Origin of the sequence: Pseudomonas sp. NBRC 111143, assembly GCF_001320965.1 — a bacterium.
In the GTDB taxonomy this organism is placed as follows: Bacteria; Pseudomonadota; Gammaproteobacteria; order Pseudomonadales; family Pseudomonadaceae; genus Aquipseudomonas; species Aquipseudomonas machongensis.
On sequence record NZ_BCBT01000014.1, the window covers coordinates 57,672 to 114,074 of the forward strand.

Sequence of the window (56,403 nt, forward strand, 5' to 3'; positions counted from 1 at the left end):
CTTCGAATTCTTCACGGTTGTAGGCGATGCCGCCACCGGTGCCACCCATGGTGAACGAAGGACGGATGATGCACGGGAAGCCCAGTTTCTCGAGAACCGCGTACGCCTCTTCCATGCTGTGGGCGATACCGGAGCGCGGGCACTCCAGGCCGATGTCCTTCATCGCCTTGTCGAAGCGCGAACGGTCTTCGGCCTTGTCGATGGTGTCGGCGTTGGCACCGATCATCTCTACACCGAACTTTTCCAGAACGCCGTGGCGCTCCAGGTCCAGGGCACAGTTCAGTGCCGTCTGGCCGCCCATGGTTGGCAGCACCGCGTCAGGGCGCTCCTTTTCGATGATCTTGGCCACCGATTGCCACTTGATCGGCTCGATGTAGGTGGCGTCGGCCATGGCCGGGTCGGTCATGATGGTGGCCGGGTTGGAGTTCACCAGGATGACGCGGAAACCTTCCTCGCGCAGGGCTTTACAGGCCTGGGCGCCGGAATAGTCGAATTCGCAGGCCTGGCCGATAACGATCGGGCCAGCGCCGAGAATCAGGATGCTTTTGATGTCTGTACGTTTTGGCATGGTTGTCACTCAAATCCGCGGGTCAGTCGGCAAGCCGTCTTGAACAATCTGGGTCAGGCGCTTCCGGACTCGGCGCGTGCCGGTCCGGGGCCTTGATGCAGGATGCTCAGCGGCGCTTGGCCATGGCATCGATGAAACGATCGAACAGTGGCGCGACATCGGTCGGGCCTGGGCTCGCTTCAGGGTGGCCCTGGAAGCTGAACGCGCTCTTGTCGGTACGCTCGATACCCTGCAGGGTGCCGTCGAATAGCGACTTGTGGATGGCGCGCACATTGCCCGGCAGGGTGGCTTCGTCGACGGCGAAACCGTGGTTCTGGCTGGTGATCATGACCACACCGGTATCCAGGTCCTGGACCGGGTGGTTGGCACCGTGGTGGCCGTGCCCCATCTTGACGGTCTTGGCACCGGAGGCCAGGGCCAGCAACTGGTGGCCGAGACAGATGCCGAACACCGGAGTCTCGGTCTCGAGAATCTCTTTGATCGCCTGGATCGCGTAGTCGCACGGCTCGGGATCGCCAGGGCCGTTGGACAGGAACACGCCGTCAGGGTTGAGGGCCAGCACTTCGCTTGCCGGCGTCTGGGCAGGTACCACGGTCACGCGGCAGCCGCGAGCAACCAGCATGCGCAGGATGTTCAGCTTGACGCCGTAGTCGTAGGCGACGACATGATACGGCAGCTCGGACGCTTCGAGGGTCGGGTGGCTGTCGGTCTTCAGCTCCCACACGCTGGAACGCCACTCGTAGCGCTCCTTGGTGCTGACCACTTTGGCCAGGTCCATGCCCTTGAGGCCCGGGAAGGCACGTGCAGCCGCGATGGCGGCCTCTTCGCTGATATCGTCACCGGCCAGGATGCAGCCGTTCTGTGCGCCTTTCTCACGCAGGATGCGGGTCAGGCGACGGGTATCGATACCGGCGATGGCCACGACATTGTTGGCCTTGAGGTAGTCCGGCAGGGACTGGGTGTTACGCCAGTTGCTGGCCAGCAGCGGCAGGTCGCGAATCACCAGGCCTGCGGACCAGACGCGATCGGACTCGGCGTCTTCGGCGGTGGTGCCGGTATTGCCGATGTGCGGGTAAGTCAGGGTAACGATTTGCTGGGCGTAGGAAGGGTCTGTAAGGATTTCCTGGTAGCCGGTCATAGCGGTGTTGAACACCACCTCACCAACGGTTTGCCCGTCGGCCCCAATGGCCTCACCGCGAAAAATGCTGCCATCAGCAAGGGCGAGTATGGCTGGCTTTGTCAAGAAGACCTCCCGTAAATGACGCATGAAGGGGCGATCGCAGGTTGCAAAAAAGCGGAGTGCCGTATGGATACGTCACCCCGCTTTTATGTGCTGAATTCAATTCTCTGCGCGCTTTTAGTGGATACACTAAAGCTGTAGTTTACAGAAAAGTGAGGTTTCGGTCTACCGCATATGTGCCTCTAAAACACATGATTGCGACAGAACGACGTCGGCAGTGACGGCTCAATGCAGCTCGAGCACATCCTGCATGTCGTACAGCCCAGGTTCGCGCCCATCGAGCCACAGCGACGCGCGCACGGCCCCCTTGGCAAAGGTCATGCGGCTCGAGGCCTTGTGGGTGATCTCGACACGCTCACCCTCTGCCGCGAACAGCACGGTGTGATCGCCGACCACATCACCGGCACGCACGGTGGCAAAACCGATGGTCTCGCGCTTGCGCGCGCCGGTCTGACCCTCACGACCATAGACAGCCACTTCCTGCAGATCGCGACCCAACGCCTGGGCAACCACCTCACCCATGCGCAGCGCAGTACCCGAAGGCGCGTCGACCTTGTGCCGGTGGTGAGCCTCGATGATCTCGATGTCCACCTCGTCACCCAGTACCCGCGCAGCAGTATCGAGCAACTTCAGGCACAGATTGACGCCAATGCTGAAGTTGGCAGCGAAGACGATCGGAATCTCCTTGCCCGCCTCCACCAGCAGGGCCTTTTCGTCCTGCGAAAAACCGGTGGTACCGATGACCATGGCCTTGCCTGCCTTGCGGCAGAACGCCAGGTTCTTCAGGGTCACCGAGGGGTGAGTGAAGTCGATGAGCACATCGAACTCGTCGGCGACCTTGGTCAGGTCATCGGAAATCGGTACGCCGATACGGCCCAACGCCGCGAGCTCGCCGGCGTCAGCCCCCACCAGGGTGCTGTCCGGGCGATCAATCGCTGCCGTCAGGCCCGCCTGAGGAGCCTGCTGCTGCACGGCTTCGATGAGGATCTTGCCCATCCGCCCTGCCGCACCCATCACTGCAATACGTCGCATAGCCTGTTCCTTGTCAGAGATCGCCGAAGAAGCGCTTCATACCCTCGAACCAACCACTGGCCTTGGGCGAATGGGAGCTGTCGCCATCGAGCGAATCACGCAGTTCTTCAAGCAGCTCGCGCTGGCGGCGACTCAGGTTGACCGGTGTCTCGACCGCGACGCGGCACAACAGGTCGCCCGCCGCACCACCACGCACCGGGGCCACGCCCTTGCCGCGCAGACGGAACTGCTTGCCGGTCTGGGTGCCTTCCGGGATCTTCAGCTTGACCCGGCCGTCCAGTGTCGGCACTTCCAGCTCGCCACCGAGCGCCGCATCGGTGTAGCTGATCGGCACTTCGCAATACAGGTGCTTGCCATCGCGCTGGAAGATCGAGTGCTCACGGACACTGATGACCACATACAGGTCGCCGGTCGGGCCACCATGCGCCCCGGCCTCGCCCTCGCCAGACAGGCGGATGCGGTCACCCGTATCGACACCCGCCGGCACCTTGACCGACAGGGTCTTGTATTCCTCGACACGGCCTTCGCCGTGGCAGGAGTTGCACGGGTCAGTGATGATCTTGCCCGAGCCATGGCAACGCGGGCAGGTCTGCTGCACCGAGAAAAACCCTTGCTGCATGCGCACCTGGCCGATACCGCCACAAGTCGGGCAGGTCGACGGCGTCGAGCCCTTCTTGGCGCCGGTACCATCGCACGGCGCGCAGTTGACCAGCGTCGGCACACGGATATTGACCGTGGTGCCACGCACCGCCTCTTCCAGGTTCAACTCCAGGGTGTAACGCAGGTCACTGCCGCGCTGGGCGCCGCCACGACCACCGCCCCGGCCACCGCCGAAGAAGTCGCTGAAGACGTCGCCGAAGATATCGGAGAAGTTGGCGCCGCCGAAGCCGGCACCACCGCCACCCATGCTCGGGTCGACACCGGCATGGCCGTACTGATCGTAGGCGGCGCGCTTGCTGGCGTCGGAGAGCACTTCATAGGCCTCATTGGCCTCCTTGAATTTCTCTTCCGACTCTTTGTCGCCCGGGTTGCGGTCTGGGTGAAACTTCATCGCCAGGCGGCGATAGGCCTTCTTGAGGTCACCTTCGCTGGCGCCGCGCTCGACACCCAGGACCTCATAAAAATCACGCTTTGCCATAGGTCATTTGCACTCTTGAGGGCTTTCGGCATCTGTGCACCGTGCCGTCAGCACCTGCCGCAACACGCCTGATGCGCCCTGACAGATGCTGGAAATATTTCCCGTGTTCCAGACACGCCAACGCGGGAGCAAGCCCCCGCGCGGCGACATCCTACCAGTTCACCGACCAATGGCGATGAACTGGCCGACAACATGCAAGCATTACTGCTTGTTGTTGTCTTTCACTTCCTCGAACTCGGCGTCAACCACGTCATCGTGCTTGGCTTCCGGCTCGGCCTGCTGGGCGCCGCCTTGAGGCTGCTGAGCCTGTTGCTCGGCATACATCTTCTGGGCAACTGGCGCGGAGACTTTGGACAGCTCCTCGACCTTGGCGTCGATGGCGGCCTTGTCGTCGCCCTTGACGGCGGCTTCCAGGGCAACCACGGCAGCTTCGATCGCAGCCTTTTCCTCGGCAGTAGCCTTGTCACCGGCGTCGACGACCATCTTGCGGGTCGAGTGAACCAGCGCATCACCCTGGTTGCGGGCAGCGGCCAGCTCTTCGAACTTGCGGTCCTCCTCGGCGTTGGCCTCGGCGTCACGCACCATGCGCTCGATCTCTTCGTCCGACAGGCCGGAGTTGGCCTTGATCACGATCGACTGAGCCTTGCCGGTGGCCTTGTCTTTGGCGCCTACGTGCAGGATGCCGTTGGCGTCGATGTCGAAGGTCACTTCGATCTGTGGAACGCCACGCGGAGCTGGCGGGATGTCCGACAGGTCGAACTTGCCCAGCGACTTGTTCTGCGCGGCCTGCTTGCGCTCGCCCTGCAGGACGTGGATGGTCACTGCACCCTGGTTGTCGTCGGCAGTCGAGAACACCTGCGACTTCTTGGTCGGGATGGTGGTGTTCTTCTCGATCAGCGCAGTCATCACGCCACCCATGGTTTCGATACCCAGGGTCAGCGGGCTGACGTCGAGCAACAGGACGTCCTTCACGTCACCGGCCAGTACGGCGCCCTGGATGGCAGCACCCATGGCAACGGCTTCGTCCGGGTTGACGTCCTTGCGCGCTTCCTTGCCGAAGAAATCGGCGACCGCTTTCTGTACCAGCGGCATACGGGTCTGGCCACCGACCAGGATCACGTCGTCGATCTTGCTCGCATCGATACCGGCATCTTTCAGGGCGATGCGGCAAGGCTCGATAGTACGGCTGACCAGGTCTTCGACCAGCGACTCCAGCTTGGCGCGGGAGATCTTCACGTTCAGGTGCTTCGGACCGGTTGCATCAGCAGTGATGTACGGCAGGTTGACGTCGGTCGACTGGGCGGAAGACAGCTCGATCTTGGCCTTTTCAGCGGCTTCTTTCAGACGCTGCAGCGCCAGCGGATCGTTCTTCAGGTCCATGCCGGACTCTTTCTTGAACTCGTCGACGAGGTAGTCGATCAGGCGCATGTCGAAGTCTTCGCCACCCAGGAAGGTGTCACCGTTGGTGGCCAGTACTTCGAACTGATGCTCACCGTCGACTTCGGCGATTTCGATGACCGACACGTCGAAGGTACCACCACCCAGGTCATAGACGATGACGGTGTGGTCGCCCTTGGCCTTGTCCATGCCATAAGCCAGTGCAGCTGCGGTCGGTTCGTTGATGATGCGCTTGACGTCCAGACCGGCGATGCGACCGGCATCCTTGGTAGCCTGGCGCTGGCTGTCGTTGAAGTAGGCCGGAACGGTGATGACCGCTTCGGTGACAGGCTCGCCGAGGTAGTCTTCGGCGGTCTTCTTCATCTTCTTCAGGACTTCGGCGCTGATCTGCGGCGGAGCCATTTCCTTGCCAGCAGCCTCGACCCAGGCGTCACCGTTGCCGGCCTTGACGATCTTATAAGGCACCAGCTTGATGTCTTTCTGCACGACGTCTTCTTCGAAGCGGCGGCCGATCAGGCGCTTCACTGCGAACAGGGTGTTGTGCGGGTTGGTGACGGCCTGGCGCTTGGCCGACTGGCCAACCAGGATTTCGCCGTCGTTGGCGTAGGCCACGATCGAAGGGGTGGTACGCGCACCTTCGGCGTTCTCGATGACCTTGACGTTACCGTTTTCCAGAATGGAGACGCACGAGTTGGTCGTCCCCAGGTCGATACCGATGATTTTGCCCATGTTAACTCTCCCGAAACTTGAATTTGGTAGCAGCGACTACTTTGGCCAACTGCGGTAATACTTGAAGGCTTGACACCTAGATGGGGATGCCCCGGTGGATTTCAAGCCTTTTCATCGATGGAAGGCTGGGGCGCTGCCGGCGCCTTGCTGACCACCACCATGGCGGGGCGCAGCAGACGACCGTTGAGCAGATAACCCTTCTGGAACACGTTGAGCACGCTGTTCGGCTCTACCTCGGCGTTTTCCTGCATGGCCATGGCCTGGTGATGCTCAGGGTTGAATGGCTGGCCATGAGGATCGACGGCTTCGAGGTTGTAGCGCTTGAGTGTGTCCTGGAACATCTTCAGGGTCAGCTCGACACCTTCGCGGATCTGCTTGACGTTTTCGTCATCGGCGCTGGAGTGGGTCAGGGCCAGCTCCAGGCTGTCGATCACCGGCAGCAGGTCGCCAGCGAATTTCTCCAAGGCGAACTTGTGAGCCTTCTCGACATCCTGCTCGGCACGACGGCGGATGTTCTGCAGGTCTGCCGCCACACGCAGCGACTGATCCTTGGCGGCGGCCAGCTGCTCCTCGAGCACCTGGACGCGGGCACCGAGGTCTTCGGATCCGGCTTCTTCGGCGTTAAGGTTTTGTTCATCCAGCTGTTCGTCAGCCATCGGTGCTCTCCTCCGCAATTTCTGGTTACAGGTCATGCCTGCCTTGTCTGCCGGTTATATGGGGTCGGAAAAACCAGGTTCAAGGGGCGAGCAGCATTTCCACATTCAACAGGCGGGCATTGGCACACGCGAAAAAAGTACTGTATAAATAACCAGACATGACCTTCGGGAGCGGCCCTCATGCTGGTGCACCTGTCCATTCACAACTACGCCATCGTCGAGCACCTCGACCTCGAACTCGCCCGCGGGATGTCGGTGATCACCGGCGAAACGGGCGCCGGCAAGTCGATCATGCTCGACGCGCTCGGCCTGGCGCTGGGCGATCGTGCCGACAGCGGCGTGGTGCGCCCGGGCGCCGACAAGGCCGACCTGCTTGCCACCTTCGACCTGATCGACATCCCCGAAGCCCGAACCTGGCTGGCAGAGCGCGACCTCGACAACGACGGCCCATGTATCCTGCGCCGAGTGATCACCGCCGAAGGCCGCAGCCGCGGCTACATCAACGGCACCCCTTGCCCGCTCGGCGACCTCAAGGCACTCGGTGAGTTGCTGATCGACATCCACAGCCAGCACGAACACCAGTCGCTCCTCAAGACCGATACGCATCGTCGCCTGGTCGACGAGTACGCCGGCGCCACCGACCTAGCCCGCCAGGTGCAACTGGCGGCCCAGCGCTGGCGCCAGACCCGCCTGGAGCTGGAGCGTCTGTCCAACTCCGGCGATGAGCAACGCGCCCGTCATCAGCTGCTGAGCTACCAGCTCGAAGAGCTCGACAATCTGGGCCTGGGCGAAAACGAGCTGGAACAGCTTGAGCACGAGCACAAGAACCTGACCAATGCCGAAGCCCTGTTCGGTATCTGCCGACAGGTCATCGATCAATGCAGCGAAAGCGACTCCGGCAACGTGCTCAGCGCCCTGACGGTCAGCCTCAATCGCCTGACCGCCGTGAACAATGCACCCAAGGCATTGGGCGAGGCCGTCAATCTGATCGCCAGTGCGCAGATCCAGATCGAGGAAGCGGTTGGCGAGCTCAACCGCTTCCTCGACAACTTCGACGCCGACCCTCTGCGCCTGCAGGCGCTGGAAGAGCGGCTCGACACCCTTTATACGCTCGCTCGCAAGCACCGCGTGCACCCGAGCGAGCTGCCACACCTGCAACAGCGCCTCATGGAGGAGCTCGAAGGGCTCAACGCCAGCGATGAATCCATCGAGCGCCTGGGCGGCGAACTGGCCGCCTATGCACAGCACTATAAAGAGAAGGCCGTCGAGCTCAGCAACCTGCGCCGCCAGGCCGCAGCGCAACTGGCGGTGGCGGTCGAGCAGGAGATCCAGCGCCTGGGCATGCCTGGCGGGCGCTTCTGCATCGAGCTGTCGCCCAACGAGAGCGATGAGCTTTCGCCCCACGGGCTGGAGCAGATCGAGCTGCTGGTCAGCGCCAACCCCGGCCAGCCGCTCAAGGGCCTGGCCAAGGTGGCGTCGGGAGGCGAGCTGTCACGCATCAGCCTGGCGATTCAGGTCATCACCGCACAAACCTCGCGCATTCCCACGCTGGTCTTTGACGAAGTGGACGTGGGCATCGGCGGCCCGACCGCCGAGATCGTCGGCCAATTGTTGCGCCGCCTGGGTGAGCGCGGCCAGGTCCTGACCGTCACTCACCTGCCGCAGGTTGCAGCCCAAGGGCACCACCACCTGTTCGTGCACAAGGTGCGCAACAGCGACACCACCCATACAGCCGTGGCCAGCCTCGGCAAACGTGAGCGGGTCGAAGAAGTGGCACGCATGCTGGGCGGGATAGACCTGACCAAGGAATCCCTGGCGCATGCACGCAAGATGGTGGTTAGCGGCAAGGCCTGAGGCAGCACACTTCTCACCTGTGGCAGAAAGCACAAAGGCGACCCGAAGGTCGCCTTTGCTGTTCATAACGATCGAAATCGTTACTTTTTCTTACGCACATACAGGACCAGATTGTGGTCCACGAGCTCGTAGCCATGCTCGGCCACGATCTCTTTCTGGCGGCGCTCGATCTCCGCATCCATGAATTCGATCACTTCGCTGGTATCCACGTTGACCATATGGTCGTGGTGGCCGCCATCGGCCAGCTCGAACACCGCGTGGCCGCCATCGAAGTTGTGGCGAACCACCAGACCCGCTGCTTCGAACTGGGTCAGTACACGGTAGACGGTCGCCAGACCGACATCCTCACCTGCTTCCATCAGCGCCTTGTAGACATCCTCGGCGCTCATGTGACGCTGCTCGGTCGAATCGAGCATCTGAAGGATCTTGACTCGAGGCAGGGTCACCTTGAGACCGGCTTTGCGCAATTCGCTATTTTCAACCATGGTCAGCTTTCTCGCCGATGCTGCTTCGCAGCTTCTCTTAATACGGGTATGATCGGGGTTTACGTTGTCCAGCCAAGATAGTGGAAGTCGCCCACCGATGCAAAACACCAAGCTCTTGCTAACCAGCCTCACCCTCGTGGGACTGCTCGCACTCGCCGGTTGCTCGTTTCCCGGGGTTTACAAAATCGACATCCAGCAGGGCAATGTCGTCACGCAGGACATGATAGACCAATTGCGCCCCGGAATGACCCGACGGCAAGTAAGGTTTATCATGGGCAACCCGCTGCTGCAGGACACCTTCAACACCAATCGCTGGGATTATCTCTACAGCATCCAGCCTGGCGGCGGTAAGCGCCAGCAGGAGCGCATGAGCATCTTCTTCAACGAAAGCGACCAACTGGTCAGCCTGTCCGGCGACTTCATGCCGGGCGTGAGCCGCGACCAGGAAATTCTGGGCGGCAGCAGCACCACGACCGTCAGCCCGGCCAACCAGCCGTCTCAACAGCCAGAGAAGCCAGCCAAGGCCGGCTCGACGGAAGAGTCGATCCAGCGTGAAATCGACACCATCGAGACGACACCGGTGCCCACACCGGCTCCCCTGGAGACCTCGCCGCAATAACGGCATGGCCCATGAAAAAGCCCGGACATGGTCCGGGCTTTTTATTGCGCAGCGCATACAGCAACAACCTTACCCGCGTGCAGCCTTGGCCTTTTCGGCTCGCTGTCTGCGCATCGCCTTCGGGTCGATCAGCAGCGGCCGGTAGATTTCCAGGCGCTCGCCCTCCTCTACCTGACGCTGCTGCGGATCGGCAACGACCTTGCCGAACACGCCCACCGGGCAGCTTTCAATATCCAGCCCTGGCACTTGCGCAGCGATACCAGACAAGCGCAAGGCCTCACGCAGCGTCACGCCCTGCGGCACCCGGCACGCCAGCAGCCACTGGCGTGCCGCAGTCGCGTAAGCCACCTCGATACCCAGCGTCTCAGCCATGCAGCTGCTTGGCTCGCTGGCAGAAGGCATCGACGAGGGTGTTGGCTGCCTGGTTGAACAATGGCCCGAGGGTGGCGCGCACCAGCGGCCCGGCGTAATCGAACGACAGGTCGAGGCTGATCTTGCAGGCTTTCTCGCCCAACGCCTTGAACACCCACACACCATGCAACTGGGTGAAGGGCCCTTCTTCCAGGTTCATCTCGATGGATTGCCCCGGTACCAGCACATTGCGCGTGACGAACTGCTGGCTCATGCCACCCTTGGCTACCTCCAGCTTCGCCCGCATGTGCGTGTCACTCGCCTCGAGCACCGTCGAGTCCGAGCACCAGGGAAGAAACTCAGGGTAGCTGGCCACGTCGTTGACCAGGTCGTAGAGCGCCTGGGCAGGGTATGGCAGCAGGGCGGAGCGTTGAATATGGGTAGTCATCCAGGCATCACTTCCAAGCTGGGCGGCAGCGCATCGCAGCGCTTCGGAACGGTTCCGTACAACGGAACGAGGCCTGCATTGTCCGGGATTCATCCTGCTGGCTCAAGCGCACCGAACCCCATAGCCAGAGGACGTGGCGACTGCCTATAATGCCGCCCCTATGGCTAAGCAAAAGAAACATCCGACCGGGACCATCGCGCAGAACAAGAAAGCGCGACACGATTACTTCATCGAACACAAGTTCGAGGCCGGGCTGGTCCTGTCCGGTTGGGAAGTAAAAAGCCTGCGGGCCGGCAAGGCGCACCTGACCGACAGCTACGTGCTGCTCAAGGATGGCGAAGCCTGGCTGTTCGGCAGCCACATCACCCCGCTGAACACCGCCAGCACCCACGTCATCGCCGACCCCATGCGTACCCGCAAGCTGCTGCTGAACAAGCGCGAGCTCGAGCGCGTGGAGGCTGCCGTGGCGCAGAAAGGCTACACCTGTGTGGCCCTGGCGCTGTACTGGAGCAAGCACCTGATCAAGTGCGAAATCGCGCTCGGCAAGGGCAAGAAGGAGTTCGACAAGCGCGACACGATGCGCGAGCGCGACTCCAACCGCGAGCTGCAGCGTGCGGTGCGCAACAAGGGCAAGGAAGAGTAGATCTTCTTCGGCGGGCAAGTCGGAGCGGCGGTTCGGCGCTCCGACTTGCCCGCGAATGCTGCGACACGTTTCTAGCGCCCGTTGCGTCGCTCAGCGCGCGCCACGCGCTGGGCTTCCTGCTGCGCTTCTTCCAGCACTTCCTGCACATACAGGATGTGCCGGCTCGACACCTCCCGCGCATCCTCCGCACGCCCCTCGACGATCGCCTCGTACAGTTCGCGGTGCTGACTGATCAGCATGTCGCGCGTTTCCGTACGCTGCTGGTACATGCCCCCGATATTGGTCACCACATTGCGCTTGAGCAGGTCGAACAGACCACGAATGGTATGCAGCAGCACGGCATTGTGGCTGGCCTCGGCAATCGCCAGATGAAACCGGGCATCCGCTGCGCCTTCTTCTGCACGACTGACCTCATCGACGCGGGCATAGCAGTCCTGCAGCGCATCGAAGGCGGCCTTCAACCGCGCCCGATCCGGCTCGGTGGCACGCTGGGCTGCGTAGAAGGCGCATGAGGCTTCAAGGGTGTGACGAAACTCCAGCAGGTCGCGCTGAGCCTCAGGGTTGTGCTCGAGCAACTGCAACAAGGGATCACTGAACGTCGATCCCAGCGACTCGGCCACATAGTTGCCGCCCCCCTGGCGGCTGACCAGCAGCCCCTTGGCCACCAGTTTCTGGATCGCCTCGCGCAACGACGGACGGGAAACGCCGAACTGCTCGGCCAGGGCGCGTTCGGCGGGCAGGCGCTGCCCCGAGGTCAACGTCCCCTCGAGAATCATCCCTTCCAGTCGATCGACGATATCGTCGGACAGGCGCCGTTGGCGGACCTGATCAAAAACCATCACATACTCTCCACAAACCCCGGCACCGATTTCGGGGCGCCTATTCTGCGCCTATCCGCGACAGCCCGACAGATATTCCTCGATTGATCCGACGCGATCTCGCCCTCCGCTCATCGGCACTCGACCAAAGTTTTGCTTGGGACAAATTGACACACCCCGTATCCGGCTTTTAACCTAGCGACCAGTCATTGTAAATTGGTCTTACCAATTATCCAATGCCAGTGCTGACCAACAACAATTAGGGGTTACCCCATATGCAAACCTGGCAACAACTCTACACACCGCTTGGTAGTCTCGGCCTGTCCGCACTGGCGGCGGTCATCCCCATCGTGTTCTTCTTCCTCGCCCTCGCCGTGTTCCGCCTCAAGGGCCACGTGGCAGGCAGCATTACCCTCGGCCTGTCGATCCTGGTGGCGATCTTCGCCTTCCAGATGCCTGTCGACATGGCCCTTGCCGCAGCAGGCTACGGCTTCCTCTATGGCCTCTGGCCGATTGCCTGGATCATCGTTGCCGCGGTGTTCCTGTACAAACTCACGGTCAAGAGCGGTCAGTTCGAAGTCATCCGCAGCTCGGTACTGTCGATCACCGACGACCAGCGCCTGCAGGTGCTGCTGATCGGCTTCTGCTTCGGTGCCTTCCTCGAAGGCGCAGCCGGCTTCGGCGCGCCCGTGGCCATCACCGCCGCACTGCTGGTGGGTCTGGGCTTCAACCCGCTGTATGCCGCGGGCCTGTGCCTGATCGCCAACACCGCGCCGGTCGCCTTCGGCGCCCTGGGCATCCCGATCATCGTCGCCGGGCAAGTGACCGGTATCGACGCCTTCCACATTGGCGCCATGACCGGCCGCCAGCTGCCGCTGCTGTCGCTGTTCGTGCCGTTCTGGCTGGTGTTCATGATGGATGGCCTGCGTGGCGTGAAAGAGACCTGGCCCGCCGCGCTGGTCGCCGGCCTGAGCTTCGCCGTGACCCAGTACTTCACGTCCAACTTCATCGGTCCTGAACTGCCGGACATCACCTCGGCCCTGGCCAGCCTGATCGCCCTGACCCTGTTCCTCAAGGTCTGGCAGCCCAAGCGCGCGTTCGCCGAGGCCAAGGGCAGCGTCGGTGCGGCCGTGGTCAGCAGTGGCGGCAGCCAGCCTTCGCCGTACAGCTTCGGCGAGATCTTCAAGGCCTGGTCGCCATTCCTGATTCTCACCGTGCTGGTGACCATCTGGACCCTCAAGCCCTTCAAGGCTGCGTTCGCGCCGGGCGGCGCGATGTACAACTTCGTGTTCAACTTCGCCATCCCGCACCTCGATCAACTGGTGATCAAGACTGCCCCGATTGTCACCGCACCGACCGCAATGCCGGCCGTGTTCAAGCTCGACCCGATCTCCGCCACCGGCACCGCGATCTTCCTGTCGGCACTGATCTCGATGTGGGTCCTGAAGATCAATGTCAAAACTGGTCTTACCACTTTCAAAGAGACCTTCTGGGAACTGCGCTGGCCGATCCTGTCGATCGGCATGGTGCTGGCCTTCGCCTTCGTCACCAACTACTCGGGCATGTCCTCGACCATGGCCCTGGTCCTGGCCGGCACCGGCGCGGCGTTCCCATTCTTCTCGCCGTTCCTGGGTTGGCTGGGCGTGTTCCTGACCGGATCCGACACGTCGTCCAACGCCCTGTTCAGCTCGCTGCAGGCCACCACCGCGCACCAGATCGGCGTCAGCGACACCTTGCTGGTCGCCGCCAACACCAGCGGCGGCGTGACCGGCAAGATGATCTCGCCGCAGTCGATCGCCGTGGCCTGCGCCGCCACCGGCCTGGTCGGCAAGGAGTCGGACCTGTTCCGCTTCACCGTCAAGCACAGCCTGTTCTTCGCGACCATCGTCGGCCTGATCACCCTGGTCCAGGCCTACTGGCTGACCGGTATGCTGGTTCATCACTAAAGTGACAGGGGCCGGGCACGCGCATGTGCCCGGCAACCCATCCACCCACGCTGCGAGAATCCATGATCATTTCAGCCTCCACCGACTATCGCGCCGCGGCCCAGCGCAAGCTGCCCCCCTTCCTGTTCCACTACGCCGACGGCGGCGCCTACGCCGAGCACACCCTGCGCCATAACGTCTCGGACCTGGCCAGCATCGCCCTGCGCCAGCGAGTCCTGAGAAACATGTCCGAGCTGAGCCTTCAGACCCGGCTGTTCGACGAAACCCTGAGCATGCCCGTGGCCCTGGCCCCGGTCGGTCTCACCGGCATGTACGCGCGCCGTGGCGAAGTGCAAGCGGCGCGCGCGGCGGCGGCGCACGGCATTCCCTTCACCCTGTCCACGGTGTCGGTCTGCCCGATCGAGGAAGTGGCGCCGGCCATCGACCGGCCCATGTGGTTCCAGCTGTATGTCCTCAAGGACCGCGGCTTCATGCGCAACGCCCTGGAGCGCGCCAAGGCCGCCGGGGTGAAGACGCTGGTGTTCACCGTCGACATGCCCGTGCCCGGCGCCCGCTACCGTGACGCCCATTCCGGCATGAGTGGCGCCAACGGCCCGATGCGTCGTATGTTGCAAGCCATGACCCACCCTGAATGGGCCTGGGACGTCGGCGTGATGGGACGCCCCCACGACCTGGGCAATATTTCCACCTATCGCGGCAACCCGACCGGCCTTGCCGACTACATCGGCTGGCTGGGCAACAATTTCGACCCGTCGATTTCCTGGAAGGATCTGGAGTGGATCCGCGAATTCTGGGACGGCCCGATGATCATCAAGGGCATCCTCGACGCCGATGACGCCCGTGACGCCGTGAGGTTCGGTGCCGACGGCATCGTCGTCTCCAACCACGGCGGCCGCCAGCTCGACGGCGTGCTGTCCAGCGCCCGCGCCCTGCCGGCCATTGCCGACGCGGTCAAGGGTGATTTGAAGATTCTCGCCGACTCGGGTATCCGCAGCGGCCTGGACGTGGTGCGCATGATCGCCCTGGGCGCCGACACGGTGCTGATCGGCCGCGCCTTCCTCTGGGCCCTGGCCGTGCATGGTCAGGCTGGGGTGAAGAACCTGCTGGAGCTGTTCGAGAAAGAAATGCGCGTGGCCATGGTGCTGACCGGCGCCAAGTCGATCGGCGAGATCCGCCGCGATTCACTGGTACGCGAGTTGGGCGCCTGAGCCCTTACGAAACAAACGCCTGATAGTCCGGGGCACGTCGCGCGCCAGACGCGCCGGCCCCGCGAGGAGATTGCATGAGCCTGCCCGCTGCGTTCCTGCGTGATGCCGAGCGCCTGATCCCTGCCGAACGCCGTTTCGACGACCCGACCTCGACCCTGGCCTTCGGCACCGACGCCAGTTTCTACCGGCTGATCCCCAAGCTGGTGGTGCGCGTCGAATCCGAGGACGAGGTGGTCGAGCTGATCCGCCTGGCCCAGCGTGAGCGCGTGCCGGTAACCTTCCGCGCTGCAGGCACCAGCCTCTCCGGGCAGGCCATCAGCGACTCGGTGCTGATCGTGCTGGGCGACAACTGGAACGGCCGCGAGATTCGCAACCAGGGCGAACAGATCCGCCTGCAGCCCGGGGTCATCGGTGCCCAGGCCAATGCCTGGCTGGCCCCCTACGGGCGCAAGATCGGACCTGATCCGGCGTCGATCAATGCCTGCAAGATCGGCGGTATCGTCGCCAACAATGCCAGCGGCATGTGCTGCGGTACCGCGCAGAACACCTACCACACTCTTGCTGGCCTGCGCCTGGTACTGGCCGACGGTACTCGCCTGGACAGCGAAGACCCGGCCAGCGTCGCCGCCTTCGAACAGAGCCACGCCGCACTGCTCGACGAACTTGCCCGCCTTGGCCGTGAGACCCGCGCCAACACCGAACTGGCCGACCGCATCCGCCACAAGTACAGGCTGAAGAACACCACCGGCCTCTCGCTCAACGCACTGGTGGACTACGACCAGCCGCTGGATATCCTCCAGCACCTGCTGGTCGGCTCCGAAGGCACCCTGGGTTTCATCAGCGCAGTCACCTATGACACCGTGCCTGACCACCCGCACAAGGCCAGCGCCCTGCTGGTGTTTCCCACTGTCGAAAGCTGCTGCCGGGCAGTGACCGTGCTCAAGCGCCAGCCCGTGTCGGCGGTCGAGCTGCTCGACCGCCGCAGCCTGCGCTCGGTGCAGGAGATGCCAGGCATGCCGGCCTGGGTGAAAGGCCTGTCGAGCAACGCCTGCGCCCTGCTGATCGAGTCCCGCGCCGCCAGCCAGAGCCTGCTGCACGAACAACTGGCGCTGGTGATGGGGTCAATCGCCGAATTCCCGCTCGAGCAGAAGGTCGAGTTCAGCGAAGACCCGACGGTGTACAACCTGCTGTGGAAGATTCGCAAGGACACCTTCCCTGCCGTCGGCGCCGTACGCCAGACCGGCACCACGGTGATCATCGAAGACGTGACCTTCCCGGTAGAGCAACTGGCCGAGGGCGTCAACCGCCTGATCCAGCTGTTCGACAGGCATCGCTATGACGAGGCGATCATTTTCGGCCACGCACTGGAAGGCAACCTGCACTTCGTTTTCACCCAGGGCTTCAACAGCGCCGAGGAAGTCGCGCGTTACCAGGCCTTCATGGAGGACGTCGCGCAACTGGTGGCGGTGGAGTTCGGCGGCTCGCTCAAGGCCGAGCACGGCACCGGACGCAACATGGCGCCCTTCGTCGAGCTGGAATGGGGCAAGGACGCCTACCAGTTGATGTGGACACTCAAGCGCTTGCTCGACCCCAACGGCATCCTCAACCCGGATGTGGTGCTCAGCAACGATCCGGACATCCACCTGAAAAACCTCAAGCCATTGCCGGCGGCCGACGAGATCGTCGACAAATGCATCGAGTGCGGTTTCTGCGAGCCGGTGTGCCCGTCCAAGGGGCTGACCCTCAGCCCGCGGCAGCGCATCGTCATGTGGCGCGATATCCAGGCCAAGCGTCGTGCCGGCCTCGACACCCGCGAGCTGCTGCAGACCTATCAATACCAGGGCATCGATACCTGCGCCGCTACCGGCCTGTGCGCCCAGCGTTGCCCGGTGGGGATCAATACCGGCGAACTGGTGAAGAAACTGCGCGGCCAGGCCGCCGATCACCTGAAGACTGCCGACTGGCTGGCCGAGCACTTCCACTCGGCCCTCAGCGGCGCACGCCTGACCCTCGCCGCGGCCAACGGCGCACGCAAGCTGCTCGGTGCCCCACGCCTGGCGCGCCTAAGCAGTGGCCTGCGCAAGGTCAGCAACGGTCGCCTGCCGCAGTGGACAGCGGCCATGCCGCAACCCCTCAAACCGATCGACTTCGGCCCGGCAAGCCACGATGCACGACCCCGGGTGGTTTACCTTGCGGCCTGTGTGTCGCGTGTCATGGGCCCGGCCTATGGCGATCGCGAGCAGCGCTCGTTGCTGGACAAGACCCAGGCCCTGCTGGAAAAGGCCGGCTACCAGGTGATCTTCCCCGACAACGCCGATAGCCTCTGCTGTGGCCAGCCATTTGCTTCCAAGGGCTACGCCGAGCAGGCCGAGCACAAGCGCCAGGAACTGATCGCCGCCCTGCTGCATGCCAGCCGCGGCGGCCTCGATCCAATCTACTGCGACACCAGCCCCTGCACCTTGCGCCTGGTACAGGACCTGGGGGAAACCCGGTTGGATCTTTACGACCCGGTGCGCTTCATCCGCACGCATCTGCTCGACAAGCTGGAGTTCACCCCACAGGAGGAACCTGTGGCCGTACATGTCACCTGCAGCACCCAGCACCTGGGCGAAAGCCAGGCGTTGATCGACCTCGCGCGGCGTTGCAGCAAGCAGGTGGTGATTCCCGAGGGTATCCACTGCTGTGGGTTCGCTGGCGACAAGGGCTTCACCACGCCAGAGCTCAATGCCCATTCCCTGCGCAGCCTGAAAGATGCGGTGCAGTACTGCAGCGAAGGGATTTCCACCAGCCGTACCTGCGAGATCGGGCTGTCGAGCCATAGTGGTATCGACTATCACGGATTGGTCTATCTGGTGGACCGGGTGACGCGCGCACGAGCTATCTGAGGTCTGCCCAATCCCTGCGGGAGCGGCGGTTCGGCGCTCCGACGTGTCCCGCGAACACGGGCGTAGCCCGTGCCAGGCAGCGCGGTGTCTTTTTCGCGGGTAAACCCGCTCCTACAATGGGAGCGGCTACCCAGGCGATTGCCCAACAGCCCGCAACCATTTGTTACAAGTAAATGCTAATCTGCAGCCCCCTTCTTCCGCTGTCGTTGGCCCCCGATGTCTGAGTCCGCACCGTTGTTGCGTCACCACCGTCCGTTCATCGCGTTCTGGCTTGCGCGGGTCTTCACCGCCAGCGGCTTCCAGATGCTCACCGTGGCCATCGGCTGGCACCTCTACCAGCTCACCGGCAACGTCCTGGACCTGGGCCTGGTCGGCCTGGTCGAATTCGCCCCACGGGTGCTGTTCATGCTGCACACCGGGCATGTCGCCGACCGCTACGACCGGCGCAAGGTCGCCGCCCTGTGCCAGTGCCTGCAAGGGCTCATCGCCCTGGCCCTGGCGCTGGGCAGTGCCACCGACAGCGTCACCCGCGAACTGATCTTCGTGCTGGCCTTCCTGCTCGGTGCCACCCGCTCCTTCGAGATGCCTGCGACCCAGGCACTGCTGCCCAACGTGGTGCCGCCGGGGCTGTTCCCGCGCGCCGTCGCTGCGTCGGCGTCGGCGACCCAGGCAGCGACCATCGTCGCCCCGGCGGTCGGCGGCCTGCTCTACGCTTTCGGCAGCATCTGGGTGTATGGCCCGACGGTATTGCTGTACGCCATTGCCTGCCTGCTGATGCTCACCCTCGACTCGCGCCAGCAGACACCCCAGCGCGGCCGTGCCAGCCTTGAGTCTCTGCTGGCCGGCATCCGCTTCATCCGCAGTCGGCCGGACATCCTCGGCGCCATCTCGCTGGACCTGTTCGCCGTGCTGCTCGGCGGTGCCACGGCGCTGCTGCCGGTGTTCGCGAAGGATATCCTGCTCACTGGCGCCTGGGGCCTGGGCCTGCTGCGCTCGGCCCCGGCGGTAGGTGCCTTGTTGATGTCGCTGTGGCTGGCGCGCTTCCCGGTAGAACGCAAGGTCGGCCGGACCATGTTCACCGCCGTGGGCGTGTTCGGCGTGGCGACCATCGCCTTCGGCCTGTCGACCTCGTTCTGGTTCTCGCTGGCGGTGCTGGTGGTACTGGGCGCGGCAGACATGATCAGCATGGTTATCCGCAGCGCCTTCGTGCAACTGGAGACACCCGATGAAATGCGCGGCCGGGTCAGCGCGGTGAACGGGCTGTTCATCGGTGCCTCGAATCAGCTCGGCGAGTTCGAATCCGGGGTCACTGCGCACTGGTTTGGCACAGTTCCGGCGGTGGTACTGGGTGGTGTGGGCACGCTGGTGGTCACCGGCGTGTGGATGAAGCTGTTCCCGACCCTGGCCAACCGCGACCGCATGCACACTCCGCAATAGTCTTCATGGGGCTGCCTGGCAGCCCTTTCGCGGCACCAGGCCGCGCCGACAGTGGGCGCCACGCCACAAAGACCAACAGCCATAGGCCCCCGCCCCCCATGCTGGTATGATGCGCGGCTTTTTTCCGCCCCCACAAAACCACGGCAACCGGTACGGTCTGTGCTTTGCTGATGGGGTCGAATACATTCACGGCGCCGCGGCGCCATGGGAGCAGGCATGCTGGAAAGGCTGTTTCAACTAAAAGCACACAACACCAACGTGCGCACCGAGATCCTCGCGGGCGTCACCACCTTCCTGGCGATGGCCTACATCCTGTTCGTCAACCCGAGCATCCTCGGCGAAACCGGCATGGACAAGGGCGCGATCTTCGTCGCCACGTGCCTTGCCGCCGCCATCGGCTCGGTCACCATGGGCCTGATCGCCAACTACCCGATCGCCCTCGCCCCGGGCATGGGCCTGAACGCCTTCTTCACCTACACCGTGGTCCTGCACATGGGCCACACCTGGCAGGTGGCACTGGGTGCGGTATTCCTCTCGGCGGTGCTGTTCTTCCTGCTGTCGATCTTCCGCATCCGTGAGTGGATCGTGAACAGCATCCCGCTGCCGCTGCGCTCGGCGATCGCCGCCGGTATCGGCCTGTTCCTGGCACTCATCGCCCTGCACAATGCGGGCATCGTCGTCGATAACCCAGCCACCCTGGTCGGCCTGGGCGACCTCAAGCAGCCTGCACCGATCCTTGCCACCCTCGGCTTCTTCCTCATCGTCGGCCTCGAGTCGCTGAAAGTGCGCGGCGCCGTGCTGATCGGCATCCTCGCCGTGACGGTGGTGTCGATCCTGGTGGGTGCCAGCCAATTCGGCGGCATCGTTTCCATGCCGCCGTCGCTGGCCCCGACCTTCCTGCAACTGGACATCAAGGGCGCCCTGGACGTCGGGCTGATCAGCGTGATCTTCGCCTTCCTGTTCGTCGACCTGTTCGACAACTCCGGCACCCTGATCGGCGTGGCCAAGCGCGCCGGCCTGATGGGCAAGGACGGCCATATGCCGAAGATGGGCCGTGCGCTGATCGCCGACAGCACCGCAGCCATGGCCGGCTCGCTGCTGGGCACCTCGACCACCACCAGCTATATCGAATCGGCTGCCGGCGTAAGTGCCGGCGGACGCACCGGCCTGACCGCCATCGTGGTAGCCGTGCTGTTCCTGCTCGCGCTGTTCTTCGCGCCGCTGGCCGGTAGCGTGCCGGCCTACGCCACCGCGCCGGCACTGCTGTTCGTTGCCGTGCTGATGGCCTCGGGCCTGGCCGAGATCAACTGGGACGACGTCACCGAGGCCGCGCCGGTGGTGGTCACCGCCCTGGCCATGCCGTTGACCTATTCGATCGCCAACGGCATCGCCTTCGGCTTCATCGCCTGGACCGCCATCAAGCTGATCTCCGGTCGTCACCGCGACCTGAACCCGGCCCTGGTGATCCTGTCCATTCTGTTCGTCATCAAGCTGGGCTGGTTCAACGCATGAGTGCCGTCTTCGACCCTTCGCAATACACGACCCAACTGCAGGCCAAGGTCGAGCGCCTGCGCGAGCTGCTGGCGCCCTTCGATGCACCGCAACCTGCCGTGTTCGAGTCGCCGCGCGAGCACTATCGCCTGCGCGCAGAGTTCCGCCTGTGGCGCGAAGAGGGTCAACGCCACTACGCGATGTTCGCCCCGGGCGAGAAGCACAAGGCAATTCTCATCGACGACTTCCCCATCGCCAGCCAGCGCATCAATGAACTGATGCCCCGTCTCAAGGCCGCCTGGCAGGGCAACGAAGACCTGAGCAATCGTCTGTTCCAGGTCGAGTTCCTGACCACACTGGCCGGCGATGCCATGGTCACCCTGTGCTATCACCGCCCGCTCGACGAGGCCTGGGAAGCTGCCGCGCAGCAACTGGCCGCACAACTGGGCGTCAGCGTGATCGGTCGCTCCAAAGGCAAGCGCGTGGTGATCGGCCGTGACTATGCCGTGGAGAAGCTCGACATCGCCGGCCGCACCTTCAGCTACCGCCAGCCTGAAGGCGCCTTCACCCAGCCCAACGGGGCAGTGAATCAGAAGATGCTGGGCTGGGCCTGCGAGGCGATGGGCGAGCGCAGCGACGACCTGCTGGAGCTGTACTGCGGCAACGGCAACTTCACCCTGCCCCTGGCCACCCGCGCGCGCCAGGTGCTGGCCACCGAGATCAGCAAGACCTCGGTCAACGCCGCCCTGCACAACCTCGACGAAAACGGCATCGACAACGTACGCCTGGTACGCCTGTCGGCCGAGGAACTGACCGAGGCGCTGAACGAGGTCCGCCCATTCCGTCGCCTGGAAGGCATCGACCTGAAAAGCTACGACTTCGGCACAGTATTCGTCGACCCGCCACGCGCCGGCATGGACCCGGACACCTGCGAGCTGACCCGGCGTTTCGAGCGGATCCTGTACATCTCTTGCAACCCCGAGACGCTGGCGCAGAACATCGCTCAACTGCACGATACCCACCGTATCGAACGCTGCGCGCTGTTCGACCAGTTCCCCTACACCCACCACATGGAAAGCGGGGTCCTGCTGGTCCGGCGCTGATCGATGGATGGCCGGGGCCACCTGTCAGGCCCCGGCATTCGTTCAGAAGTCGAAGAACACCGTCTCCCCTTCCCCTTGAATACGGATATCGAAGCGATACGCCGTCTTCCCATCGACCTCGCAACGCTTGGCGATCAGCGTCTCGCGCCGCTGCGGCTGCTCGATCAGGTTGAGCACCGGGCACTTGGCGTTGGCCTCGGCCTCGTCATCGAAATACAAGCGGGTGTGCAGGTGGATATTGATCCCCCGGGCGAACAGGCTGATGTTGATGTGCGGTGCCATCGGCACCCCGGCAGCATTGTTCACCACGCCTGGCTTGACCGTGTGCAAGGTCCATTCACCGGAATCGAAGGTGGTGGCGGTCCGGCCGAAGCTGTTGAAGGTGTTCTCCAGGTTGAACATGTCCTGGTAGTGGCCGTTGGCGTCGGCCTGCCACACCTCGAGGAAGGAATCACGCACCAGATGGCCATTGCCATCGTACACCTGGCCGATCAGCAGGATGTGCTCGCCCGGAGCCTCCGGGCGGGCCAGGCGGTTCCAGATTTCCTGGTCGCGGGTCGGGTTACCGGCAGCTTCCAGGGCCAGGCCGATGTGCACATAGGGGCCGGCGGTCTGCGAGGGCGTCTCCGGCAGCAGTTCGATAGGCATGACGGGTCTCCTCAGCGATTCTCGAAGTGGGTCTGGCGCTGGCCACGCAGCACGATGTCGAAGCGATAGGCCAGGCAGTCCATCGGGTTGGCGTGGCTCATGTCGAGCCGGGCGATCAGGCGCTGCACCGCGTCCGGGTTGGCGATCGACTTGACGATCGGGCACATCGGAATCAGCGGATCACCTTCGAAATACAGTTGGGTGATCAGCTTGGTGGCAATCGAAGGGCCGCTGATGGAGAAGTGGATGTGCGCCGGACGCCAGTCGTTGGGGCCGTTGCGCCAGGGATAGGGGCCGGGCTTGATGGTGCGGAAGCTGTAGTAGCCGTCACGGTCGGTCAGGCAGCGACCGACGCCACCGAAGTTGGGATCGAGCGGGGCCAGGTAGCGGTCGTTCTTGTGGCGGTAGCGACCACCGGCGTTGGCCTGCCACATCTCCACCAGGGTATTGGGCACCGGCTTGCCGTACTGGTCGACGACCCGCCCGGCAACGATGATGCGCTCACCGATCGGCAGGCCACCGTTGTGGAAGTTCAGCAACAGGTCATGGTCATGCTCGCCGAAGCGCAGGTGGGAAAAATCAGGGCCGGTGCTTTCGCTGACCGACTGGGCAATGCTCACCAGCGCCTGGCGCGGCGAGCGGGCGATGGATGTCTTGTAATCAGGCGTGAGGGCCTTGGGGTGCCAGTTGCGATCACGGATCACGAAGCGGCTGGTGTCCTGAGCGGGCATGCCGTTTTCCTCTCTTGGAATTGTTCGAACCACCTGTGCGTGGCAGGCGGACTTGCAGTTTCCGGCAGGTAGCGCAGGGCGAAAACTGAAAACATGCGCGTCAGACATAACCATTTGGTTATGCAACTTTTCGTCAGACCACCTGATCTGAAGCGCTGGACTATTCTGGATGGACTGCGGTGCTGGCGGCGCAGAGCCCAGGGCCCTTCAACCAGGCACGACCTTCACAGCGGAGAACTTCTATGGATTGGCGAAAAGGCCGACGCAGCGACAATGTGGTGGATGCACGCGGCGAAGGCGGTGGCGGCGGGATGCGCTTCGGCGGTGGCAAGGGCCTGGGGCTGGGTGCCGTGCTGCTGATCATCGGCATCGGCTGGATCACCGGCCAGGATCCGCTGCAGATCCTCGGCCAGCTCGCCGGCCAGATGGAGCAACAGCAGGCAGCGCCCAGCGGTGCTGGCGGCAAGGCACCGCCGGCCAATGATCAACAGGCCGAGTTCGTCGCCTCGATCCTGGGCGACACCGAAGATACCTGGAAGGCCCTGTTCGCCCAGGCCGGCAAGCAATACCGCGACCCCAAGCTGGTGCTGTTCAGCGGCCAGGTCAACTCCGCGTGCGGCTTCGCCTCCTCGGCGGTCGGCCCCTTCTATTGCCCGGGTGATCAGCGGGTGTACCTGGACATGTCGTTCTTCCGCGAAATGGAAACCCGCTTCGCTGCCGCCGGCGACTTCGCCCAGGCCTACGTGATCGCCCACGAAATTGGCCACCACGTACAGACCCTGCTCGGCGTCTCGGCCAAGGTCGATGCCGCACGCCGCAGCGGCCAGCGCCTTGAGGGCGACAATGGCCTGCTGGTACGCCAGGAACTGCAGGCCGACTGCCTGGCCGGTGTCTGGGCATACCAGGCTCAGAAACGTCTCAACTGGCTGGAGCCCGGCGATGTCGAAGAGGCACTCAACGCCGCCAACGCCATCGGCGACGACCGCCTCCAGCAACAGGGTCAAGGGCGCGTGGTGCCCGACTCCTTCACCCATGGCACCTCGGCGCAGCGGGTACGCTGGTTCAAGGCTGGCTTCGGCAGTGGCGACCTCAACCGCTGCGACACCTTCAACGCACGCAACCTGTAACGCCCTGCTGCAACGGGCGTTGCAGAGCCTCTCCAGAACGCAATACGACCAATGGGTCATTTTTCTGCTGATAAACGTTTCAGCCGCAGCCGATTCGGCCGATAACCCCGTGGACCCATCAGCTGGCCCCTACAAGAACAACGCCCGGCGACGTGAGATTTTGCAAGACACATTTTCTGGAGAGCGTGCATGAACAGATGGTTTGCCGACAAGAGCGTGAACCTCAAACTCGGGCTGGGCTTCGGCCTGGTCCTGGTATTGACCGGCCTGCTGGCCCTGGCCAGTTGGACCAGCCTGGGCAGCCTCATCAATCGCAGCAACTGGATGAGCGACATTACCCGCCTCAATACTGACCTGACCAATCTGCGCGTGGCGCGCCTGCAATACATGATCGCCAACGGCGACGACGCCGCCGCCGCCAACACGCTGGCGAAGCTGGAAACCTTCAGCGCCCAGCAGCAGCACCTGGAAAGCACCTTCAAGAGCCCCGAGAACCTCAAGCTGCTGCGTGAGCTGGGCAAGATCATCGCCGACTATCGCATCTCGCTCGACAAGATGCGTGCAGGCTACAAGATCACCCTTGCGGCCCGTGAAACCCTCGACCAGAACGCGACCAAGGCGATCCAGTTGATCGAAACGATCAGCAAGGATGTCCTGGCCCGTGACGAAAGCGATGCGACCCGCTTGCAGCAATACCTGGTAATCAGCAAGGCCCGCCAGCAGCTGACCCAGTTGCGCCTGGACGTACGCAGCTATGTGGCAGCGCCAAGCGACGTCGCCGAGCAAGCGGTGCTGCGCCAACTGCAGCAGACCTTCACCGAGATCGACGGCCTCAAGCGCCAGCTGACCAGCGATGGCGCTGCCATCGAGCAGTTCGAAGGCGCAGTGCGTGCCTATGGCGAGTCGGTTCGCCAGCTCAGCGCCTCGACAGCCCAGATCGCTGTGTCCCGTCAGGAAATGACCGTGCAGGGCGGCGACATCGTCAAGCTCAGCGACGACCTGTACAAGATCCAGCTCGAACGCCGTGACATCGAAAGTGCCGAGGCCCGCACCCTGCAGATCGGCGCGACGCTGCTGGCCCTGCTCATCGGCGTACTCGCCGCCGTGATCATCACCCGCCAGATCACCCGCCCGCTGCGCGAGACCCTCGCCGTGGTGGAGAAGATCGCCGGTGGCGACCTGACCCACAACCTGCAGGTCACCCGCCGCGACGAACTGGGCGTGCTGCAGCAAGGCATTGCGCGCATGGGTACGACCCTGCGCGACCTCATCAGCGGCATCCGTGACGGTGTTACCCAGATCGCCAGTGCGGCCGAGGAGCTGTCGGCGGTGACCGAGCAGACCAGCGCCGGCGCCAACAGCCAGAAGGTCGAGACCGACCAGGTCGCCACCGCCATGCACGAAATGGCCGCCACCGTGCAGGAAGTCGCGCGCAACGCCGAACAGGCGTCGCTTGCAGCAACCAACGCCGACGGCGAAGCCCGTGCCGGTGACAAAGTGGTGGGCGAGGCGATCAACCAGATCGAGCGCCTGGCCGCCGAGGTCAACCGCTCCACCGAAGCGATGAATCTGCTGCAACAGGAAAGCCAGAAGATCGGCAGTGTCATGGACGTGATCAAGTCGGTGGCCGAGCAGACCAACCTGTTGGCGCTCAACGCCGCCATCGAAGCGGCTCGTGCCGGTGAGGCGGGACGTGGGTTCGCCGTGGTCGCCGACGAAGTGCGTGGCCTGGCGCAACGCACGCAGAAGTCCACCGAAGAGATCGAAGAGCTGGTCGCCAGCCTGCAGAACGGCACACAGCAGGTGGCCAACGCCATGCTCGGCAGCCGCACCCTGACCGACAGCAGCGTGGAACTGGCACGCAAGGCCGGCGCGTCGCTGGAGAACATCACCAGTACCGTGTCGGGCATCCAATCGATGAACCAGCAAATCGCCGCCGCCGCAGAGCAGCAGAGTGCCGTGGCCGAAGAGATCAGCCGCAGCATCCTCAACGTACGCGATGTGTCCGAGCAGACCGCCGCCGCGAGCGACGAGACAGCCGCCTCCAGCGTCGAGCTGGCGCGCCTGGGTGGACAGTTGCAAACCCTGGTCAGCCATTTCCGCGTCTGACCACGCCTTCCGGGGCCGCGTCGCGGCCCCAATCCCTCCCCCAAAAAATCTGCTGAACGGCGTTTCAGCTCCTGCAAACATTGCCGATATCTCTTCTGCGGCAACGGAGGGCCCATCACAAAAACAAATGCCGAGTGACGGGAAATCCCGCGAGCAGGCGCTTTCCCCCGGGGAACCTCCATGAGCAACTGGTTTGCCAACATCAGCGTCAAACTCAAACTGATGCTGGGCTTCGGCCTGGTCCTTCTACTCACCACTGCACTGGCCTTGACCGGCTGGAACAGCCTGGAAAACCTCGTCGCACGCAGCAACTCGATGGGGCAGATCACCCAGTTCAATACGCACCTGAACAACCTGCGCGTGGCGCGTCTGCAATACATGCTCGCCGATGGCGACGAGAGCGCCGCCGCCACCGTGCTGGCCCGCCTGGACACCTTCGAACAGCACAAGCAGGAACTGCTCGCCAGCTTCGACCATCCCCAGAGCCTGCAACTGCTGCGCGAACAGGCCACCTACATCGACCAGTACCGCGCCTCGCTGGACAAGATGCGCCAGGGCTACCGCGCCATCGCCAGCAAACCCGACGCCGAGCAGCCGGTACGCGACGCCCGGGCGGCGATCGCCACGGCACGCCAGGAAATGATCGAGGAGCAGGCGCAGATCACCAAGCGCAGCGACGAGCTGTACAAGATCGAACTTGGCAGACGCGACGTCGATACCGCCCAGGCGCGCAACCTGCAACTGGGCGTGGCGCTGCTGGCGCTGGTGTTCGGCCTGCTTGGCGCCGTGGTCATCACCCGCCAGATCACCCGCCCCTTGCAGGAAACCCTCGAGGTGGTGAAGAAGATCGCCGAAGGCGACCTCACCCAGCGCCTGCACATCACCCGGCGTGACGAACTCGGTGCCCTGCAGCAGGGCATCGCGGGCATGGGCGACACCCTGCGCGCACTGATCACCGGTATCCGTGACGGCGTGACCCAGATCGCCAGCGCCGCCGAGGAACTGTCGGCGGTGACCGAGCAGACCAGTGCCGGGGTCAACAATCAGAAGGTCGAGACCGACCAGGTCGCCACCGCCATGCACGAGATGACGGCGACCGTACAGGAGGTCGCACGCAACGCCGAGCAGGCATCCCAGGCCGCCACCCAGGCCGACGGCGAGGCCCGTGCCGGCGACCGGGTGGTGAACGAGGCCATCGGCCAGATCGAACGCCTGGCCGCTGAAGTACAGCACTCCACCGAGGCGATGAACCTGCTGCAACAGGAGAGCCAGAAGATCGGCAGCGTCATGGACGTGATCAAGTCGGTGGCCCAGCAGACCAATCTACTGGCACTGAATGCCGCCATCGAAGCGGCGCGTGCCGGTGAAGCCGGGCGCGGCTTTGCGGTGGTCGCCGATGAGGTCCGTGCCCTGGCCCAGCGCACGCAGAAATCCACCGAAGAGATCGAAGAGCTGGTCGCCAGCCTGCAGAACGGCACCCAGCGCGTGGCCAACGCCATGCAAGGCAGCAGCGGGCTGACCGACAGCAGCGTGGAACTGGCACGCAAGGCGGGTACCTCATTGGCCAGCATCACCCGTACCGTGTCGGGGATCCAGGCGATGAACCAGCAGATTGCAGCGGCAGCCGAGCAGCAGAGCGCCGTGGCCGACGAGATCGGCCGCAGCATCATGAATGTGCGCGATGTGTCGGAGCAAACGGCCGCGGCCAGCGAGGAGACAGCTGCGTCAAGCGTGGAACTGGCGCGGCTGGGTGGGCAGTTGCAGACGATGGTCAGCCACTTCCGCGTTTGAGTCATGATCGGGGCCGGGCCATGGCCCCGATCAGACTGTGACAGGGTGGTTCACCAGTCATCGTACTCTCGCAGCTCCGAGAACACCCTGTCGCCTGCCACTTTGCTCAGGCTGTAGGCAAACCAACCTCGAGGTGATTTCCGGCGATTGAACCAAGGCGTGATGTCGTGCCTGAAATCAGCACCGGTCGCAGGCAGTGGGAGATTGCGCTCCACCTCAAGCCCCAACGCATCGTCATAGCAGCTGATCTCCAGCTTGCCGCCGAAGGTCAGACCCACTGCCGGAATGAAGAACACACGCCTCCCGGCCTCCTGCAAAATGCGTGGCCGCACAAAGGCTGGAGTGCGAACGTCAGCCGCCTCGGGAATGCGAGACTCCATGCGTACGCGACGTGGATTGGAGACAGCAATCACGCAAGGAGTGCGCTCGATGCGGTAGCTGCAATGGGCGCTTTTACCTTGGCAACTGATCATCATGTTCGCCGGGAACGGGACGAGGACCAGGCCATCTTGCAGATGGCTGGCCTGAATCACCACGGCGGGCAACTCATACAACCAGCCAGAAAAGATCGAGACGACAACCCTGTCACCAACGCTCATATGAGTGGTGGGGACACGAACGTTCAAGTTCTTGTGGCGCTGGGCATGCACAAAAGCGTAGTCATACCAGGCCCGCGAGGCATTTCCGGGGTAGCCAGGGTGAGGGCGACTGCCCTCCAGCGTCGGCGCTTCGAGGTGGCATATGCCGGGAGGCAGCACCAGGAACTTCAAGGGTTGGGACACGCTCATCACGAAATCTCCACTGACGAACAGACTAGGGTCGCCTGAGTTATAGAGAACGTGAGCAGGTCAAACAACTGACAGAAATAACAGGTATGCAAAGGGGCGAGCCCGAGTGCTCTCGCCCCTTCTGCGGTTAGCGAACGATCAACCCTACCCCGCGTCCGCGCGGATCGGATGCGGTCTCGAGCTTGTCGCCGGTGACCCGAATCGCCTGGATATCGCCCATCTCCCAGCCTTGGTCCTCAAGCACGTAGCCCATTTTTTTCAGATCCTCTGCCACCTGCCCTTTGAGCGGTGCATAGCTGTCGAAATAGATGGTGTCCTTGGGCAGCAACTGATGGTGCACGCGCTGGGCGGCCACGGCTTTTTCCAGCGGCATGCCATAGTCGTACAGGTTGTTCATCACCTGGAAGATCGAGGTGAAGATCCGCGAACCACCAGGCGTACCGACCACCAGGGTCAGCTTGCCGTCGCGAGTGACCAGGCTCGGGCTCATGGACGAGAGCATGCGCTTGCCCGGCTCGATGGCGTTGGCATCACCACCCACCACACCAAAGGCGTTGGCCGCTCCCGGCTTGGCGCTGAAATCGTCCATCTCGTCGTTGAGCAGGAAGCCCGCGCCCTTGACCACCACGCCGCTGCCATAGTCGAGGTTCAGGGTATAGGTGTTGCTCACCGCATTACCCTGCTTGTCGACAATGGAGAAGTGCGTGGTCTGGTGCGGCTCCAGGCCCGGCTTGACCTTGGCGGTATCGGAGATCGCATTGGGGTTGACCTGCGCCGCGCGCTTGGCGAGGTAGTCCTTGGCCACCAGCTCCTTGACCGGCACCTTGGTGAAGGCCGGGTCGCCCAGGTAGTCGGCGCGGTCGGCGAACACGCGCTTCTCGATCTCGGCCAGCAGGTGGATGTACTTCGCCGAGTTGTGCTCGACCCCTTTGAAGTCGGCTGCGCGGTCTTCCTTGATGCCCAACAGCTGGGCCAGAGCGACGCCACCAGAGCTTGGCGGTGGCGCGGTATAGACCACATTGCCACGCCAGTCGATGGCGATCGGATCGCGCCACACGGCCTTGTAGTCCTTCAGGTCTTCCTTGGTGATCAGGCCCTTGTCGGCCTGCATCTGCGCCACCAGCAAGTCAGCGGTCTTGCCCTGGTAGAACTCGCTGACGCCCTTGTCGGCGATGCGCTCCAGGGTCTTGGCCAGCTCGGGTTGCTTGAACAGCTCACCGACCTTCATGTTGCCGAAGTAGTCATTGAAGTTGGTGGCGGTCTTGAACAGGCCCTGGGCATCGTCGCGGTACTGGTATTGCTTCTGCGCGATCTTGAAGCCGTTCTGCGCGTAGCCGATGGCCGGGGTGAGCAGCTCGCTCCACTTGAGCTTGCCGAACTTCTGGTGCGCCTCCCACAGGCCCATCACCGTGCCGGGCACGCCAGCAGCGCGCACGCCAACCAGGCTGAGGTTTTCGATGACCTCGCCCTTGTCGTCCAGGTACATGTTGCGCGTGGCGGCCTTGGGCGCGACTTCACGGTAGTCGAGGAAGTACGGCTTGCCGTCGACGAACAGGGTCATGAACCCACCGCCGCCGATGTTGCCGGCTTCCGGGTAGGTGACCGCCAGGGTGAAGGCGGTGGCGACCGCGGCATCCACCGCGTTACCGCCCTTCTTGAGAATGTCGGCGGCTACCTGTGCGCCATATTGATCGGGCGCCGCCACCGCGCCACCTTCGAGCGTCACGGCATAGGCGGAAGAACAGCTCAGGATCGCGGCCCCGAGGGCCAGGGACTGGAACATGACGATACGCATGACACTTCCTTGGTGTTGTTTTTGTCGAGCACTCATTTAAGGCTCAACCGTTGCGACTAAGCAAACGGCACACAGGAAGGGAGGCGTCTTTGGGCAAATCTGTCGCGTTCAGGTAACTCAGCAGGCGTACATCGATAGCTTGCGCTGGATGAAATCGAGGAAGCACTGGATGCGCAGCGCCAGTTGAGTATTGCGGTAGTAGACCGCGTGGATCGGCTGGCGATAGCCGTTGTTGGCCTCGGCCAGCACCACCTGCAGGCGGCCAGCGCGAATGTCTTCGTGGGTCATGAAATGCGACAGGCTGACGATGCCCTCACCGGCCAATGCCAGCTGGCGCAGGGTCTCGCCGCTGGAGGCGAGGATCGCCGGGCGGATCGGCCAGCGATCGCCCTGAGCATGGCGCAACGGCCACTGATTGAGCGTTTCGGGTGCGCTGAACCCCAGCAGGCAGTGCGCACTGAGGTCTTCGACCTTCTGCGGTGTGCCGCGCCGGGCCAGGTAATCCGGGCTGGCGAGCACCTGCACGGGGCTGCACCCCAGCGATCGGGCGTGCAGGCTGGAATCGGCCAGTTCACCGATGCGAATGGCCACGTCGGTGCTCTGTTCCAGCAGGTCAATGATCAGGTCGTCGGTATTGAGCTCGAGCTCGATGCCGGGGTACTGGCGGCGAAACTCGCCGATCCACGGCAGGATGGCATGCAGCATGAACGGTGCAGCGGCGTTGATCCGCAAACGCCCGGATGGGGTCTGGCGATTCATCGACAGGCGCTCTTCCATGTCGTCCATCTGCTCGAGGATGGCCCGCGAACGCTCGAGGAAAAAACGCCCTTCCTCGGTCAGGTCCATGCGCCGGGTGGTGCGGTTGACCAGCGTGGTCCCAAGCTTGCCCTCCAGGCGCGACAGGGTGCGACTCACCGCCGACGGGGTCTGGCCCATCTGCTCGGCGGCGGCGGAGATCGAACCGCAGTCGATGACGGCGACGAATACCTGGAGTTCTTCGGATCGGGTTTTCACGCGGCGGCCTTGGGCTTGGGGTAGTGCTGATTGATAGCTGCTGGGCGATAACGGCGCAAGTGGCGCCGCGTCATCACTCGGCCTTGCCGAACACCTTGGCCAGGTGCGCCTCATACGCCGCCAGTGCTGCCGGCACATCCGGGCGCTTCATCACATCCACCGCCAGGAAGGTCGGCAGGCCGGTCATGCCAAGGAACTGATTGGCCTTGTGGAACGGGAAGTACACCGCATCCACACCCTTACCTTCGAAGAAGTCGGTCGGATCGTCGAAGGCCTGCTGCGGTGCGTTCCAAGTCAATGAGAGCATGTACTGCTTGCCCTGGATCAGGCCGCCGCTGCCGTACTTCTGCGAGGCATCGGAACGGGTGCGGCCATCGTTGGCGTACAGGCTGCCATGGCCTTCGGTGAAGACCTCATCGATGTACTTCTTCACGGTCCAGGGCGCGCCCATCCACCAACCTGGCATCTGATAGATGACCACATCCGCCCAGAGGAATTTCTGCACCTCTTCCTTGACGTCATAGCCACCGTCGATGAAGGTCTGCTGCACATCGAAACCGGCGCGGTCCAGATAGGCCAGGGCGGCCTCGTGCAGGGTGCGGTTCAGGCGGCCGTCGGAATGAGCGAACTGTTTGCCGCCGTTGAGCAGAAGAATCTTTTTCATGGTGAGCCTCGCAGGTCTGGGTCGGTCCGAGGCAAGTACGCCTGCCGACCGAGTCAAAAGTGATGGCGGCAGATTAGGCAGTCGCGAGCGCAGGAAAAAGCCGGGTGGCGGCAAAATACATTTGCCTTCAAGTCACGAATAGACATCTGATTATTGCAATACAATCTGCTCACTTTCCCCCGCACAGGCCATCGCCATGAGTGAGCAGTTCGCTTTCATCCTCAAAGCCAAGACCCGTCCTGAAAAGGCCGAAGCATTCGAAACCCTGTTCCGCGCCTACGTCGAACCGAGCCGCCAGGAGCCCGGCTGCATCGAGTACCACATGCTGCGTGACAAGGAAGATCCGAGCCTGTTCGTGTTCTACGAGGTCTGGGCCGACAAGGCCGCCCTCGACCTGCACTCGGCGCTGCCACACATGGCTGCGTTCTTCGAGAAGCGCATGGACTATCTGGAGCGCGACTTCGATATCCAGATGATCGAGATGCTCAGCCCGTCTTCCGCTAGCCGTTGATCAACAGGTGCCCGCCGAGCAGCGCCAGGCCGATGAAAAAGCAGCGCTTGAACAGCGCGGCGCTGATGCGCTGACGCAGCCAGGTGCCGGCGAACATGCCGAGCAGGGCGGGCACCAGCATCAGCAATGAGGCGCCCAGGGCCGGGCCGTCGAGCGCGTCCTGCCCGGCCAGGCCAAGTGCCAGGGCGAGGGTCGAGACCGTGAACGACAGCCCCATCGCCTGGACCAGCTCATCGCGATTCAGCCCCAGGCCCTGCAGGTAGGGCACACCGGGCATCACGAATACCCCGGTCGCTGCCGTCACCACCCCCGTCAGCAGGCCGCACAGCGGCCCCAACCACCACTCCCATTGCGGCGCGACCCGCAAGCCCGGCCCCACCAGCCCATACAACGCATACACCAGCAGTGCCCCGCCGAGCGCATGCGCCGCCCATGGGCCGCTGTCGATGCCAAGCCACAGGCTACCCAGCAGCGTACCCACGACGATCATCATCAACATGCCGCCCAGGCGCTTGAGTAGCCCGCGCAGGTGGCCACCAGAGGCGAGCTGCCACAGGTTGGTGAGAGTAGAAGGCACGATCAGCAGCGCCGCTGCCTGCGCCGGAGGCATAGCCAGCCCGAGCAGGCCCATGGCGATGGTCGGCATTCCCAGACCGATCACACCCTTGACCGCACCGGCCAGGGCGAAGGTAAAGATAACCAGCAGCGAAAGCGCCAGCCCCATGTCTTGATACAACACAGTAAAGGTATTCATGGCGCCATCCTGCACCCTCGGCGATCGGCTGAAAATCTGCCATATACTCAGCCAGACTCTTGCCAGGACAGAGGCACATGCATTTCGACCTGATCGACCTCAGCCTTTTCCGCCACACGCTCGAATGCGGCAACATCACCGCCGGCGCCCGCCGCAGCCATCTTTCGCTGCCTGCGGCCAGTGCGCGCATCCGCGCCATGGAAACCTCGTTGGGCATTGCCCTGCTCGAACGCAACCGGCGAGGGGTGCAGCCAACACCTGCGGGCCAGGCGCTGTTGCAGCATGCGCGGCTGATCGCCCAGCAGGTCGAGCGGTTGCAGTACGACCTCGGCCAATATGCCCAAGGCCAACAGGGGCAGGTGCGCCTGCTGTGCAATACCGCGGCGCTGACCGAGTACCTGCCGGAGTTGCTGGCTGCGTACCTGGTGGCGTTTCCGGGCGTCAGCGTCGACGTGCAGGAGCAACCGAGCCTGCGCATCGTACAGGCGATCACCCGGGGGACTGCGGACCTGGGCATCATCTCCACCGCAGCACCGAGCGAGCACTTGCAGGTGCGGCCATTTCGGGAGGACCCGCTGGTGCTGATCATGCCCCTGGCCCATCCGCTGGCGGCAGAGCCGTCGCCGCGATTCGTCGACAGCCTGGTACACGGTCATGTGGGATTGGCAGCGGACAGCGCCCTCGCCTTGCACCTGGAAGAACAAGCGCTACGCCTTGGGCGGCGGATGCAGGTGCGAGTGCGGGCCGAGGGTTTTGACGGTGTGATCCGCATGGTGGCCGGGGGTGCTGGGGTCGGCGTGGTGCCGTTGGCCTCGGTGAGACGCTGGGAGGGGGTGCTGCCCTTGCGCTGGGTGGCGCTGGAGGAAGACTGGGCCAATCGTCGGCTGCAGCTGTGCGCCCGGGATTTTGCCGGGTTGCCGGGGTATGCGGCGGCGCTGGTCGAGCGGCTTGGGCTTGAGGAGTGAGTTAGCCTGGGAGCGGCGGTTCGTCGCCCCGACTTGTCCCGCGAACAAGATAACGCGCTGCATGGCACCGGCTTCGCCAGTGATCGCGGGACAAGCCCGCTCCCACAGGGATTGGGCTGGTCTTTAGATTTTGAGCAAGACAGTTGCCCCTACAAGAGCTCCGCAACTTCTGAATACTGCGGTGTTAATTGTGGGAGCGGGCTTGTCCCGCGATCACTGGCGTAGCCGGTGCCATGCAGCGCGTCGTCTGCCTCGCGGGACAAGTCGGGGCGCCGAGCTCTCGCTCCCACAGGGGGAGCGGTTCTCCGTTGCGACTTGCCCGCGAAAAGGCCGGTACTGACTCAGCACACCTCGATCAGAACAACTTCACCGTATAGCTCAGGATCAACCGGTTCTCATCGATATCGGTCCGGTAGTTGGACCGCGCCATGACATTGCGAACCCGCACTCCCAGCCCAGCCAGCGGCCCGCTCTGCACCACATACGCCAGGTCCAGATCGCGCTCCCGGTCACGCCCTTCGAAGCCAAGCCCGGTGTCCACATCCCCGCCCTTCACATAGCGCAGGGTCGAGGTCAGGCCGGGAATGCCCAGGGCCACGAAGTTGTAGTCATGGCGCACCTGCCACGAACGTTGCCCCGGCGCCGAGAACTCGTAGGTTGGCAGCGTGTTACCCATCGGGTTGGTGTTGGCCCCGACCTGGATGAAGCCATCCTTGCCGCCGATCTGCTGGTAGCCCACATAGAAGGTATGCCCGCCAGTCTTGGCCGAGAACAGGCTGAACAAGGCATGGTTGTCGTAGTCACCGGCAATCTTGCGACCGTCCTCGCGGGCGTCGAAGTACCCGGCGTTGACACCCAGCGTCCAGTCGCCCACCGGCTCGGCGTGCTTGAAGCTGTAGAAGCGCTGCTGGTAGATATCCTCCAGTTGCGCCTGCCACACCCCGACGCTGGTGCGGTTGTCGTTGAAGGCATAGTCGGCGCCGACGTAGTTGAAGCGGTCGCTGGTGAAGCGCGCCAGCCGCGACGGGTTGATCGGGTCATTGACCAGCGCGTACATCTTCTGGCTGTTGGACGAGTCGCGCAGGCTGGTGGAGCGGAACTGGCCGGCGTTCAAGGTCAACCCGGCGATCTCGCGGGACTCGAGCATCGCCCCCTGATACGTTGGCGGCAGCAGGCGCAGGTCGCTGAACAACAGCACTGGCAGGTTGGGCATCAGCTCACCGACCTTGAGCTCGGTCTGCGACACCTTGAACTTGATCGCCGCACCCAGGCGGCTGTACTCGTCCGCCGACTTGCCGCTGGCAAGGCTCGGCAGCAGGCCCGACTTCGAATGCTCCGGGCTGCTGTCGAGCTTGAAGCCGAGCAGCCCGGTCACATCGAGGCCGACTCCCACCGTCCCCTGTGTATAACCGGAGCTGGCATTGAGAATGAACCCCTGCGCCCACTCCTGGGTACGGGACTGGGTGCTGCCCCCCTTGATATCCGCATAGTCGCGGCTGAAGAAGTAATTGCGCGCCTGCAAGGTGGCGCGGGCGCCTTCGATGAAACCGCTGTCTTCGGCAGAGGCATCGAGGCACAGCGCTGCGGCGACGCAGCCACCGGCCAGTCGGGTAGCCGATGAAAAACGTTGGGAAATCTGTACGTGCATGGGGAGCGACTCCTGGATTCGGGCAACAGCGATCCACCGCGGCAGCCCAAAGGCCGCCGACGTGGGGATGGCGTGATGAAGGGATCAGGCGGGCGCCGGGCCCGCCGGGCTACCGTTGCGAGAAGCGGTCGACCGCTAGCGGTTGACCAGCTTCGCGGGCAGCGCGATCACCAGGAAGCAGCTCAGGATCAGGCAGCCGGCGAACACCCACAATGCCGCATGGGAGGTGCCGGTGAGATCGGTCACGATACCAATCAGCGAGTTGCTCACCAGGCCCGCGATATTGGCCAGCGAGCAAGCCAGGGCGAAACCGGTGGCCGCGGCGGTACCCTTGAGGAAGGTCGCCGGCAGGCTGAAGAACACCGGCACCGCACCGATGATCGCCGCCGAGGCGATGGCGAACAGCGCCACGGTCATCACCAGGTTCTGGCTGAACAGGGTGCTGCTGGCCATGGCGATGGCGCCGATGATGAACGGCACGATGATGTGCCAGCGACGCTCGCGATGACGGTCGGAACTGGCGCCGATCATCAGCATGCCGAGCAGCGCGGCCAGGCTCGGAATCGCAGTGAGCAGGCCGATGTGGAAGGTGTCGCTGACGCCTGCATCACGGATGAAGGTCGGCATCCAGAACCCCATGGCATAGGCACTGAGCAGGATCGAGAAATCGATGCCGCCGAGCATCCACACCTTCAGGTTGAAGAAGCCATCGCGGAAGCTGTGCTTGCTGCCCTTGCCCTCGGCATCGTCCGCAGCCAGGTCGCTGGCCAGTTGCGCCTTGTCATCGTCGGACAGCCATTTGGCCTGGTGGAAATTGTTCGGCAGGGCCCAGAAGGTCAGGATACCGAGCAGCACGCTGGGGATCGCCTCGAGCAGGAACAGCCACTGCCAGCCATGCAGGCCGTGGACCTGGTCGAAGTGCCCCATGATCCAGCCAGAGATCGGACCACCGATCACGCTCGACAGCGGCAAGCCGATCATGAACAGCGCGATGATGCGCCCACGCCGGTAGGTCGGATACCACATGGTCAGGTAGTACAGCACGCCCGGGAGGAAGCCCGCCTCGGCGGCCCCGAGCAGAAAACGCAGGATATAGAACTGGGTGGTGGTGGACACGAACATGGTGCAGGCCGACAGCAGGCCCCAGGTGATCATGATCCGGGCAATCCAGAGCTTGGCACCGACGCGCTCCAGGATCAGGTTGCTCGGCACCTCGAAGATGATGTAGCCGACGAAGAACAGCCCGGCACCCAGGCCGTAGGCTGCGGTACTGAACTGCAGGTCTTCGAGCATCTGCAGCTTGGCGAAGCCGACATTGATACGGTCCAGATAGGCCGCGAGATAGCAGAAGCACAGGAAGGGAATCAGCCTCCATGTGATCTTGCGGTAGAGCGCTTGTGTGCCTTGGTCGGTTGCACTGTGAACCGCGGTTGCATTCGCAATTGGCATTTCTTGTCTCCTGGCGGCGACTTTGTGGTTGTTTTTAGGCCAGCAGTTTTCGACGCTCCAAGAGCGCCGCACACTACAGGCGGCTGTCCAGGGCAGCGTCACAAGACCCCGAGTGCTCCTGCGGGGCGACCGTCCGCACAGCGGACGGCGATGGAACGGGCGTTCCTGCACCGTTCCTCGATTGTTATGGGTACAAAGCGCCCGGCTCAGTCGGCCAGGCGCTTGAGTTGCTCCATGGCCTCCTGGCGGCTGACGACATCGCCGTACTTGCTGTCGATGTCGAACAGGTTCGCTTCGTGCGGATCCTCATGGCGATCGCCGACGCACTCGCGCACCACGATGGTCCGGAACCCGTGCTGCAGCGCATCCACCGCACTGGCGCGGATACAGCCGCTGGTGGAGCAGCCGGCCAGCACCACGGTGTCGACCCCTTGCGCATGCAGCAGCGGTGCAAGGCTGGTGCCGAAAAAGGCGCTCGCATACTGCTTGCTCAGCACCACTTCCTGCGCCAGTGGCATCACCGCCTCGCAGAATGCAGCCAGTGGATTGCCCTCGACCATGTCCCTCATCACCGGCGCCTTGCGTACCCACACGCCACCATCGGCAAAGTGCGGGGGCTGGTAGCGGATATTGGTGTGGACCACCAGAGTACCGCAGTCACGCGCCAGCGCCAGCAGGCCGCTGGCCTGCTCGACGGCCGACACCACGCCGGGGGCGTAGAGCGGCGCACCGGGGGTGGTGTAGCCCTGCATGAAGTCGATCATCAGCAGGGCCGCCTTGCGGCCGAAGCCGATGCGCTGGCCCCACACGCCCTGGTAGTTGTCACGGGCGCTCTGTGCGTCGCTCATGTCCGTCTCCCGTTTCAGTAGGCGCCCGACAGCAGGGCACCAGCGCCCGGAACCACAGGCTCCAGGTCCAGCGCCTTGAGCATGGCGTAGGTGGTGGCGATGGCCGCGGTGACGACCGGCTTGCCGGTCTGTGCCTCGACCTTGGCCACGGCGGGTAGCGACTGCATCTGCACGCAGGCCGACAGCACCACCACATCGACGCCTTCCAGGTTCATGCCGGCGACGATGCCCGGCAGGTTGGCCGGATCATGGCGCGCCACGGCGAGGTTGTCGGGGATCTCCAGCGCACGCCAGTCCTGAACCTCGAAGCCCTCTTCACGGATGTAGTTCACCACCAGCTCGGTCAGCGGCTTCATGTAGGGCGCAACGATGGCGATGCGCTTGGCCTTCATGACGTGCAACGCCTCGACCAAGGCACCTGCACTGGTGATCACCGGCGCCAGCGCGTCGTTGTCGGCGGTGGCTTTCTGCAAGCGTTTCTCCGACTGGCGGTGATAGCCCAGCCCCATGGCCATGATCGCCACCAGGCACGCGTAGCCCAGCACGTCGACCTTGGCGTCGGACAACTCCACCGCGCAGCGGTCGGACTCGGCGTCCATCGCCGCCAGTTCTTCCTTCTTCACCTGCTTCATGCGCATGCGGCTGGAGTGGAAGGTGAAGCGCTCCGGGCGGATCGCCTGGCGCGCGGTGAGCATCGCCGGGATCTCGGTTTCCATGGTGGTGTTCGAACTCGGCACGATCTGGCCGATGCGATACAGCTTGGTCATGTCTCGTGCTCCTTCAGACGAGGGGGTGGTCGAGGAAATCGCCGAAGGCGGCAAAGAAGCCTTCGAGGTCGTCCCAGGGAATCATGTGGCCGGCGTTGTCGACCTGAACCACCTGGATATCCGGCTTGAGTTCGCGGATCTCGGCGATGTCCTGCGCCTGGATCACACCGCCACGTCCGGCCACCATCAGCAGCGCTGGCTGGCGCACGGCAGGCAGGTCCTGATGGATATCCACCTCGTGGAAATCGTTGAAGGCCCGCACGATCGCCGGCTCGTGGCAGGTGTGCAGCCATTCGGCGCGCAGGGCCAGTTGCTCGTCGCTCCAGGTCGCGCAGAAGGCACGCATGTCCTCACCGGTCATGCCGATCGTCGCCTGGCGGATCGAATCGACGTACCACGGCAGCTTGCTGGGATACTCGCGACGGCCCGGGCCGGACACCGGTGGATCGATCAGCACCAGGCGCTGCAGGCCCGGCGCGCCCTGGGCGGCAGCGCGAATGGCGAAGCGTGCGCCCATCGAATGACCGACCAGGTGATAACTGCCAAGCCCAAGCGCTGCGGCGAAGGCCGGAATGTCGGCGGCGCAGGCGTCGGTGCCGTAGTCCAGGCCAGGGCCGCTGGAGGACAAGCCACGCCCGCGCACGTCCAGCACATAGGTGTCGAAGTGCTGGCCGAGGCGCTCGGCGACGAACCCCCAGGTGATCGCCGGGCTGGTGATCCCCGGCACCAGGATCAGCGCCGGCCCCTTGCCGCCGTAGCGCAGGTAGTGCTGGCGGATGCCGTTGGCGCTGACGTTGCCGCCGGCGACGAAGCTGCTCATGCCGCCTCCCCGCTTTTCAGTTCCTGGCCATAGAGGTCATAGCCGTAGACCCACGCCGGGTCTTCCTGGGTGTAGAGGAAGGTATTGGCGTTGGACACCGACTGCACCCGCGAGGCGCGTTCCTTGCGGTTGGCTTCGTAGAGGGCGAAGGCGGTGCGGTGGTCGGACAGCCCGGTCTCCTGCAGGCAGCGGGTCAGCATTGCCGCGTCCTCGATGGCCATGCAGGCGCCCTGGGCCATGTGCGGCTTCATCGGATGGCAGGCATCGCCCAGCAGCACCAGGCGGCCACGGCTCCACAGCGGCAGCGGGTTGCGGTTGCGCAGCGGCCACTTGGTGATGGACTCGGTCGCGTCGATCAGCTTGTGCACCGTCGAGTGGTAGCCCTCGAAGGCGGCGCGCATCTCTTCCTGGCTGCTGTCCACGAACGGGCCCTGGAAGTCCCAAGCCTCGTGCGGTACGCCGGTGACGAAGTAGTACTCGTCGCGTTTGCCGGTGGTGTAGTAGACCATCATGTGACGATCGTCGGTCCACCACTTCACGCAGTCCTCGAACACGTCTGCGTGCTGCTTGAGCTTGTCGCCGCGAATCAGCGCACGATGAGCGACCCAACCGCTGTAGATCGGCGCTTCAGCGCCCAGCAGTTCCTCGCGGATCTTCGAGTGGATGCCATCGGCACCGATGACGATATCGGCCACGGTATGAGTGCCGTCGGCGAAGTCCAGGCGCACCTGGTCACCCTCGTCGACGATCTTTTCCAGGCGCTTGCCGAAATGCACGGTGCCCGGCTTGATCGCCTCGATCTGCAGCGCGTGCAGGTCGCCGCGGTGGATGGTGATGTACGAGGCGCCGTACTCGCGGCGAGCGAACTCGCCCAGCGGAATCCGCGCCAGGTAGTCGCCGGTCTTGCCGTCGCGGCTGAACCAGAAGTCCGGGTGCGAGCTCATCAGCTCCAGCTTCTGCTCGAGGCCCATGCGACGGAAGATCTTCATCACGTTGGGGCCGATGTGGATGCCCGCACCAAGGCGGGTGAACTCCGGCGCCTGCTCGAACACCTCGACGTCGAACCCGGCCTGCTGCAGCAACGTGGCGGCCGCCGCCCCACCCAGACCTGCACCGACGATTGCGATTTTCTGCCTACCCCGCATGGGTATGTCTCCTCTTGTTCTGATGTGTTGCCAGCGGTTCGGCCGCTCGACGATTTAGAGTGTATACGCTCTATTTTTTTAATTGGAAGAGGCAGTGCGAAATATTTTCAAGGACCGCGATCAATGGCGATAACGCGGTCATTGTTACCGCAAACATTGGAATATGTGTGGATAGGTAACGTTTGATCGCAAGGCTTGCGCTAATCGGCGGGATGCGCTTTCATCTGATCAAATATGGTGTACACACTATTGTTTTGCACCGAGATGACGCGCCCGGCACTGCCGTGGTGCAGCCGCTCGACCCTTGAGTCCTGACCAGGAGAACCCCCATGCCGGTGAGCAATGCAGAGCTGACCCAGATGTTCGAACACGTGCTGAAACTGTCTCGGGTTGACGAAACCCAGAGCGTCGCCGTGCTCAAGAGCCACTACTCCGACCCGCGCACGGTCAACGCCGCGATGGAGGCCGCGCAGCGCCTGAAGGCCAAGGTCTATGCGGTGGAGTTGCCGTCGTTCAACCACCCCACGGCGATGGGCAACGACATGACCGCTTACTGCGGCGACACCGCGCTGACCGGCAACATCGCCGCCCAGCGGGCGCTGGAAGCGGCCGACTTGATCGTCGACACCATGATGCTGCTGCACTCCCCCGAGCAGGAGCAGATCCTCAAGACCGGCACGCGCATCCTGCTGGCGGTCGAACCCCCGGAAGTACTGGCGCGCATGCTGCCCACCGAGGACGACAAGCGTCGTGTGCTGGCCGCCGAAACCCTGCTCAAGCAAGCGCGCAGCATGCACGTGCGTTCCAAGGCCGGCAGCGACTTCCACGCCCCGCTCGGCCAGTATCAGGCGGTCACCGAATACGGCTACGCCGACGAGCCGGGACGCTGGGACCACTGGCCCAGTGGCTTTCTCTTCACCTGGCCGAACGAGGACAGCGCCGAAGGTACGCTGGTGCTGGATGTCGGCGACATCATCCTGCCGTTCAAGAACTACTGCCGCGAGCGCATCACCCTGGAGATCGAGAAAGGCTTCATCACCGGTATCCACGGCGGCTTCGAGGCCGAGTACCTGCGTGACTACATGAAGTACTTCAACGACCCCGAGGTGTACGGCATCTCCCACATCGGCTGGGGCCTGCAACCCCGCGCGCAATGGACCGCCATGGGCCTGCACGACCGCAACGACGGCATGTGCATGGACGCCCGCGCCTTCTACGGCAACTTCCTGTTCTCCACCGGCCCCAACACCGAGGTCGGCGGCAAGCGCAAGACCCCGTGCCACCTGGATATCCCGCTGCGCAACTGCGATATCTACCTGGACGACCAGGCCGTGGTGCTGGCCGGCGAGGTGGTCGCGCCCGAGGAGTCCAAGGCCCGATAGGGGTTATACTGGCCCGGCGCTCCGCTTTCGGGGGCCGGCCAGCCAACCCACACAGCCCAAGCCATAACATGCCGAAGAAAACCACCCCCGTTACCACCCCGCTCGACACCACGCCGTATGACGTCACCGAACAGATCGGCCACTTGCTGCGCAAGGCGTACCAGCGGCATACGGCGATCTTCCAGCAGCAGGCGTGCGATCCACAGCTCACCTCGATCCAGTTCGTCACCCTGTGCGCCCTGCGCGACCACGGGCCCAGCTCCCAGGCCGAGCTGATCAAGGCCACGGCGGTGGACCAGGCGACCATCCGTGGCATCGTCGAGCGCCTCAAGGCGCGCGAACTGGTGCAGCTGTCGCCAGACCCGGACGACCGGCGCAAGGTCATCGTCGAGCTCACCGAAAGCGGCTCGGCGCTGCTCGATGCGATGATTCCGTGCGCACGACAGATCAGCGAGCTGAGCATGGGCAGCCTCAATGCCGGGGAGCGGGTGGCGATCCTGTTCCTGTTGCGCAAGATGATCGACAGCGACGAAGTGGCTGGCTAGCACCCCGCCGCCCTTTCGCGGGCAAGTCGGGGCGCCGAACCGCCGCGAAAGCAGCACCATGGGGCATGATACGGGCCCCACCCGCCCCCTACCCCCTTCCATTCCATCTCTGGCCTGCTTCTTGCTCACCATTTCATGTAGTGAGTACTTACCGAAAAAGCGCACCAATTGTGTTCTTTGGTAGCGCCCCAGAGATGAGCCAACAATGCAAACAACCATCTCCCTGCGGATCAACGGTCAGCCTGTGGATGTCAGCGCCGACGCCGACACACCGCTGCTGCTGATCCTGCGCAACGACCTGTGCCTGAACGGCCCCAAGTACGGCTGCGGCCTGGGCGAGTGCGGGGCCTGCACGGTAATCATCGACGGGGTGGCCGCGCGCTCCTGCGTGATTCCGCTGGCCGGCGCCGAAGGCCGCGAGGTCACCACGCTCGAAGGTCTCGGTAACAAGGCCGCGCCGCACCCGGTGCAGCAGGCGTTCATCGACGAACAGGCGGCCCAGTGCGGCTACTGCATGAACGGCATGATCATGACCGCCAAGGCCCTGCTCGACCGTATCCCCAATCCCACCGACGAACAGATCCGCAACGAACTGTCCGGCAACCTCTGCCGCTGCGGCACCCACGTCGAAATCCTGCGCGCGGTGCGCCGCGCCGCCGGCCGCCAGGCCTGAGATCCGGAGAACCTCATGAATCACTCGCAACAGGTGCCTTCACGCGAGCAATTGCTGGCCAGCCGCGGCGTGCTGCTGATCGTCGACGAGATCACCCCACCCTCAGGGCCGGTCGCAAAGGGCGTGACACCGGTAATCAAGGACCGCGAACTGGCACTGTTCATCGCCGTCAGCGACGACGGCCTGGTCTACGCCTTCAATGGCCACGTCGACCTGGGTACCGGCATCCGCACCTCGCTGGCGCAAATCGTCGCCGAGGAGCTGGACCTGCGCATGGACCAGGTGCACATGGTGCTCGGCGACACCGAGCGTGCGCCGAACCAGGGCGCGACCATCGCCAGCGCCACCCTGCAGATTTCCGCCGTGCCCTTGCGCAAGGCCGCGGCCACGGCGCGACGCTTCCTGCTGCAGCAGGCCGCCCTTGAGCTGGGCTGCGCAGCCAATGCGTTGCGGATCGAAGAAGGCGCGGTGATCGCCGAAGACGGCCGTCGCCTCCCCTTCGCCGACCTGGTCCGCGGGCAAAACCAGCAATTGCGCATCGCCGACGACGCGCCGCTCAAGGCCGTCGAGGACTATCGCCTGGTCGGGCGCAGCGCCGCGCGGGTAGACATCCCCGGCAAGGCCACCGGCGAGCTGACCTACGTGCACGACATGCGCCTGCCCGACATGCTCCACGGCCGGGTGATCCGCCCGCCCTATGCCGGTCACGACAGCGGCGAGTTCGTCGGCAACAGCCTGCTGGCGGTGGATGAAAGCTCCATCGCCCATGTGCCTGGCGTGGTCGCCGTGGTGGTGATCCGCGACTTCGTCGGCGTGGTGGCCGAGCGTGAGGAGCAGGCGATCCGCGCCGCCCACGACCTCAAGCTGAGCTGGAAGCCGTTCACTGGCAAGCTGCCCGACCTCAGCGACGTCGCCCAGGCCATCCGCGACAACCCCAGGGTGCAGCGCACCGTACTGGACAAGGGCGAGGTCGACGCGGGCATCGCCAATGCCAGCCAGCGCCTGAGCCGCAGTTACCTGTGGCCCTACCAGCTGCATGGCTCGATCGGCCCGTCCTGTGCCCTGGCCGACTTCACCGAAGGCCAGATCCGCGTCTGGTCCGGCACCCAGAATCCGCACCTGCTGCGCGCCGATCTCGCCTGGTTGCTGGAATGCCCCGAAGCGCGCATCGAGATCATCCGCATGGAGGCGGCGGGCTGCTACGGCCGCAACTGCGCCGACGACGTGTGCGCCGACGCGGTGCTGCTGTCGCGAGCGGTCGGGCGCCCGGTGCGAGTGCAACTGACCCGCGAGCAGGAGCACGTCTGGGAACCCAAGGGCACCGCGCAACTGATGGAGATCGACGGCGGCCTGAACGCCGACGGCACGGTCGCCGCCTACGACTTCCAGACCAGCTACCCCTCCAACGGCGCCCCCACCCTCGCCCTGCTGCTGACCGGCGCGGTGGAACCGGTGCCGGCGCTGTTCGAAATGGGCGACCGCACCTCGATTCCGCCCTACGACTACGAACACATGCGCGTCACCATCAATGACATGACACCGCTGGTACGCGCCTCGTGGATGCGTGGCGTGTCGGCGATGCCCAACAGCTTCGCCCACGAGTCCTACATCGACGAACTGGCCTTCGCGGCAGGCGTCGACCCGGTCGAATACCGCCTGCGCCACCTGTCCGACCCGCGTGCCATCGATCTGGTCAAGGCCACCGCCGAACGCGCGCAGTGGCAGGCGCACACCCAGCCCATGCAGGCGCCCGCCGAGGGCGACGTGTTGCGCGGTCGCGGCTTTGCCTATGCGCGCTACATCCACAGCAAATTCCCAGGCTTCGGGGCGGCCTGGGCGGCCTGGGTCGCCGATGTGGCGGTGGACCGGCGCACCGGCGAGGTGGCCGTCACCCGTGTGGTGATCGGCCATGACGCGGGCATGATGGTCAACCCCGAGGGCGTGCGGCACCAGATCCACGGCAACGTGATCCAATCCACCAGCCGCGTACTCAAGGAACAGGTGCACTTCGAGGAATCGACGGTGGCCAGCAAGGAATGGGGCGGCTACCCGATCCTCACCTTCCCGGAGCTGCCTGCCATCGACGTGATGATGCTGCCGCGCCAACACGAACCACCGATGGGCAGCGGCGAGTCGGCCTCGGTGCCGAGCGCGGCGGCCATCGCCAACGCGATCTTCGACGCCACCGGCATACGCTTTCGCGAGTTGCCGATCACGGCCGAACGGGTGCGTGCTGCGCTTGGCGGTAACGGCGAGGATTCGTCTGCGCCAGCACAGCCCGCGCCGAAACGCTCGAAGTGGTGGTTCGGCTCGATCGCCGGCGTGTTCGGTGCCGCCCTGGGCATGCTCGCCACGGCCCTGCCCTTTCGCACGGAAATCGCGCCGGTGACGCCTCCGGCGGCCGGCAGCTGGTCGGCGGCGATGCTCGAACGCGGGCGCCAGGTGGCGGCGGCCGGCGATTGCGCGGTGTGCCACACGGTCAGCGGCGGCAAGGTCAATGCCGGCGGCCTGGCGATGGAAACGCCATTCGGCACGCTGTACAGCACCAACATCACGCCCGATCCGGAAACCGGCATCGGCCGCTGGTCGTTCGCCGCCTTCGAGCGCGCCATGCGCGAGGGCATCAGCCGCGACGGCCGACATCTGTACCCGGCCTTTCCCTACACCTCGTTTCGCAATATCACCGACGGTGACATGCAGGCGCTGTACGCCTACCTGATGTCGCAGACACCGGTACGCCAGGAGGCGCCGGCCAACGACATGCGTTTCCCGTTCAACCAGCGCCCGCTGATGGCCGGCTGGAACGCGCTGTTCCTCAAGCGCGGCGAGTACCAGCCCGACCCACAGCGCAGTGCGCAGTGGAACCGCGGCGCCTACCTGGTCGACGGCCTCGGGCACTGCACCGCCTGTCACTCGCCGCGCAACCTGATGGGCGCGGAAAAAGCCGGCAAGAGCTACCTGGCCGGGGGCATGGTCGATGGTTGGGAGGCGCCAGCACTCAACGCCCTGGGCAAGTCGTCCACGCCCTGGAGCGAGAGCGAGCTGTTCAACTATCTGCGTACCGGTTTCTCCGACAAGCACGGTGTCGCTGCCGGGCCCATGGGGCCAGTGGTCAGCGAGCTGGCGACCTTGCCGGAGAGCGACGTGCGGGCCATTGCCCACTACCTGAGTTCACTGGACGGCGAGCCGCAGACGGTCGCGACCCAGGCTGCGCCCCAGGTCGATACGCAACTGTCCATCAGCAATGGCGAGCGGGTATTCAAAGGTGCGTGCATGGCCTGTCACAGCGATGGCCTGGGCCCGAAGCTGTTCGGTGTCAGCCCGTCGATGGCGGTCAACAGCAACGTGCACAGCGATGTGCCGGACAACCTGCTGCGCGTGATCCTGCACGGTATTCCAACGCCTGCGACCCGCGACCTGGGCTATATGCCCGGCTTCAGGGATAGCCTCTCGGACCGCCAGGTGGCGGACCTGGCCGCCTACCTGCGCCAGCGTTTCGCCGCCGACAAACCGGCATGGCAAGGGCTGGCGGCGAAGAGCGCGCAGGTACGCGCCAACCCCGGCAGCCACTGAGGCTAGCGGCGCAGACCGCGCAGGGCGAGATCGCTGATGAAGTCCAGCCAGTCGGCCTTGGCCTGCTTGTCGGCGAGGTCCACGGCGAGGAACGAGCTGAGCGTATGGCGGTTGGAGTTATAGAAATAGCAGAGCGAGGCAATCATCAGGTAGGCGTGGGTGATGTCGATGTCATTGCGGAACAGGCCCTTGGCCTGCCCCGCCTCGATGATCGGCCGCAGCACGCCGACCGCCTCGCCGGACAACGCCTGCAGGTTCTGCGACTTGCGCGCGTGCTGGCCCTGGTGAAGGTTTTCGGTGGCCAGGATGGTAACGAACTCGGGATGACGCACGTAGTAGTCCCAGATGAACGCCACCAGTTGGCGCAACGCGCTCTCGGGGTCGGACAAGTCAAGGCGCAGCTTGGCCTCGGCCTGGTTGAAGCTGGCGTAGATATGCTCCAGCACGCTGATGAACAGCTTTTCCTTGTTGCCGAAGTAGTAATAGATCATCCGGTCGTTGGACTTGGCCAGCGTGGAGATCTGCTCGACGCGCCCGCCGGTGAAGCCCTCCTTGCTGAAGACCTTCACCGCGGCCTTGAGGATGTTGTCCTTGGTGCGGTCGGCCTGCTGGGCACGAACACCGGTTTTGCGAGTCTGCATGTCGGTCCCTGTGGGGCTGGCCAGATAGCCAACACTGCCACAGACATGGGGTGTGGCGCCAACGATTGGAACGGGGTAACCGAACATGCTGCATGTCGACCGGCCCAGCAGATCGAACGCCTGCACAGGCCGATCGGGCTGGACCTGGGCAGCAAGTCGCCAGTGGAAATCGCCCGGCGGTAATGGCGGATGTGCTGCGGGTGTATCGCGGCAAGGCGCGGGATGCGTTGTAGCCGCAATGGCTACTTCAATAGGCAATCGACAACTCGCGCAGCGCAGCTGAAGCCAGAAAACCGGAACGCGAGGCATATCGACTATCGCGCTTCACCTTCTCGTCGATGCGCTGCAGCAGGTTCTCTGGCAGCGTCGCATTGAAACGCACCGCCTTGCCCAAGTAGGGCGTGACATCAAAATCAACTACGGCCCAGATACCACCGGCAAAATCCGGATTGGCCACGTGTACATCGATCTCCTGCGCCTGGGGTAAAGGCTCGTCATCGGCGACAAGGCCTTCAAAATGCAGCGCCAGTGCCTCCTGGACGTTATCGAGCGCTTGGGCAGCGGAGACGCCGGCAGAAAAACAACCTGGGACATCGGGTACGGTCACGCCGTAGTCGGAATCTATGTCCTTGTGCAAAACAACTGGAAATTTCATCGACTCATACATCTCCTTAACTTAAACCAGCCCCTAATACACACTACCCACACAATCCCTGACGAGCGGTGGCACGCTCTTTGAGGTGAAGGCTTTATCTGGTTCACATGTAGGACAAATGCACCTTGCCGCCCGCCAATCTCTTTCCCCACAATCCCCTCCACGCCGCACCACGACAGGGAACTCACCGTGCCATCGATCTATCAGCTCAAACCCCGCTTCCAGGCTCTGCTGCGCCCTTCGGTGCAGCGTCTCTACGATCGCGGCGTCACTGCCAACCAGGTCACCGTCGCCGCAGCGTTGGTGTCGGTGCTGCTCGGGCTGCTGCTCGCCTGGCTGCCCCACGTCACCTGGCTGTTCATCCTTGTCCCGGTGTGGATGCTGCTGCGCATGGCGCTCAATGCCGTCGACGGCATGCTGGCCCGCGAGTTCGGCCAGCAATCGACCCTCGGTGCCTACCTCAACGAACTGTGCGACGTGATTGCCGACGCGGCGCTGTACCTGCCCTTCGCGTTGCTGGTCGGGGTGTCGCCGGCACTGGTGGTGCTGGTGGTGTTGCTTGCCGTCATCAGTGAATACGCCGGGGTGATGGGCCCGCTGGCCGGTGCTTCGCGGCGTTACGACGGCCCGATGGGCAAGAGCGACCGGGCCTTTGCCTTCGGCGTACTGGGTACCGGCGTGGCCTTCGGCGTGCTGAATCCGACGTGGATCAACGGCCTGCTGCTGGTCATCCTGCTGCTCTCGCTCTATACCCTCTACAACCGGGTACGCCACGGGCTGGCCGAAACCCGCTGACCCCACCGCCGCAGGACAAGGACTTTCACCATGCGCCAAGCGCAATCGCTGCACTTCTCGACCCACGACGGCGTCGAGCTGCACTACCGGCACTGGCCGGCCACCCGCAACGAGCACCAACCGCGCCGGGCACTGGTGATGTTCCATCGCGGGCACGAGCACGGCGGGCGCATGGCGCACCTGGCCGACGAACTGGACCTGCCCGGTTACGACATCTTCGCCTGGGACGCCCGTGGCCATGGCCTGTCGCCAGGGGCCCGTGGCGACAGTCCGAGCTTCGCCACCAGCGTACGCGACGTGCAGACCTTCATCGAACATATCCAGGCGCGGCACGGTATCGCCGAGCCCGATATGGTCGTGCTGGCGCAGAGCGTCGGCGCAGTGCTGATCGCCACCTGGGCCCACGACTACGCGCCCAAGGTGCGCTGCCTGGTGCTGGCCTCGCCGGCGTTCAAGGTCAAGCTCTACGTGCCCTTCGCTCGCCCCGGCCTGAAACTGCTCAAGGCCCTGCGCGGCAACTTCTTCGTCAACAGCTACGTCAAGCCGCGGCTGCTCACCCATGATCCGGAACGGGTGATGTCGTACACCGCAGACCCGCTGATCAGCCGACCGATCTCGGTGACCGTGCTGCTGGGCCTGTACGAGGCAGCCGACCGCGTGGTCGCCGACGCCCAGGCCATCCAGATACCGACCCAGTTGCTGGTGTCCGGCGCGGACTTCGTGGTGGAACGCGGCCCGCAGGAGCGTTTCTTCGAGCGCCTGGGCAGCCCGCGCAAGGAGATGCATATCCTGCCCGGCTTCTTCCACGACACCCTCGGCGAACGCGACCGCGCCCACGCCCTGGCGCGGATCGAGCGCTTCATCGCCCACTGTTTCGACGCACCGCTGCCTGCGCCTTCGCTGCTCGATGCCGACAAGGTCGGTGCCAGCTGCGCCGAGGCCGAGAGCCTGGCCGCACCGCTGCCGCACAACTCGCCGCGCGACCTCTACTGGCGCAGCTACCGCGCCAGCCTGCGCCTGGGCAAGGGGCTGTCCGAAGGGGTGAAGCTGGGTTTCGACACCGGCTTCGACTCCGGCAGCACCCTGGACTACGTGTACCGCAACCAGGCGACCGGCAAGGGCAAACTGGGCGAGCTGATCGATCGCAACTACCTCGATGCCATCGGCTGGCGTGGTATCCGCCAACGCAAGGTGCATGTCGAGGAACTGCTGCGCCTGGCCATCGCTCGCCTGCGCGAACAGGCACGACCTGTGCACATCGTCGATATCGCCGCCGGCCACGGCCGCTACATCCTCGAAGCGCTGCAGGAGCAATTGCCGGACTCGATCCTGCTGCGCGACTACAGCGAGCTGAACGTGCAGCAGGGCAGCGCGCTGATCGACGAAAAGGGCCTGGGCGAGATTGCCCGTTTCGTCCAGGGCGATGCCTTCGACCGCCAGAGCCTGGCGAGCCTCGACCCGCGCCCCACCCTGGCGGTGGTGTCCGGGCTCTATGAGCTGTTCGCCAGCAACCAACTGGTGGGCGACTCCCTGGCGGGCCTGGCCGACGCCGTGGAAGACGGCGGCTACCTGGTCTACACCGGCCAGCCATGGCATCCGCAACTGGAGATGATCGCCCGCGCCCTGACCAGCCACCGCGGCGGCGACGCCTGGGTCATGCGCCGGCGCAGCCAGGCCGAGATGGACCAGTTGGTGGAGGCGGCAGGTTTTCGCAAGATTGCCCAGCGCATCGACGAATGGGGCATCTTCAGCGTCAGCCTGGCCCAGCGGGTTCGCTGATGACGCGCGAAGCCGGGCTCATCCGGCGCGGCGTCCTGTGGCTGTTGCTGCTCGGGCCGTTCTTCTTCCTCAGTTACGGCCTGGCCAACACCTACACCGCCGGGCGCGACGATGTCGGCAGCCTGGTGTTCGGCTGGGAACGGCACATGCCGCTGTGGCCATGGACGATCATTCCGTACTGGTCGATCGACCTGTTGTATGGCCTGTCATTCCTGCTGCCGCTCACGCGTCGGGAGATGGACCGCCATGCCCTGGCGCTGTTGACCGCGCAGCTGGTCAGCGTCAGTTGCTTCCTGCTGTGGCCGCTGCGTTTCACCTTCGAGCGGCCGGAGCTGGCAGGCATGTTCGGCTGGCTGTTCGATGTGCTGATGGGCTTCGACAAACCCTATAACCAGGCACCGTCGCTGCATATCGCGCTGCTGGTGATCATCTGGAGCATGTTCGCCCGGCACACCCGCAAACCGCTCTGGCGCTGGGCCGTGCACGGCTGGATGGCCTTGATCGGGCTCTCGGTGCTGACCACCTGGCAGCACCACTTCATCGACCTGCCCAGCGGCGCACTGGTGGGGCTGCTGTGCCTGTGGCTATGGCCGCACCAGGGCGCGTTGCCGCTGCGCGAGGCGCATCTGGCGCGTGAGCCGAAACGCTGGCGGCTTGGCTTGCGCTATGGCATCGGCGCCCTGTTGTGTGCGCTGCTGGCCTTCAGGCTGGGTGGAGGGTGGCTGTGTTTACTGTGGCCGGCAGTGGCGTTGCTGGTGGTAGCGCTGAACTATGTGCTGCTGGGGGCCAGCGGGTTCCAGAAAGCTACGGATGGGCATCTGTCGAACGCCGCGACCTGGCTGCTGGCGCCTTACCTGGTTGGCGCCTGGATCAACTCACGAGCCTGGACATGGCGGCATCCGCAGGCAGATGAAGTATGCGACGGGGTGTATCTGGGACGGATTCCCGGATTGGGCGAGGCAGGTGATTTTGCGGCGGTGGTGGATTTGTGTGCGGAGCTACCCTGCCCATGGCCAGCCACAGCGCCTGTTGACCCTGTAGGAGCGGGCTTGCCCGCGAATGGGCCAGAACAGACAACCTACTTCAGCCTGCCCACCCTGGACCTCATCCCCCCAAGCCCCGCCCTGCTGCTCCAGGCCGCAGAAGTCATCGACCGCCTGCGCCAGCAAGGCCCGCTGCTGGTCTGCTGCGCCCTGGGCTATTCACGCAGCGCCAGCGCCGTGGCGGCCTGGCTGATCCACAGCGGCCGCTGCGCCGACATCGACGCCGCCGAAGCCCTCATCCGCCAGGCCCGCCCGGGCGTAGTACTGCACCCCGGCCACCGTCATGCCCTGCTGCAACTCGGAGTCCAGCCATGAACCTGCACCTGGTCGCCACCCTGCTAGCCCGCGGCCGACAACTGGAACGGCTGTCTGACGCCCTGACCCTGCTGGCCGTCGCCTACGGCCTCGCGCCACTGCTCGGCCTGCACCTGCATCCGCTGGCCAGTGCGCTGTGCATCGTGCTGCTGCTCCTCGGCCTTGCCCACAAGTACTGGGCGGTGCGCGTGGCCCTGGATGCCGAGCTCTTCGATCGCCTGGCCAGCAGTACCCAGCTCACTGACGACACCCGCGCCCTGGACCGAGCGCTGTTCGCGCTGAACCTCAAGGCCCGCGCCGACGACCCACGCGACTGGCCAACCCGCAGCCAGGCTGCACTCGCCCTGTTGCGCCGCCAGGCCCTGTGCCTGGGCCTGCAGTTGCTGTTGACCTTGGCTACCCTGCTGACACTGCCCTTCACCGGATGACCCGCACCATGCTCGCCGCCCTCACCGCCTTCGCCATCACCTCCGCCGCGCGCCTGATCACCGGCGCCCGTGCCCTGTGGCTCGGCTGCACGCCACAACCGGTGCAGCGCCTGTATTTCGCCAACCACAGCAGCCACGGCGATTTCGTCCTGCTCTGGGCCTCCCTGCCGGAGCCCTTGCGGCGCCGAACGCGGCCTGTGGCCGGCGCGGATTACTGGAACAAGCCCGGGCTGCGCAATTTCGTCATTCGCAAGGTGTTCAACGGCATCCTCATTGATCGCCAGCGCAGCGAAGGCCAGGACAACCCGTTGCAACCGGTGTTCGACGCCCTGGCCCAGGGCGATTCGCTGATCTTCTTCCCGGAAGGCACGCGCAATCTTGGAGACGATCCACTGCTGCCATTCAAGAGCGGCCTGTTCCACCTCGCCTCTGCCCAGCCGGAAATCGAGGTGGTACCGGTGTGGATCGCCAACCTCAACCGGGTGATGCCCAAGGGCCGCGCCCTGCCGTTGCCGCTGCTGTGCACGCTGAGTTTCGGCGAGCCATTGCAGGTGCTGCCTGACGAAAGCAAGCAGGCGTTTCTCGAGCGGGCCCGTCAAGCCTTGCTGAACCTGGCCCCGAAGGAAGCCTGAGATGGATCACAACACCTTGTCCCTGTTCGCCGGCATCGGCGCCCTGCTGCTCCTGGCCAGCGTCATCGGCCGCCTGCTCAAGTGGCGCGCAGGCTCCGCGCCGCACGCGGTGATCGACAACCTCAACGCACGCATCAACGCCTGGTGGGTGATGGTGCTGGTGATCGGCCTGGCCTTCGTGTTCGGCAAGTACGGCGTGATCGTGCTGTTCTATTGCGTGTCGTTCTACGCCCTGCGCGAGTTCATGACCCTCACCCCGACCCGGCGCAGCGACTACCCGGCGCTGGTGGCTGCGTTCTACGTCGCGTTGCCGGTGCAGTATTTGCTGATCGCCATGGACTGGTACGGCATGTTCAGCATCTTCATCCCGGTGTACCTGTTTTTGCTGCTGCCGATCCTCGCCAGCTTTGGTGGGGATACGACGCGCTTCCTGGAGCGCGCCTCGAAGGTGCAGTGGGGCCTGATGATCGCGGTGTACTGCGTGTCGTCGGTGCCCGCGCTGATGACCTTGGACATCCCCGGCTACGAGGGCCGCAACCTGCTGCTGATCGCCTGGCTGATCCTGGTGGTGCAGATCAGCGACGTGCTGCAGTACGTGTGCGGCAAGCTGTTCGGCAAGCGCAAGGTGGCGCCCAACCTGTCGCCGTCCAAAACCGTCGAAGGCCTGGCCGGCGGGGTGGCGTTGGCCACGCTGGTCGGCGCGCTGCTGTGCTGGATCACCCCGTTCAACTTCTGGCAGGCAGCGCTGATGGCGCTGACGGTCAACGCCATGGGTTTCTTTGGCGGCCTGGTGATGTCGGCCATCAAGCGCGACCGTGGGGTGAAGGACTGGGGGCACATGATCGAAGGGCATGGCGGCATGCTCGACCGCATGGATTCGGTGTGCTTCGCCGCGCCGGTGTTCTTCCACTTCGTGCGCTACTGGTGGGCCTAGCCCAGCGCAGGGTCGGGGTGCAGCGGTGTTGCGCCCTACCCGCCCCCACCGATCCTCACCACCAATACCCCCCTGGGGTATAAGCCCTGCGCGACACCCCGCTGGCTCACCCCCCTGAAATCACTTGAGGTAGGAGCGCAGCAGCGCAGCCACCTTGTCCGCCTCTTCCTGGCGCTCTTGGACGCTCAGCCCGTCTGCCACCAGGTGCTCGCGGATATGCCCTTCCATGACCTCGGCCATCAGGCCGTTTACCGCCCCGCGCACCGCAGCGATCTGCTGCAGGATCGCGAGACAGTCCTTCTCCTGCTCGAGCGCCTTCTCCAGTGCGCCGGCCTGGCCCTTGATCTTGCGCACTCGGGTCAGCAGCGACTTCTTGTTCTTCAACGTGTGTGCCATGGCGTCTCACATTATGATATGTATACTGGGGTATAGTATATTTCTGGATCATACGGGAGCATGATAAACCATGAAGGCCACCACCTCTGACAAATGGCTGCACAGCCATCAGTTCCACACCAGCAACCTCGGTGCCGAGCGCAAGACGCGCCTGGCCGTCTGGCTCACGGCGATCATGATGGTCGCGGAAATCGCCGGGGGCTGGTTCTTCAACTCCATGGCCCTGCTCGCCGATGGCTGGCACATGAGCTCGCATGCCCTGGCCCTGGGCCTTTCGCTACTGGCCTACGCCGCGGCGCGCCGCTATGCCACAGATCGGCGCTTTGCCTTCGGCACCTGGAAGATCGAGATCCTGGGCGGCTACTCCAGCGCCCTGCTGCTGCTCGGGGTCGCGGGGCTGATGGCCTTCCAGTCGGTCGAGCGCCTGCTCACGCCCGGTCCCATCCACTACGACGAGGCAATCTTCATCGCTGTGATCGGCCTTGGAGTCAACCTGATCTGCGCCTGGCTGCTGCGCGACGATCATGCCCACCACCACGAGCAAAACCATGAGCATGGCCACCACCAACACGACCTGAACCTGCGCTCGGCCTACCTGCACGTCATCGCCGATGCGGCGACCTCCGTGCTGGCTATCGTCGCCCTGGTGGCGGGCAAATTGTGGGGCGCCGCCTGGCTCGACCCAGTCATGGGCCTGCTTGGCGCAGTACTGGTGGCGCTTTGGGCAAGGGGACTGCTGCGCGACACCGGGAGGGTGCTGCTGGATGCCGAGATGGACGCGCCCCTGGTCGAAGAAATCCGCGAAGCGGTCGCCGCGCTGCCGGTCCAGGCGAGCATCACCGACCTGCACCTGTGGCGCGTCGGCAAAGACCAGTACGCCTGCATCCTCGGCCTGGCCTGCACCGCAGGCCTGAGTGCCGACCGTGTACGCCAGGCATTGGCGGAACACGAGGAGCTTGCGCATATCACCGTCGAGGTGAACGCCATAG

General features: G+C 64.1%; 51 protein-coding genes (2 of these 51 running past the window's edge). 25 read left to right on the top strand and 26 right to left on the bottom strand.

The window, feature by feature from the left end; all coding sequences use genetic code 11:
• From carB to grpE, 6 genes are all read right to left on the bottom strand, one after another.
• Positions 1 to 568 carry the beginning of a carbamoyl-phosphate synthase large subunit gene (gene carB / locus APH44_RS10460; protein ID WP_054892620.1) on the bottom strand. 2,654 nt of this gene lie to the left of the window's left edge, so the window shows 568 of its 3,222 coding nt (coding positions 1–568); the start codon lies at positions 566 to 568; its stop codon lies off the left edge, out of view.
• Positions 569 to 674: 106 nt separating this feature from the next.
• Entirely contained in the window at positions 675 to 1,811 is a 1,137-nt protein-coding gene (carA, locus tag APH44_RS10465; protein ID WP_054892621.1) for a glutamine-hydrolyzing carbamoyl-phosphate synthase small subunit, read from the bottom strand.
• A gap of 222 nt (positions 1,812 to 2,033) precedes the next feature.
• A complete protein-coding gene (gene dapB / locus APH44_RS10470; protein ID WP_054892622.1) occupies positions 2,034 to 2,840 on the bottom strand; it encodes a 4-hydroxy-tetrahydrodipicolinate reductase in 807 nt (268 codons plus the stop codon).
• 13 nt (positions 2,841 to 2,853) lie between these two features.
• Positions 2,854 to 3,978 (bottom strand): molecular chaperone DnaJ, encoded by a 1,125-nt coding sequence (gene dnaJ / locus APH44_RS10475; protein ID WP_054892623.1) that lies wholly within the window; start codon positions 3,976 to 3,978, stop codon positions 2,854 to 2,856.
• Between the two features lie 201 nt (positions 3,979 to 4,179).
• The gene (gene dnaK / locus APH44_RS10480; RefSeq protein WP_054892624.1) at positions 4,180 to 6,105 is read right to left on the bottom strand and encodes a molecular chaperone DnaK; all 1,926 of its coding nucleotides are present in this window, start codon (positions 6,103 to 6,105) and stop codon (positions 4,180 to 4,182) included.
• Positions 6,106 to 6,206: 101 nt separating this feature from the next.
• Positions 6,207 to 6,761 carry a nucleotide exchange factor GrpE gene (gene grpE / locus APH44_RS10485; RefSeq protein ID WP_054892625.1) on the bottom strand — a complete coding sequence of 185 codons (555 nt, stop codon included), beginning with the start codon at positions 6,759 to 6,761 and terminating at the stop codon, positions 6,207 to 6,209.
• A gap of 180 nt (positions 6,762 to 6,941) precedes the next feature.
• Between grpE and recN the strand changes: the two genes are divergently transcribed.
• On the top strand, positions 6,942 to 8,615 hold the full coding sequence (gene recN / locus APH44_RS10490) for a DNA repair protein RecN (RefSeq protein WP_054892626.1): 1,674 nt from the start codon (positions 6,942 to 6,944) through the stop codon (positions 8,613 to 8,615).
• Positions 8,616 to 8,695: 80 nt separating this feature from the next.
• Here the strand turns inward: recN and fur are convergent, their stop codons facing one another.
• On the bottom strand, positions 8,696 to 9,100 hold the full coding sequence (gene fur / locus APH44_RS10495) for a ferric iron uptake transcriptional regulator (RefSeq protein ID WP_046788147.1): 405 nt from the start codon (positions 9,098 to 9,100) through the stop codon (positions 8,696 to 8,698).
• A 97-nt stretch (positions 9,101 to 9,197) separates the two neighbouring features.
• On the opposite strand from fur, the gene APH44_RS10500 reads away from it, so the two are divergent.
• Positions 9,198 to 9,719: an outer membrane protein assembly factor BamE gene (locus tag APH44_RS10500; RefSeq protein ID WP_054892627.1), complete on the top strand. Its 522-nt coding sequence runs from the start codon at positions 9,198 to 9,200 to the stop codon at positions 9,717 to 9,719.
• Between the two features lie 69 nt (positions 9,720 to 9,788).
• Here APH44_RS10500 and APH44_RS10505 read toward each other — a convergent pair whose 3' ends face one another.
• Positions 9,789 to 10,091, bottom strand: a complete 303-nt coding sequence (locus APH44_RS10505) for an RnfH family protein (RefSeq protein WP_054892628.1) — start codon at positions 10,089 to 10,091, stop codon at positions 9,789 to 9,791.
• Positions 10,084 to 10,518, bottom strand: coding sequence for a type II toxin-antitoxin system RatA family toxin (locus APH44_RS10510; RefSeq protein WP_054892629.1), 435 nt, complete (start codon positions 10,516 to 10,518; stop codon positions 10,084 to 10,086). Before APH44_RS10510 ends, APH44_RS10505 begins: the two co-directional genes overlap by 8 nt.
• 160 nt (positions 10,519 to 10,678) lie before the next feature.
• On the opposite strand from APH44_RS10510, the gene smpB reads away from it, so the two are divergent.
• Positions 10,679 to 11,161 carry an SsrA-binding protein SmpB gene (gene smpB, locus APH44_RS10515; RefSeq protein ID WP_027917703.1) on the top strand — a complete coding sequence of 161 codons (483 nt, stop codon included), beginning with the start codon at positions 10,679 to 10,681 and terminating at the stop codon, positions 11,159 to 11,161.
• 71 nt (positions 11,162 to 11,232) lie between these two features.
• Here smpB and APH44_RS10520 read toward each other — a convergent pair whose 3' ends face one another.
• Entirely contained in the window at positions 11,233 to 12,000 is a 768-nt protein-coding gene (locus APH44_RS10520) for an FCD domain-containing protein (protein WP_054892630.1), read from the bottom strand.
• A 254-nt stretch (positions 12,001 to 12,254) separates the two neighbouring features.
• On the opposite strand from APH44_RS10520, the gene APH44_RS10525 reads away from it, so the two are divergent.
• From APH44_RS10525 to trmA, 6 genes are all read left to right on the top strand, one after another.
• Positions 12,255 to 13,925 carry a lactate permease LctP family transporter gene (locus tag APH44_RS10525; protein ID WP_054892631.1) on the top strand — a complete coding sequence of 557 codons (1,671 nt, stop codon included), beginning with the start codon at positions 12,255 to 12,257 and terminating at the stop codon, positions 13,923 to 13,925.
• 62 nt (positions 13,926 to 13,987) lie between these two features.
• On the top strand, positions 13,988 to 15,133 hold the full coding sequence (gene lldD / locus APH44_RS10530; RefSeq protein WP_054892632.1) for an FMN-dependent L-lactate dehydrogenase LldD: 1,146 nt from the start codon (positions 13,988 to 13,990) through the stop codon (positions 15,131 to 15,133).
• Positions 15,134 to 15,207: 74 nt separating this feature from the next.
• Complete coding sequence (locus APH44_RS10535; protein ID WP_054892633.1) at positions 15,208 to 18,018, top strand: FAD-binding and (Fe-S)-binding domain-containing protein; 2,811 nt, start codon at positions 15,208 to 15,210, stop codon at positions 18,016 to 18,018.
• 216 nt (positions 18,019 to 18,234) lie between these two features.
• Positions 18,235 to 19,455, top strand: coding sequence for an MFS transporter (locus APH44_RS10540; RefSeq protein WP_054892634.1), 1,221 nt, complete (start codon positions 18,235 to 18,237; stop codon positions 19,453 to 19,455).
• Positions 19,456 to 19,671: 216 nt separating this feature from the next.
• Complete coding sequence (locus APH44_RS10545; RefSeq protein ID WP_054892635.1) at positions 19,672 to 20,967, top strand: NCS2 family permease; 1,296 nt, start codon at positions 19,672 to 19,674, stop codon at positions 20,965 to 20,967.
• Positions 20,964 to 22,049, top strand: coding sequence for a tRNA (uridine(54)-C5)-methyltransferase TrmA (gene trmA / locus APH44_RS10550; RefSeq protein ID WP_054892636.1), 1,086 nt, complete (start codon positions 20,964 to 20,966; stop codon positions 22,047 to 22,049). The genes APH44_RS10545 and trmA overlap by 4 nt, the downstream gene beginning before the upstream one ends.
• 42 nt (positions 22,050 to 22,091) lie before the next feature.
• Here the strand turns inward: trmA and pcaG are convergent, their stop codons facing one another.
• Positions 22,092 to 22,697, bottom strand: a complete 606-nt coding sequence (pcaG, locus tag APH44_RS10555) for a protocatechuate 3,4-dioxygenase subunit alpha (RefSeq protein WP_054892637.1) — start codon at positions 22,695 to 22,697, stop codon at positions 22,092 to 22,094.
• A gap of 11 nt (positions 22,698 to 22,708) precedes the next feature.
• On the bottom strand, positions 22,709 to 23,428 hold the full coding sequence (gene pcaH / locus APH44_RS10560; protein WP_054892638.1) for a protocatechuate 3,4-dioxygenase subunit beta: 720 nt from the start codon (positions 23,426 to 23,428) through the stop codon (positions 22,709 to 22,711).
• A gap of 242 nt (positions 23,429 to 23,670) precedes the next feature.
• Here pcaH and APH44_RS10565 point away from each other — a divergent pair, with 242 nt between their 5' ends.
• From APH44_RS10565 to APH44_RS10575, 3 genes are all read left to right on the top strand, one after another.
• Complete coding sequence (locus tag APH44_RS10565; RefSeq protein ID WP_054892639.1) at positions 23,671 to 24,555, top strand: neutral zinc metallopeptidase; 885 nt, start codon at positions 23,671 to 23,673, stop codon at positions 24,553 to 24,555.
• 189 nt (positions 24,556 to 24,744) lie between these two features.
• On the top strand, positions 24,745 to 26,664 hold the full coding sequence (locus APH44_RS10570; protein ID WP_054892640.1) for a methyl-accepting chemotaxis protein: 1,920 nt from the start codon (positions 24,745 to 24,747) through the stop codon (positions 26,662 to 26,664).
• 222 nt (positions 26,665 to 26,886) lie between these two features.
• The gene (locus tag APH44_RS10575) at positions 26,887 to 28,455 is read left to right on the top strand and encodes a methyl-accepting chemotaxis protein (protein ID WP_371264429.1); all 1,569 of its coding nucleotides are present in this window, start codon (positions 26,887 to 26,889) and stop codon (positions 28,453 to 28,455) included.
• Between the two features lie 50 nt (positions 28,456 to 28,505).
• On the opposite strand, the gene APH44_RS29710 is transcribed toward APH44_RS10575, so the two are convergent.
• The 4 genes from APH44_RS29710 to APH44_RS10600 form a co-directional block, all read right to left on the bottom strand.
• Complete coding sequence (locus APH44_RS29710; protein WP_054925594.1) at positions 28,506 to 29,243, bottom strand: hypothetical protein; 738 nt, start codon at positions 29,241 to 29,243, stop codon at positions 28,506 to 28,508.
• Positions 29,244 to 29,370: 127 nt separating this feature from the next.
• Positions 29,371 to 31,038, bottom strand: coding sequence for a gamma-glutamyltransferase (gene ggt, locus APH44_RS10590; protein WP_054892644.1), 1,668 nt, complete (start codon positions 31,036 to 31,038; stop codon positions 29,371 to 29,373).
• Between the two features lie 117 nt (positions 31,039 to 31,155).
• Positions 31,156 to 32,052, bottom strand: a complete 897-nt coding sequence (locus APH44_RS10595; RefSeq protein WP_054892645.1) for a LysR family transcriptional regulator — start codon at positions 32,050 to 32,052, stop codon at positions 31,156 to 31,158.
• A 73-nt stretch (positions 32,053 to 32,125) separates the two neighbouring features.
• Entirely contained in the window at positions 32,126 to 32,716 is a 591-nt protein-coding gene (locus tag APH44_RS10600; RefSeq protein ID WP_054892646.1) for an NAD(P)H-dependent oxidoreductase, read from the bottom strand.
• A 196-nt stretch (positions 32,717 to 32,912) separates the two neighbouring features.
• On the opposite strand from APH44_RS10600, the gene APH44_RS10605 reads away from it, so the two are divergent.
• On the top strand, positions 32,913 to 33,227 hold the full coding sequence (locus tag APH44_RS10605) for a putative quinol monooxygenase (protein WP_054892647.1): 315 nt from the start codon (positions 32,913 to 32,915) through the stop codon (positions 33,225 to 33,227).
• Here the strand turns inward: APH44_RS10605 and APH44_RS10610 are convergent.
• Positions 33,217 to 33,981, bottom strand: a complete 765-nt coding sequence (locus APH44_RS10610; protein WP_054892648.1) for a sulfite exporter TauE/SafE family protein — start codon at positions 33,979 to 33,981, stop codon at positions 33,217 to 33,219. The genes APH44_RS10605 and APH44_RS10610 overlap by 11 nt on opposite strands.
• A gap of 77 nt (positions 33,982 to 34,058) precedes the next feature.
• Here APH44_RS10610 and APH44_RS10615 point away from each other — a divergent pair, with 77 nt between their 5' ends.
• Entirely contained in the window at positions 34,059 to 34,946 is an 888-nt protein-coding gene (locus APH44_RS10615; RefSeq protein WP_054892649.1) for a LysR substrate-binding domain-containing protein, read from the top strand.
• A gap of 355 nt (positions 34,947 to 35,301) precedes the next feature.
• On the opposite strand, the gene APH44_RS10620 is transcribed toward APH44_RS10615, so the two are convergent.
• The 6 genes from APH44_RS10620 to nicC form a co-directional block, all read right to left on the bottom strand.
• On the bottom strand, positions 35,302 to 36,594 hold the full coding sequence (locus APH44_RS10620; RefSeq protein WP_054892650.1) for an OprD family porin: 1,293 nt from the start codon (positions 36,592 to 36,594) through the stop codon (positions 35,302 to 35,304).
• Positions 36,595 to 36,729: 135 nt separating this feature from the next.
• Positions 36,730 to 38,043, bottom strand: coding sequence for an MFS transporter (locus APH44_RS10625; RefSeq protein ID WP_054892651.1), 1,314 nt, complete (start codon positions 38,041 to 38,043; stop codon positions 36,730 to 36,732).
• Between the two features lie 206 nt (positions 38,044 to 38,249).
• Positions 38,250 to 38,891 carry an N-carbamoylsarcosine amidohydrolase gene (locus APH44_RS10630; protein WP_054892652.1) on the bottom strand — a complete coding sequence of 214 codons (642 nt, stop codon included), beginning with the start codon at positions 38,889 to 38,891 and terminating at the stop codon, positions 38,250 to 38,252.
• A 14-nt stretch (positions 38,892 to 38,905) separates the two neighbouring features.
• Complete coding sequence (locus APH44_RS10635) at positions 38,906 to 39,658, bottom strand: Asp/Glu racemase (protein WP_054892653.1); 753 nt, start codon at positions 39,656 to 39,658, stop codon at positions 38,906 to 38,908.
• A 13-nt stretch (positions 39,659 to 39,671) separates the two neighbouring features.
• Positions 39,672 to 40,478, bottom strand: coding sequence for an N-formylmaleamate deformylase (nicD, locus tag APH44_RS10640; protein ID WP_054892654.1), 807 nt, complete (start codon positions 40,476 to 40,478; stop codon positions 39,672 to 39,674).
• Positions 40,475 to 41,623 (bottom strand): 6-hydroxynicotinate 3-monooxygenase, encoded by a 1,149-nt coding sequence (gene nicC / locus APH44_RS10645; RefSeq protein ID WP_054892655.1) that lies wholly within the window; start codon positions 41,621 to 41,623, stop codon positions 40,475 to 40,477. The genes nicD and nicC overlap by 4 nt, the downstream gene beginning before the upstream one ends.
• Before the next feature lie 329 nt (positions 41,624 to 41,952).
• Here nicC and APH44_RS10650 point away from each other — a divergent pair, with 329 nt between their 5' ends.
• From APH44_RS10650 to APH44_RS10665, 4 genes are all read left to right on the top strand, one after another.
• Positions 41,953 to 43,005: a 2,5-dihydroxypyridine 5,6-dioxygenase gene (locus APH44_RS10650; RefSeq protein WP_054892656.1), complete on the top strand. Its 1,053-nt coding sequence runs from the start codon at positions 41,953 to 41,955 to the stop codon at positions 43,003 to 43,005.
• A gap of 68 nt (positions 43,006 to 43,073) precedes the next feature.
• Positions 43,074 to 43,550 (top strand): MarR family winged helix-turn-helix transcriptional regulator, encoded by a 477-nt coding sequence (locus APH44_RS10655; protein ID WP_054892657.1) that lies wholly within the window; start codon positions 43,074 to 43,076, stop codon positions 43,548 to 43,550.
• 205 nt (positions 43,551 to 43,755) lie between these two features.
• The gene (locus APH44_RS10660) at positions 43,756 to 44,223 is read left to right on the top strand and encodes a (2Fe-2S)-binding protein (RefSeq protein ID WP_054892658.1); all 468 of its coding nucleotides are present in this window, start codon (positions 43,756 to 43,758) and stop codon (positions 44,221 to 44,223) included.
• A gap of 15 nt (positions 44,224 to 44,238) precedes the next feature.
• Positions 44,239 to 47,796 carry a molybdopterin cofactor-binding domain-containing protein gene (locus tag APH44_RS10665; protein ID WP_054892659.1) on the top strand — a complete coding sequence of 1,186 codons (3,558 nt, stop codon included), beginning with the start codon at positions 44,239 to 44,241 and terminating at the stop codon, positions 47,794 to 47,796.
• Positions 47,797 to 47,798: 2 nt separating this feature from the next.
• Here APH44_RS10665 and APH44_RS10670 read toward each other — a convergent pair whose 3' ends face one another.
• Together APH44_RS10670 and APH44_RS10675 are read right to left on the bottom strand one after the other, a co-directional pair.
• Positions 47,799 to 48,437, bottom strand: a complete 639-nt coding sequence (locus tag APH44_RS10670; protein WP_054892660.1) for a TetR family transcriptional regulator — start codon at positions 48,435 to 48,437, stop codon at positions 47,799 to 47,801.
• A 247-nt stretch (positions 48,438 to 48,684) separates the two neighbouring features.
• Entirely contained in the window at positions 48,685 to 49,092 is a 408-nt protein-coding gene (locus APH44_RS10675) for a type II toxin-antitoxin system HicB family antitoxin (protein WP_054892661.1), read from the bottom strand.
• 189 nt (positions 49,093 to 49,281) lie between these two features.
• On the opposite strand from APH44_RS10675, the gene APH44_RS10680 reads away from it, so the two are divergent.
• Genes APH44_RS10680 through APH44_RS10705 form a run of 6 tightly spaced genes read left to right on the top strand, consistent with a single transcriptional unit; the run spans position 49,282 to position 55,018 of the window.
• Entirely contained in the window at positions 49,282 to 49,887 is a 606-nt protein-coding gene (locus tag APH44_RS10680; protein ID WP_054892662.1) for a CDP-alcohol phosphatidyltransferase family protein, read from the top strand.
• Between the two features lie 30 nt (positions 49,888 to 49,917).
• Complete coding sequence (locus APH44_RS10685) at positions 49,918 to 51,666, top strand: bifunctional alpha/beta hydrolase/class I SAM-dependent methyltransferase (protein ID WP_054892663.1); 1,749 nt, start codon at positions 49,918 to 49,920, stop codon at positions 51,664 to 51,666.
• Positions 51,666 to 53,024 carry a phosphatase PAP2/dual specificity phosphatase family protein gene (locus tag APH44_RS10690; protein WP_054892676.1) on the top strand — a complete coding sequence of 453 codons (1,359 nt, stop codon included), beginning with the start codon at positions 51,666 to 51,668 and terminating at the stop codon, positions 53,022 to 53,024. Before APH44_RS10685 ends, APH44_RS10690 begins: the two co-directional genes overlap by 1 nt.
• Positions 53,021 to 53,452, top strand: coding sequence for a hypothetical protein (locus APH44_RS10695; RefSeq protein WP_054892664.1), 432 nt, complete (start codon positions 53,021 to 53,023; stop codon positions 53,450 to 53,452). Before APH44_RS10690 ends, APH44_RS10695 begins: the two co-directional genes overlap by 4 nt.
• A gap of 8 nt (positions 53,453 to 53,460) precedes the next feature.
• The gene (locus tag APH44_RS10700; protein WP_054892665.1) at positions 53,461 to 54,084 is read left to right on the top strand and encodes a 1-acyl-sn-glycerol-3-phosphate acyltransferase; all 624 of its coding nucleotides are present in this window, start codon (positions 53,461 to 53,463) and stop codon (positions 54,082 to 54,084) included.
• Position 54,085: 1 nt separating this feature from the next.
• Entirely contained in the window at positions 54,086 to 55,018 is a 933-nt protein-coding gene (locus APH44_RS10705; RefSeq protein WP_054892666.1) for a phosphatidate cytidylyltransferase, read from the top strand.
• Positions 55,019 to 55,138: 120 nt separating this feature from the next.
• Here the strand turns inward: APH44_RS10705 and APH44_RS10710 are convergent, their stop codons facing one another.
• The gene (locus APH44_RS10710; RefSeq protein WP_054892667.1) at positions 55,139 to 55,414 is read right to left on the bottom strand and encodes a metal/formaldehyde-sensitive transcriptional repressor; all 276 of its coding nucleotides are present in this window, start codon (positions 55,412 to 55,414) and stop codon (positions 55,139 to 55,141) included.
• A 70-nt stretch (positions 55,415 to 55,484) separates the two neighbouring features.
• On the opposite strand from APH44_RS10710, the gene dmeF reads away from it, so the two are divergent.
• Positions 55,485 to 56,403, top strand: the 5' portion of a protein-coding gene (gene dmeF / locus APH44_RS10715; RefSeq protein WP_054892668.1) for a CDF family Co(II)/Ni(II) efflux transporter DmeF. The gene runs 17 nt beyond the window's last position; the window shows 919 of its 936 coding nt (coding positions 1–919); its start codon is at positions 55,485 to 55,487; its stop codon lies off the right edge, out of view.

Bases quoted from the DNA above. Each gene is read 5' to 3' on its own strand.
- dapB (WP_054892622.1), bottom strand. From the start codon at position 2,840: ATGCGACGTATTGCAGTGATGGGTGCGGCAGGGCGGATGGGCAAGATC.
- dnaJ (WP_054892623.1), bottom strand. From the start codon at position 3,978: ATGGCAAAGCGTGATTTTTATGAGGTCCTGGGTGTCGAGCGCGGCGCC.
- dnaK (WP_054892624.1), bottom strand. From the start codon at position 6,105: ATGGGCAAAATCATCGGTATCGACCTGGGGACGACCAACTCGTGCGTC.
- grpE (WP_054892625.1), bottom strand. From the start codon at position 6,761: ATGGCTGACGAACAGCTGGATGAACAAAACCTTAACGCCGAAGAAGCC.
- recN (WP_054892626.1), top strand. From the start codon at position 6,942: ATGCTGGTGCACCTGTCCATTCACAACTACGCCATCGTCGAGCACCTC.
- fur (WP_046788147.1), bottom strand. From the start codon at position 9,100: ATGGTTGAAAATAGCGAATTGCGCAAAGCCGGTCTCAAGGTGACCCTG.
- APH44_RS10500 (WP_054892627.1), top strand. From the start codon at position 9,198: ATGCAAAACACCAAGCTCTTGCTAACCAGCCTCACCCTCGTGGGACTG.
- APH44_RS10505 (WP_054892628.1), bottom strand. From the start codon at position 10,091: ATGGCTGAGACGCTGGGTATCGAGGTGGCTTACGCGACTGCGGCACGC.
- APH44_RS10510 (WP_054892629.1), bottom strand. From the start codon at position 10,518: ATGACTACCCATATTCAACGCTCCGCCCTGCTGCCATACCCTGCCCAG.
- smpB (WP_027917703.1), top strand. From the start codon at position 10,679: ATGGCTAAGCAAAAGAAACATCCGACCGGGACCATCGCGCAGAACAAG.
- APH44_RS10520 (WP_054892630.1), bottom strand. From the start codon at position 12,000: ATGGTTTTTGATCAGGTCCGCCAACGGCGCCTGTCCGACGATATCGTC.
- APH44_RS10525 (WP_054892631.1), top strand. From the start codon at position 12,255: ATGCAAACCTGGCAACAACTCTACACACCGCTTGGTAGTCTCGGCCTG.
- lldD (WP_054892632.1), top strand. From the start codon at position 13,988: ATGATCATTTCAGCCTCCACCGACTATCGCGCCGCGGCCCAGCGCAAG.
- APH44_RS10535 (WP_054892633.1), top strand. From the start codon at position 15,208: ATGAGCCTGCCCGCTGCGTTCCTGCGTGATGCCGAGCGCCTGATCCCT.
- APH44_RS10540 (WP_054892634.1), top strand. From the start codon at position 18,235: ATGTCTGAGTCCGCACCGTTGTTGCGTCACCACCGTCCGTTCATCGCG.
- APH44_RS10545 (WP_054892635.1), top strand. From the start codon at position 19,672: ATGCTGGAAAGGCTGTTTCAACTAAAAGCACACAACACCAACGTGCGC.
- trmA (WP_054892636.1), top strand. From the start codon at position 20,964: ATGAGTGCCGTCTTCGACCCTTCGCAATACACGACCCAACTGCAGGCC.
- pcaG (WP_054892637.1), bottom strand. From the start codon at position 22,697: ATGCCTATCGAACTGCTGCCGGAGACGCCCTCGCAGACCGCCGGCCCC.
- pcaH (WP_054892638.1), bottom strand. From the start codon at position 23,428: ATGCCCGCTCAGGACACCAGCCGCTTCGTGATCCGTGATCGCAACTGG.
- APH44_RS10565 (WP_054892639.1), top strand. From the start codon at position 23,671: ATGGATTGGCGAAAAGGCCGACGCAGCGACAATGTGGTGGATGCACGC.
- APH44_RS10570 (WP_054892640.1), top strand. From the start codon at position 24,745: ATGAACAGATGGTTTGCCGACAAGAGCGTGAACCTCAAACTCGGGCTG.
- APH44_RS10575 (WP_371264429.1), top strand. From the start codon at position 26,887: ATGCTGGGCTTCGGCCTGGTCCTTCTACTCACCACTGCACTGGCCTTG.
- APH44_RS29710 (WP_054925594.1), bottom strand. From the start codon at position 29,243: ATGAGCGTGTCCCAACCCTTGAAGTTCCTGGTGCTGCCTCCCGGCATA.
- ggt (WP_054892644.1), bottom strand. From the start codon at position 31,038: ATGCGTATCGTCATGTTCCAGTCCCTGGCCCTCGGGGCCGCGATCCTG.
- APH44_RS10600 (WP_054892646.1), bottom strand. From the start codon at position 32,716: ATGAAAAAGATTCTTCTGCTCAACGGCGGCAAACAGTTCGCTCATTCC.
- APH44_RS10605 (WP_054892647.1), top strand. From the start codon at position 32,913: ATGAGTGAGCAGTTCGCTTTCATCCTCAAAGCCAAGACCCGTCCTGAA.
- APH44_RS10610 (WP_054892648.1), bottom strand. From the start codon at position 33,981: ATGAATACCTTTACTGTGTTGTATCAAGACATGGGGCTGGCGCTTTCG.
- APH44_RS10615 (WP_054892649.1), top strand. From the start codon at position 34,059: ATGCATTTCGACCTGATCGACCTCAGCCTTTTCCGCCACACGCTCGAA.
- APH44_RS10620 (WP_054892650.1), bottom strand. From the start codon at position 36,594: ATGCACGTACAGATTTCCCAACGTTTTTCATCGGCTACCCGACTGGCC.
- APH44_RS10625 (WP_054892651.1), bottom strand. From the start codon at position 38,043: ATGCCAATTGCGAATGCAACCGCGGTTCACAGTGCAACCGACCAAGGC.
- APH44_RS10630 (WP_054892652.1), bottom strand. From the start codon at position 38,891: ATGAGCGACGCACAGAGCGCCCGTGACAACTACCAGGGCGTGTGGGGC.
- APH44_RS10635 (WP_054892653.1), bottom strand. From the start codon at position 39,658: ATGACCAAGCTGTATCGCATCGGCCAGATCGTGCCGAGTTCGAACACC.
- nicD (WP_054892654.1), bottom strand. From the start codon at position 40,478: ATGAGCAGCTTCGTCGCCGGCGGCAACGTCAGCGCCAACGGCATCCGC.
- nicC (WP_054892655.1), bottom strand. From the start codon at position 41,623: ATGCGGGGTAGGCAGAAAATCGCAATCGTCGGTGCAGGTCTGGGTGGG.
- APH44_RS10650 (WP_054892656.1), top strand. From the start codon at position 41,953: ATGCCGGTGAGCAATGCAGAGCTGACCCAGATGTTCGAACACGTGCTG.
- APH44_RS10655 (WP_054892657.1), top strand. From the start codon at position 43,074: ATGCCGAAGAAAACCACCCCCGTTACCACCCCGCTCGACACCACGCCG.
- APH44_RS10660 (WP_054892658.1), top strand. From the start codon at position 43,756: ATGCAAACAACCATCTCCCTGCGGATCAACGGTCAGCCTGTGGATGTC.
- APH44_RS10665 (WP_054892659.1), top strand. From the start codon at position 44,239: ATGAATCACTCGCAACAGGTGCCTTCACGCGAGCAATTGCTGGCCAGC.
- APH44_RS10670 (WP_054892660.1), bottom strand. From the start codon at position 48,437: ATGCAGACTCGCAAAACCGGTGTTCGTGCCCAGCAGGCCGACCGCACC.
- APH44_RS10675 (WP_054892661.1), bottom strand. From the start codon at position 49,092: ATGAAATTTCCAGTTGTTTTGCACAAGGACATAGATTCCGACTACGGC.
- APH44_RS10685 (WP_054892663.1), top strand. From the start codon at position 49,918: ATGCGCCAAGCGCAATCGCTGCACTTCTCGACCCACGACGGCGTCGAG.
- APH44_RS10690 (WP_054892676.1), top strand. From the start codon at position 51,666: ATGACGCGCGAAGCCGGGCTCATCCGGCGCGGCGTCCTGTGGCTGTTG.
- APH44_RS10695 (WP_054892664.1), top strand. From the start codon at position 53,021: ATGAACCTGCACCTGGTCGCCACCCTGCTAGCCCGCGGCCGACAACTG.
- APH44_RS10700 (WP_054892665.1), top strand. From the start codon at position 53,461: ATGCTCGCCGCCCTCACCGCCTTCGCCATCACCTCCGCCGCGCGCCTG.
- APH44_RS10705 (WP_054892666.1), top strand. From the start codon at position 54,086: ATGGATCACAACACCTTGTCCCTGTTCGCCGGCATCGGCGCCCTGCTG.
- APH44_RS10710 (WP_054892667.1), bottom strand. From the start codon at position 55,414: ATGGCACACACGTTGAAGAACAAGAAGTCGCTGCTGACCCGAGTGCGC.